This window comes from Paenibacillus sp. 3LSP, from assembly GCF_032465655.1.
Classification (GTDB): domain Bacteria; phylum Bacillota; class Bacilli; order Paenibacillales; family Paenibacillaceae; genus Fontibacillus; species Fontibacillus barengoltzii.
Window position 1 is genome coordinate 1 of record NZ_JAWDJI010000137.1, and the last position, 42,045, is coordinate 42,045.

A 42,045-nucleotide genomic window follows, 5' to 3' on the forward strand; every position below is an offset into this window, starting at 1 on the left:
TTACAAACAATTTTTCTGTAATTTCTCATGTCAGGTTTGGTGCAAGGCTAGTGGCGAAATCGGTGCTTTTCCCAAAATCGCAGAAAAATAACTGTACTTTTGCAGTTAAACTCGCGTTTTAAGTCCAAATTCCAAAAAATAACTGCACTTTTGCAGTTATCGTGCCCCCTGTATCAGCAACATCCCCCCTCCCCTATCAAAACCACAAAAAAAACCGGTTGGGACACCTCCCAACCGGTTCCATCTCAGTTACTTTGCGTTGCCGCCTCCGGCAGCAAATCGCGACAAGCGCGCTCCAGATACGGATCAGCGCTTAGGAAATCGCGGAACACCGTATACTCCCGCCAAAGCTGCGACACGTTCCCTCCGCCCGATTTCACGGCGCGGATCAGGATATTTTTCGGCGTATGCTCCATATCGATGAACTCCAGCAGTTGCGTTTTGTAGCCCATCACGTCCAGCAGCTTAGCGCGAATCGCATCCGTCGCCAGTGCAGAGAAGCGCTCCTTCAGGATACCATGACCCAACAGCGGCTGCAGCACTTCGTTTTGCACCTGATTAAACAGCTCATGCTGACAGCAAGGCACGGACAGGATGACCGATGCGCCCCAGCGCACCGCTTTCTCCAGCGCTGCATCTGTCGCCGTGTCGCAGGCGTGGAGCGTTACGACCATATCCACCGCGTTAAGCTCGTCATAGTCGGCGATGTCGCCAACAAGAAACTTCAGATCGTCATACTGCAGTTTGCGTGCTAACCCGCTGCAATGCTCGATTACGTCGGCCTTGAGGTCCAAGCCAATCACGTTCAGTTTTCTTTGCTGCTGTACGGCCAAATAATGATACAGCGCAAACGTCAAATAGGATTTGCCGCACCCAAAATCAACGATGGTCAGCGGCCGCCCCGTCGGTAAATGAGGAAGGACATCCTGAACCATTTCAAGGAAACGGTTGATTTGCTTGAACTTATCGTACTTTTTAGCGAGCACCTTGCCTTCCCCGTTCATGATCCCGAGCTCCACCAAAAACGGAACCGGTGTTCCTTCCTCCAACACATATTGCTTCTTCCGATTATGGGTCAGCGTCCCCAGCGGCTTACGCGAGGGGGCTTTTTTCAGAATCGTGACCTTAAACTTCTTGCTGATCAAGACCTGATAATCGGCCTCCGCCGTGCACAGCAATCCTTGCCGGAACTCCTCAAACAACTTCGCCAGCTCGTCCGCGAAACGGTCAGCCGGGATATTTTGATGCAGCACCTTGTTGGGGTAGTGGTAGGCAAATTGATAGTGTAAACTCTTTTTGATTTCGACCGGTTTGATTTGAACCTTCGTGTATTCCGTCTCCCCCGGTCTGCGGCGGCCGCTGATCGTTGCTGTGATCAGACTGCCCTTCTCCGCCAGTTCGTTCGCGAGTTTGCGCAGTGATTCCATGATTGATTAACAGCTGCCTTTCTGCATAGTAGTCAATAAATCATAACGGTTGTTCAAAATTTAGCCTGGACGTCGGCAAGCCCTTCTTCAACTTCTTCAACCGGCAAGCCTCCCGCCGCAAGTGTATCTCGCGGTAGCGCAAGCAACCGCTGATAAAACGCTACCGCCTCTTCTTTAGTAGCATGGCCTTCCTCCAGCAAGCGGTAGAGTGCATTTTCTGCCTGGTCGTACCGACCTTCCGCTTCTTCCCATTGTAACACCAGCCATTCGGTGTCCGGCGGAAGACGGTAAGACTTTAGCAACGATTGCAGCTCAGCAATGGCCGAGGGCAGATCCCATAGGGAGCGGTCCGCCCCATGGAGCGCAGCGGTCAAGTATAGATGAAATGATTTGATCCAGCGCTTTGCCGCTTCGTCCGACTCTCCAGAGCTCTCGTAGACGTCTCCCTCTTCTTTGAGCAGACGGGACAGACTTTGGAGCTTGTCCGCCTCGATTTCCCCGCCGCTTTGAAACAGGCGCACGATGTCTTTGGCAGGTAAGTTCTCCAGCAGATGGGAGCTCAAGCGAAACTGCCTTTTAAACAGCTCGTCGAGCGTCCATAATGCTTCAATCTTCTTTTTCTGCTGTTTGAGCATAAACACTTTTCCCAGCATTTCCGTCATTTCTTCGATCATCTTCATCAGGTAATCTCTTCGCAGCACGGACACTCCTCCTCTCGTCCCTAAGTTCAAGGCTGGCTTCCCGCCAATTCAAAAAAAGCCGTAAAACCGGAGTTTTCCATGAAATCTCCGGTTCCTTGGCCTCGGTTCGACTAGCTGATTCTTGCGAAACGTTGTTTAGACTTGCTAGGTTTTACACTTCTACGGTCTTTCCCGTGACGCTGCGCATAAAATCGGCGATGACGGCTGTGAGCTGCTCCGGCGCTTCGTACATGCTCATGTGGCCCACGCCTTTAATGACCGCCTTTGTGACGTTGGGCCCTTCGGTCGTAAATAGCCGCGCCATCGGTACGACGTTATCGTTTTCACCTGCGACCAGCAACAGTGGTAGCGCTGTCGATTCCATCACGTCTCGGCGGTCGGGCCGCTCGCGCATCGCCAGCGCGGCTCCCGTTGCCCCTTGAGGCGGCGTCTTGTAGCCAATCTCCTTCACGCGATCCACTTCAGCTCCAAGTTTGCTGACATTGTCCGGTGCAAACAACCCCGGCACGAGCCCATCTACAAAGTGGGTAATGCCTTCAGACCGGATGCGGGAAACCGCTTGAAGCCGTTTCTCCTTCGCTTCTTCACTGTCCGGAAAGCCGGTGGAGTGGATCAAACCAAAGGCATTCAACCGATCTGGATACCGCTGAGCTAAGGAGAGGGCGGTGTAGCCTCCCATCGAATGGCCCAGCAGCGTGTACTTGGTGATGCCCAGCGCCTCCATCAGAGCGGCGACATCATCCGCCATTTGATCGATCGTATACGCGCCGACTGGCGCAGTTGTGGCCCCGTGGCCCCGAAGGTCGGGGGCGATGACCTGATATTGTTCGGCAAGCAGCGGCTGAACCTTCTCCCAGTAAGCGGAGCTGCCGCAGAAACCGTGCAGCAAAACCACTGTTTCGCCCTGTCCTTGTTGTTCATAGGCGATCGTTGTTCCGTTGACTGTTACTTTGTCCATTACGCTACCCACTTTCATCTCAATTTTAAAGGTTGTTCAAAAAGTTATCTTCGGATCACGTGGTGAATCTTGAAGCGTGTTCGACATCGAATCTTGAACTCAGCCGGGCCTTCCGCTGCTCACGTACCCCAAACGTACGCTCCGCTGCTCAGTCCCTCGCTTCATCCAACCTTCTCGGTGCTCCAAACCTAACTTTTTGAATTCTGATTTGAACCGGTTGTTCAAAAAGTTATCTTCGGATCACGTGGTGAATCTTGAAGCGTGTTCGACATCGAATCTTGAACTCAGCCGGGCCTTCCGCTGCTCACGTACCCCAAACGTACGCTCCGCTGCTCAGTCCCTCGCTTCATCCAACCTTCTCACCGGAACGCCGATGCCGCAGCGTCCGCGATTTCATCGGCCATTTGCATGACCTTGTACAGCGAGGTCATCTGCAGCGTCCAATAGGGCTTGGGACCGTTGACGTTCACGACTGCAGCGATGCTGTAATGCCCGACCTCAGGCAAGCTGGCTCCGACGGACCGGGCCGGTTGCAGCGGCTGGCTGGACACGAGGTACGTCCCTACGGAATCGGCCATCCCCAGGCAGGCATCGATGGCGATGATCACGCGCCCTTCGGGAATTTCGGACATGCGCCTCTCCAGATTGGTTGCGTCACACGGCTCGCGGAGTGTTCCGATGACGTGCTCAAATCCCAGCTCGGTCAGCTTCGTTCCCACCAACGGCCCCAGTGCGTCTCCCGTCGACCGATCCGTACCGATGCACAGAAATGTAACGTCCTCACGAAGATGCCGGGCACGAATGTCTGCAAAAAAAGCCGCCAGCTCCCCGCCGCTCAGCTTCCTCCGGTTTACTCCCGCTGCCGGCCATTCCTTCTGTTCCTGCATGACCTAGACACGCTCCCTCCCGGTATTTCGTAACCTGATTGTAACGCATTCGGACGCCAGGCCGCAAAATTTCATGAACCGCTTCCCTCGTGGTACAATAGCTAATAACCCATAAATCGGAAGGATGAAAACTTATGGATCTGTCCATCAAGAGCAAGGAAAATATTGAGTTCATGATCGAAGCGATCAAAAGCAAGCTGAAAATGGCTTCCGCAGCAGCGATGTCGGCGTCCGCATTCCACGTTAACCAATATGATGATATCCGCGATGTTTATGACATCGTCATGAGCAAAGAGCGGCTCAGCATCTCCGAAGTGGAAGCGCTGGCTCAAGAACTGGGAAGACTGCGGAACAAAGCCTAACCGGTAAGCGGCTCTGAATCACAGTTAGCGTTCCAGCTGGAACACGGTTTCGGCTTTCCCTACTTCCCAGCCCTCATCGTTCTTGATCGAAGACGGGAACGCCTCGCGGAGCTTCTGCAGCGTTCCTTCGTTTTCGTATCCGAGCTGCTCCAGTACGGATAAAGCGATCATTCCCCACTCTTCCTCGGAACCGTCCTGAATTTTAAACGTGATCCCCACGCGCTCACGGCGCAAAGCAAACGCATAAACCCCTTTAAAACCGCCTTTGGCCACGATATTCGGATCGTCCAGCAGGATCGAATCCACCCGCCCGGTGCCAGCAACCAGCAAGGGTTGACGGTTCATGGCGTTAGTAATCACTCTGACTGCCTCAGCGGTAGACGCATCCTCGATCAAATCCGGACATGCCAGCTTCAAATAGGCGGAAGCCAAAGCGGATAACGGAAGGGCGAACACAGGAAAACCGCAGCCATCTGTACCCAGAGTAATCTGCGCTTCCGTAAGCCCTGCCAAGCCCGCCAGCGTCGTCAAGATTTCCTTCTGAGCCGGATGCTCCGGATGATTATAGCTTTCCAACGGGTATCCTTTCATTTTGCAATAAGCCAGAACGCCTAAATGTTTACCCGAACAATTATGGTAGATTCGGCGATACGTCCCGCCTTGTCGAAGCAGCTGTTCCTTGGCAACTCGATCCAGCGGCAGGCTGGGAGCGCAAATGAGCCGTTCTTCGGTCAGCCCCGTCTTCTCCAAAATTCGATTCAGCGTCTCGACATGAATCTCCTCAGCTCGGTGTGAAGCGGCCATAATGGCAATCTCCTCGTCAGTTAGCCCGTAAGCCTCCTTAATTCCGGCACGGATCCCTGGAATCGCCTGGATCGGCTTGGCCGCAGAGCGAGTAAATACGGTGGCTTGGGGATTACCCGCTCGCCCCACAATGTTTCCTCGTTCATCAACAATACAAATATGACCATAGTGAGCGCATTCCAGCAGCCCCCCGCGATATTCATTCACCAGCAAAGCTTCGTTATAGTTCATCTCTTGTTCTCTCCTTAACCTGATCCATTCCCTGCACACATTTTGCTCCATTCCTACACAGTATAGTACTTTGGAAGCCCGCTGGCTATAGAGCCATCTAGCAAGAAGCAAGAGAGCGCCAGGTATACGATAAAGGCGTTTGTGCAAACTATTTACGGTTTCATAAGAGAACAAAGGAGGCTACATCCATGACCCAACCCGAGGACCTGCAGGAGCAGTATGTCACGAGGCAAATCCGGGCTGCCCAAGCCGGCGAGTATCCTGAGCATAAAGACATCGACGAAGCGGAGAACGGCTCCATGGTGAATGACATGGAGGATCTCATTCAGCTGGGAGAAGATATGGAAGCTATGCAAACCAACCGGGAAGATAAGAAGGACGGCTTGCTGCCTGATCCCGGACAATAAATATATGCAAAAAAAGCGTCGCCCCCATATCCCCAAGGCAACGCTTTATGTGGTGTTCATATGATTCATGATTTGCTTCAGGCGTTCGGTCGCCCGCTTCTGAATGCGGGATACACTCATCTGAGAGATCCCCAGCTTCCGGGCAATGGACCTTTGGGATTGCCCTTCCTGATAGGCCATCAGCAGAACCTGCTGTTCCTGCGCCTTTAATTGTCCCAGCGCTTGTTGCAAATCCATGCGGTTCTCAAGCGCATCGTAGTCGTCCGCATCCGCACTGATCATTTCACCCAGCGTTACGGCGCTTTCGTCCGGTGATAAGGGCGAATCCAGGGACACGTAATGATAACAATCCCGTCCGGCCAGCACCTCAACCGTTTCTTCCACCGAGAGCTCCAGAACCTCCGCGATCTCCTGTACATTGGGAGATCGCTCCAGCTTCAGCGTCAGCTCATCAATCGCCTGCTGAACCAGCGCTCCCTTTTCTTTAATTCTCCGCGGCACTTGAATATACCAAGACTTGTCGCGCAAATAATTTTTCATATGTCCGATCATGCTCTTCATCGCATACGGTTCAAACGGAATACCCAGCTCGCTGTCATACTGCTGCAGCAAACGCACTAATGCCATTTCGCCCACCTGGTACAGGTCTTCGTACAAATCCGGTCGATTTCGAGCAATTTTCGCGGCGGCCATTTTGACCATCGAATCGTATTTCCGGATTAACTGCGTGGCGATCTCATTGTCTCTGGTTTGCTGGTACAGCTGAATGAGGCGGGTAGATTCGTGCAAAGAAGCTTGGGGAGCCGCACGATCGGTCATACCTTCTCTTCACTCCTCTGGAGTCGGCGGACCATCGTCACCCTTGTGCCTTTTCCGGATTGCGTTTCTACGCGGACGTCGTCCATGAGCGCCTGCATCAGATAGAAACCTAATCCGCCAATCGGGGCCTCGCTCAACTCTTTTTCGTGTAGAGTCACGCCTCCAGCCTGTCGCCACGGCTCAAAGCTCTCCCCTTCATCTTTGACCGTAATAGACAAAGCATCCGTTAAGATCTCAAACGTGATTTCCATTTTGCCGGCATCCTGCTTGTACGCATACAACACCGTATTGTTGCAAGCTTCGGATACCGCCACTTTCATGTCTTCAATTTCCTCGTACGAAAATCCCATCTTGGAAGCAATACCGTACAGATTCAGCCTAACAATATCCACGTATTCTGCCGTAGCCGGTAGGCTGATGACAATTCTCTCTGTTTCTTCTATCATTAAGACTCGATCCTTTCCTTATTGGGAGTTCTCCTGCTCCGCGAAAAACTTAGCAATCCCCGTCATTTCAAACAGCTTCCGGATATGGTCCGGTACTTCCTGTACGTAAAACTTCGAGCTCATCCCATGCCTCGCTTTTAAGATGGACAGAAAAATTCCGATTCCGGTGCTGTCGATGTATTTCAACTCCTTCAGATTCAGGACTAAATCCGCGTCATCGATGCCAACCAGCGGATCCATCACCTTCCGGAAATCCGGCGCTGCAGACAAATCCAACTCACCTCGCAGCGATACGGTACAAACTCCGTTTTCTCGTTGGGTTGTGGTGGAAAATTTCAAACTTTTTCTTGTATTCATGAAATACTCTCCCTGGAATAGGTTTTCTTAATACAACATAACCCAGCTTGTCCACGACTGAATCAAGGGGGTTATTTGAACGAGATCCAGACCAGACATCTATCATCTTCTCGGTTCAGCGGAGCGGCATCTTGGAAGAACAACCGACTCATCGCCTCGCGGTCGAAGTGATGACTGCAGGTCTTCAACTGCTCCTCCAGCCATGCCTGCCGCGCCTCTATGGAATTCTCCTGCCCATCTATCAACCCGTCGGTGTAGAGAACGAGATGGCCGGGCCCTTCGTAATGTAGAACCTGCGGATAGGTTTCGATTCCATCAAACAAGCCTACGGGAGGCCCCACTTGATCAAAACGAACGGGTTGCTTCTTATCCGTGTAGAGGAGGGCTGGGGGATGTCCGGCATTCACGTATTCGATCACTTTGCGCCGGGTATCCACCACAAGATAGATGGCGGTGAAATAATATTGAATCAATTTGCTTTCAATATGCAGCTGGATAAAGCGGCGGTTCAGCTCCTCAATGACCAGCTTCGGTTCCACATAGGTAAACACGGTATCTTTGAGAACAGAGGAGATGAACATACAGAAGAGGGAAGAAGAAATGCCATGCCCCATCATATCCAGCAGGATCACTGCATACTTCCCCTCACCAAGCGAATACCAGGAGTACAAATCTCCGGCCAACTCATAAGAAGGCTTGTATAGAGCATCGATTTCGAACTCCGAATCATGGATCGGGGCGCTAAGGACCGCGTTCTGAACAAGCGACGCAAGCTTCAATTCCTCCTGGATGCGCTGATCCCGGTTCCGATGCCAGTCCTTCTCCAGCTTCAGCCGCAGTGCCAGACGAATTCGCGCCATCAGCTCCACCTTGTTGATCGGTTTCGTTACATAATCTACAGCTCCGGCATCCAACGCTTCCGCCAGCTTGTGGGAATCCCCAACGGCTGTAACTACGATAACGGGAATCTCCTTCAGATGTTCGGAGCGCTGCAAGATCCGACAAGCCTGAATCCCGTCCATCTCCGGCATCATCATATCCAGCAGGATCAAATCCACATCAGATGGTCCGCTTTCGTCAATCAAATCCAAATCTTTGACACCAAGCCGCTCGAACATGTCCCGGGCCGAAGTGACGGTGACCGTGTTGCGATAATTTTCCTTCTTTAAAATCTCACGTATGATCATGATATTTGTCGGATTGTCGTCAACGATCAATATTCGCATCATAATCTCCTTATCCAATGAGACTTAGAAGTGCTATACGAATCATAGTGAAAAAAGAAGGAACGGGGCGCTTTCCCGTTCCTTCTCGATTCACAATGCGGGCAAGGCTTGAGTAACAGAGTACATTACCCAGTCCATCTTTGGTTGAAACGGCAAATGGAATGGCCGCTTCACGTCCGCTTAACTCCGATACTTCTGCCAGACATCAGCGGCGAGATCCACCCATTTGACCCAATTCGCCGATTTACGATTCGTTTCCTGCTCCGGCTGTTCTCCTTCCGCTTGCAGCGGCTGGACTGAAGGTACAGAAGTTGCCGGGGCCGGAGATGCCGGAGCTTTGCGCTTGGCCAACAGCGGACGGCTGGCGATTCGACGGGCAAGGGCTGCCGAAACCTGCTTTGTTGCCAATGTCACTTCACTTAGCACTTCCCCCGCATGCTTAACCGATTCCATCAGCGGGTCGATCTGCTTCATTTTGTGCTGAATGTCGCCGGTCAGTTCATTCGCTTGCCGGACGATCTGCCGGACGTCGTTGCCGAGCTCATCAATCGTTTTTTGTACGTCCTTCAATGTTTCGGTGGTCGTCTTCAGCGAATGTTCCGCCGCTTTCAGCGTCTTGACCAAATAAACGACAAGCACCACAAAGGCCGCTGCAGCCACCGCCACGCTGATCTCCCAAATCATACCTGTTTCCTCCCTTTCCGTCCTTGGGCGTTCACCCATTCTTTCCTTAACTATACACGAAAATGGACGGAAGTGTGCGTAGAACCGTGAAATAAGATTACTTCTTTCGACGTAAAAATGAAAAAACCGCTTGGCCACTTCCTTACTCAAGAACGGGGCCAAACGGCATGATTTGATTTATTTCAGGACGCTGCCACCAAACATAAAGCGGTAAACCCAGGAGCCGTCAAGCTTGTCGACAATCACTCCGCCAGCTTCATTAGAATAGGTGTGCAAGAGCTGACCGTCGCCAAGATAGATCGCAACGTGGGTAATCCGTTGGCTTTGCTTGTCGATTCCTTGGTAAGACTTGGCCGAAGAGCCTTTATAGCTCATGAAGAAGACCAAATCACCGCGCTTCAATTGATCGATGCTGTATACGGCTGTTCCATTGCTCTTTATGTAATCCCCTTGTTTACGGGAATCCGCAGGGAGCGTGATGCCCAAAGCATCCTTATAGGCTTGTCTAACGAAATCAGAGCAGTCAAATGTATCCGTATTGCTGCGGCTGGAGCCGTACTCGTACGGAGTGCCGAGGTATTTCATACCGGCCTGAATGACTTGCTCGATCTGCTGGCTGATCCCAGTGGAAGGAGCGGGAGTAGGCGTTGGCTGCGGTGTGCTAGATTGTCCTCCAATTTCCAAATATTTATCATTCGTACTAACGTAACCTTTCATCCCGTCTGCCGTCTGTACTTTATAGAAATACTCATTGCTTTGCTCGAGAATCGTTAGCGTCGTCCCTTTGCGAAGCATTGTAATAACGTTGCCCGAGGTGGACGGTTGATCACGCAGATTGACGCCGTAGGTCACCGTTGCAGGCAAATTGAGCGAAGGTTGGGAAGGAGCGGTGTTTACAGTTTCCAGTTGAATGTATTTTTCGTTCGAACTAACGTAACCGGTGCTCCCATCTTCGGTTTGTACGAGATAGAAATATTTATTGCTTTGATCCAATACGGTGACTTCGGAGCCTTTTTTCAGAAATCCAATCACTTTCCCCGATGTGGAAGGTTTGTCACGGAAATTGACACCGCCGACAATATGGCCTTTGGTGATCGATTGTGAAGTTGCAGTTGCGGCGGATGCCTGATGAGGGACGGCTGTATAAGTAGAGAGAAGAATGGCACTCAACAATGTGATGGCTACGCTTCGTTTCATTTTCATGGGTGTTATCCTGCCTCCTAGTGTAAGTTCTTGGTGTTCGTCTTGTTCCAAAATCTCCTTTCTTTAGTTCTTGCACCCATTATAGCGATTGTCGAAATCAGTCTAAATCGGTCGAAGATCACTTTATAGAAAAGCGCTTTCAAAGACAATGGCCCTAGATTTTACCTATCGGAATTAGAGGCAATCGACCTATAAAAACTGGACGAATGTAACCTATAGCAGCCCTTCCCGTGCAATAGCACCGGATTTCTGCAACGAAAGTACCCGATTTCGCATGTAACCGCATAAATTACATATTAATTCCAATTTATCCAATCGGCCTATTTTTTAGGGACAAATGCCCGCTTTTCGCCAAAAAAGCCCGAACGGCAGGCTTGGTAAATGTTACCTTAGGCCTGTCCATTCGGGCTTGTTTTCACCTTCATCCTAATTCTTCAATCATCCTTATGACTTCCCGTCCAAAATCGAGTCCTATCTTTCTTTAGGCTCAATATGAACGTGAACATGCATGACGTTTTGCTTCTTTCTCATCCGTTCCTCAACCCGGTCACTGATCTTATGACTTTCGATCACCGTCAATTGCGGATCTACCTCAATGACAACATCGACCAGTACGTGATTCCCGTGAACCCGGGCCTTTAAGTCTTTAATTCCTTCCACGCCTTGAGTTCGGGCAATGGTGCTGCGCAGGTCGCCCAGCTCCTTTTCATCAAATCCATCGGTCAGATTATGCGTCGATTGGCGGAAAATATCCCAAGCGGTTTTACAAATAAGCAAACCTACCGCAATCGCAGCAACTACGTCCAGCCACGGCAGCCCGAATTGAGCCCCGATAATCCCAACTGCTGCGCCCACACTCACCAGCGCATCCGACAAATTATCCTTGGCCGCCGCCATGAGCGCCTGATTGTTAATCTGCTTCGCCAGCCTGCGGTTGTAAGCATAGACTCCGCCCATCGCCAGAGCACACACGATAGCGATCAGAGCCGACAGAATGTCTGGCTCGCTATGCACACCTTCGATCAATGACCGGACCGCACCAATGATGACTTGGATACCAACCATCGCCATAATAAAAGAAGCGACTAATGCAGCGATCGTCTCCGCACGAAAATGACCGTAAGCATGGTCGGAGTCCGGCGGCTTCTGTGAGATTCTAAGTCCGATCAGCACTGCCACCGAAGCCACGATATCCGTAAGGTTGTTAAACCCGTCGGCAAGCAGCGCGCTTGAATCAAACACAAACCCGCTGATTAATTTGAAAGCGGACAGCAATAAATAAGCGGCAATGCTTACCCAAGCTCCGCGTTCCCCTTTGCGTATATCGTCGTAAATATCCAAGTCCCGCACCTCCAGACTTCTCCCCGAAGCCAATAACCTACATCTTCAAGCTCTCAGTTCAAAACAAAACATCAAAAGCGTTTTATCATCGTAGCAAATCAACCCCGTGTAAGTCTAGAGAAACAGTGTTGCCCCCGGGAAAAGCAAGCCCTCATCATTATTCCCGTTGTACGCGCATTTAAAAACGTATAAAATAGGGACACCCCCTTTCCAATGTCAAGGAGATGATCAGCGTGACGGAAAATCAAGAACCACGTAAAATCGATTTGGCCGAAGCGATGCGCCAAAAACTGCAACAGAAAAAGCAGCAGCAGCAAAACGGCAACAAACCGGGATTGAAAGACAGTTTTCAAACCAAAACACTGAAGAGCCAAAATAATAAGAAACCGAACAACCAGCGCCGCCGGACGGGCGGCTCGTAAGAACGTAAGAGGTGCAGTAAGAGGCCCATGCCGCAATCGCATGGGCCTCTTCTAATTTCTGATCGAGTCAGATACAGTTAGTTCCTCGGTGTAATTTCCCACTGAATCCAAGCCGCGTCGCTTTCCCTGCACTCACCGTTTAGCTCCAACGCCACGGTCCATCTTTGCTCATTTCGTACCGTAACGAGATGGCCCTCGCCTTCTTTCGCCGGTTGGATGCACAAGTCAAAGCTTGCGTCCGCAATGCGCAGACCTTCCAGTTTGCACTCCTTATCGTGCCATGCGCTAGGAAGCTGCGGCTTCAAATGTAGCAAACGCCGGTGTGCCTGTGGACGGACGCCAAAGAAGTGACGGATCAACGGGACCGCCAGCGCGTAAAGGGTCCAAGCCTGTACAACACAGCCGTAGTCTGGAGACATTTCCGTGAAAGACCCGGGCAAAGCCACGGAGAAGGTGCGCAGCAAGCGACGCAGCAGCTCCAGCGCTTCGTCCGGATGGCCGTTAGCCACTTCAGCCACAGCGTGGACCCCCGTTGAAATCGTCATCGTCCCTTGCTTGTAAATCCCTGATAGATACGTTCCGTATGGACCGATAAACTCCTCCGACCGCATCGTCGCAAGCGCTCTAGCTGCTTTGTCCGGATCCGCGATCCCCGCCTCCATGGGGGTAACGATGACCCAGTTCTTGTTTAATAGCCATGCCTGGTCACCTACATGACCGGTCGTTCGTTGCAGCAATCTCCTAACATATTCCTCATACTCGGCGATTCCTTGCTTGCGGGCAAGGGAGATCATCACATCTGCCTTGGCCTCAACCGCTTCACGAGGGGCAATCGCATCACCGTACAGCCCTTCATCTTCACACCAGTACGCCTGATTCACGGCAGCTACCGCCCGTTTCGCCAGCTCGCGGTATTTGACGGCATTCGCAGATTCACCAAGCTGCTCGCTCATCGCGGCCATGGCCTGAAGTGCTTTCGCCGTATAAACTGCGCTGTCGATCAGTTCCATGTTGAGCCCTGCGATCTCAATAATGCCGTAACCGGAAGGGAATAAGTCCCCGTCACCGTCCATTTCTTCAAGGAGCCAATCAATGCCCTTCACGCAGTATTCGTAATGGCGACGCAATAACTCTTCGTCGCCGGTCCACTCAAATAAATCCCATACAAATGCGATGTAATGTGCCGTCTCTTGAGTATTCCCCGGATTCGCAACCGCCCCCATCGTCGTGATCTCGTGGACGATTCTACCGTTGCCGTTGACTTCTTCCGATTTGCTTCGCAGCAGCTCCAGCGTGTCGATCGCCAGCTGGGCGTCTCCGATCGCAAGCACGCCTTGCAAAGCATACGTACTGTCACAGCCGAACCACCACGGGTAAGTGGGCCCCCCGGCTGTCAGACCTCGTCCCAGTTGATCTACGGTTTGCACTAGCCATTGATTGTTCCATTTCGCCCAGGCAAACGCTTCGTTCAACAGCGTCTCTCCGGCAATTTCTAAGCGCGCTCGCGCCTCGATCTCTCGATAAGCCGCCTGTTTTTCCGCCAGAAGTGCTTCGTGCCGCAAGGTCAATCGCTCATAGGTTTGGGTGCATTCCGCTTGCGAGGCATACGATCCTGCAGCAAACAGCCGAAATTCAAACGTCTCCTGGCCGGCTAACTCGATCTGCGCCCGAAACGCAACGCCGCAACCCGCTCCGGCAGTGAACTCAGGCCCATATAACGACGTTCCCGTTTCTATATGGGGCTCCGGCAAGTCCGTACCAATCTGTACGAACCATGGATGTGCCGAATCCTTTACCAGTACCTTGCAATCCGCTGTTTCCATTGGTTCGTCCCGTTCGCCATCGACAATCCCCATATGTTCCGAGAACCACACTGGGCGTAGGTCTGTCCGGGCGAGTAGTTCCAATCCTAGCCGCACGGTTTCTCCTTCGTAAGCCTGCACTCGGTATTTGGCGATAAAGCCTTTTTCCCGCTCCGGCGCAAATTGAATCCGCTCGATGGACACCGGAATATGACTGAGCCCATGGTCATACTCGAATCGGCTTCCCCAAGGCTCGTTCGTAAACGTATCCGCCCGAGTCCAAACGGAAATCCCCCGATCCAAATCGGTTACCTTCAGCCAGAAGCCGTCGAGCAGCTTGATTGGATGCAGCCATACACCTCCCATTTCATTGGCGACATGATGCCCGAAATCGGGAAAAGTCCCGTCCTGCGCCCCGCAAATTTTGATATATTCCCCGGCGTTGTAATATAAGTTAAACGGATGTTTGCTGCTTCGTCCGGTCATGAACATTCTCCTCATTGTTAGTAGATTCGCTTAGCCCTTAACGGCCGAAGAGATGGAGATCCCTTCGATGAAATACTTCTGGACAGCAAAGAATACGATCAGAGCCGGCAGCATCACAAGAATTGTGGCTGCCATCAGCATATTCCACTCCACGTTGTACAACCCTTTGAACATGGAAAGCCCCAGTGCCAGGGTATATTTCTCATTGGAATTCAAATAAATCAGCGGACCTTGGAAATCGTTCCAAACCCCCATAAAGGTAAAAATGGACACGGCAATCAACGGCGGCATCGATAAAGGGAGAATGATTCGAATAAAGATCTGCAGCCGGTTGGCTCCATCCACAAATGCCGACTCGTCCAGATCCCGCGGGATGCCCCGAATAAATTGACGAATCAGGAAGATGTTAAAGGCACCTCCGCCGAAAAAGGCGGGCACAATCAAAGGCAGAAACGTATCCACCCAGCCTGCTTCCTTAAACATGATGAACATCGGAATCATCGTGACTTGGGAAGGCAGCATCATCGTCGCGAGCAGCACCAGGAACAGCGTCTTTTTTCCCTTAAAACGAAATCTGGCAAAGCCGTAAGCACACAGTGCAGAGGAAAAAACCGTTCCAATCAGAACTGGCACTAAAATCGTCAGCGTATTCAGCAAAAAATTAAAAAACGGAATCGCCTGAACGGCATCGGAATAGTTGCTCCATAGCCACTTCTCCGGTAAGAAGTTATCCTTAAACACTTCCGCCGGCGTCTTCAGGGATGTAAAAAAAGTCCACAGCAGCGGCACGAGCACGACCGCAGCTCCAGCTATAAGGATCAACAGGCTAAGGATTTGAGCTGGGCTGAATCTCTTGGTCGCAAGGTTCATCGTGATGCCTCCTCGTATACGGTCACAGTGCCAATCTCTAAGGACAACGGCTTGCCGTCAATCCGGATGTCCAACTTAGTCAGATCGGCTGCATTCGGCAACTCGCTGACCTCGAACTCATCGAACTTATTAAACGTTCCGTTCACAAACAAATTTCTTTTCTCTCCGATATAAGACTCTTCCGTCGCCGATCGAAGCCCCATATACCCATTTCCAAGCGACATGATGGCTTCGCATTTCCCAAGGGCTAACGGATCAAATCGAACCTCGGAGAATACCCAGTTGTCCAGCTCCTCTGTCGTTTTGGGGTTGTAGCATAGCATAAGTCCATTCCTCTCCAAGCTGCAAAATTTGTGTTGTTTGAAAGCGTAATCGAAAACGTTTTCGAATCAAGGACAAAAAATTCGAAAACGATTTCGACCAGAGTAAAATAAAAAAGCAATTGCTAATCGAAAACGTTTTCGAACCCATTATTGCACCTTCACGGACTCTCTGTCAATAACCTCGAACGAAAGAAATTTATGAAATCCTTCGGTTCGATTCTCAAGCATTTTTACAACCTCTTCAAAAGCCGAATATCCGATCTTCTCGAAATCCTGGCGGACCGTCGATAATTTAGGGGTCGTATAGCTGGACAGTACGATGTCGTCAAACCCCATAATCGATAGTCGCTCTGGAATCGAAACGCCTAATTCCCGGCATCGGGTCATAAAGCCGATCGCCATCAGGTCGCTGGCAGCAAATACAGCCGTCACCTCAGGATGGTTCTGCAAATACGCTTCGGCCGCGTGATAGGCTTCTTCCTCCTTAAAAGCGGCGTCGATCACTCGGTCAGGATTATACGGCAAACCCGCCGCCTCCAAGGCTTGGCAGTATCCTTGCAACCGCTGCACGCTAACCGCAGCGAAGCTGTGTCCGTTAATCATTCCGATATGCCGATGGCCCTTGCGAATCAAAAATTCCACCGCTTGCTTGGCGGCGTTGACATTGTCCGTAGAAACAGAGCCGGTCTTCGGCCCAACGACATCCGCATCGACTACCATGCACGGCAATTCGCTGTTCACCAGCTCTTCGAAATAGGGATCTGTTGTCCGGAGGCCCGCGATGACGACCCCGGCGATTTTATTTTCCTGGCAAAATTGCCAGTAAGACTTGTCCTGCTGCTCAGACAGACTGCGGGTATAAATGACCACTTCATAGCGATATTGCTGTGCGGCAGCATATACCCCGCTCATGATTTGAAACAGCACACCGTCTTTGCCGTTGGCTTGCTCAAAGTTGGAAATGATTAGTGCAATGGTCTTCGTGACCTTATGCTTCAGGTTTTTCGCTAACCGATTGGGAAAATAGTTCAATTCCTGCGCGGCCTGCATCACCTTTTGTCGCGTCGTCTCGCTGACGTCGGGATAACCGTTTAACGTCTTCGACACAGCGGCAATAGATACGTTGGCCAGCTTGGCTACATCTTTTATCGATACCATCTGACTCACCACGACTTCATGTATTATTTAGCCGCACAAAAGACCAGCCTAGGTCCTCGTGCGGCTTCATGATTTACCTATGAAACTTTATACTTCTTCCGGATACATCGATTTCCGCAGGTTTTGAATCTCTTCGCTCTCAAGATATTCGTCGTAAGTCATGACGCGATCAATGATGCCGTTTGGCGTAATTTCAATGATGCGGTTGGCGATCGTTTGGATGAACTGATGGTCATGCGACGTGAAGAGAATCGTGCCATCAAAGTCGATCAAACCGTTGTTGAGCGCCGTAATCGATTCGAGATCCAGGTGGTTGGTCGGCTCATCAAACAGCAGCACGTTGGCGCCGTTCAGCATCATTTTGGCCAGCATACAACGAACCTTCTCGCCCCCGGACAGTACGCTGGCTTTCTTCAGCGCTTCTTCGCCGGAGAACAACATCCGTCCCAGGAAGCCGCGCAGGAACGTTTCGTCCTGATCCTTCGGCGAATATTGGCGCAGCCATTCCACCAGATTGAGATCCACCCCGTCGAAATAACGGGAGTTGTCCTTCGGGAAGTAGGCCTGAGAAGTTGTAATCCCCCAGCTGTATTCCCCGCTGTCGGCTTCCAGCTCGCCCATAACGATTTGGAACAACGTCGTTTTCGGCACGCTGTTAGGTCCAACGAAGGCGATTTTGTCACCTTTGTTCACGACGAAGCTGACGTTATCCAAGACCTTTTCGCCTTCGATCGTTTTGGTCAGCCCGTCTACGGTCAGCAGCTGCTTGCCTGCTTCACGCTCTGCCTTAAAGTGCAGGAACGGATATTTCCGGTTGGACGGACGAATATCCTCCAGCGTAATTTTCTCGAGCTGCTTCTTCCGCGAGGTCGCTTGTTTCGATTTCGAAGCGTTCGCCGAGAAGCGTTGAATAAAGGCTTGCAGCTCCTTAATCTTCTCTTCCTTCTTCTTGTTAGCGTCCCGCTGCATTTGCAGCGCCAACTGGCTGGATTCGTACCAGAAGTCGTAGTTGCCGACATACAGCTGGATTTTACCGAAGTCGATATCCGCGATATGCGTACACACCTTGTTCAAGAAGTGACGGTCATGGGATACGACGATAACGGTGCCTTCATAATCCATCAGGAAGTTCTCCAGCCACTGGATCGATTCAAGGTCCAAGTGGTTAGTTGGTTCGTCCAGGAGCAGGTTATTCGGGCGGCCAAACAGCGCTTGCGCCAACAGCACGCGGACCTTCTCGTTGCCGCTCAGCTCAGCCATCTTCTTATCGTGCAGCTCGCGTGGAATGCCAAGACCAATCAGCAATGCCGCTGCGTCCGACTCGGCTTCCCAGCCGTTCAGCTCAGCAAATTCGCCCTCCAGTTCGCCTGCACGCAAGCCGTCCTCTTCGGAGAAATCGGGTTTGGCGTACAGCGCGTCCTTCTCCTTCATGATCGAATACAACCGGCCGTGCCCCATAATCACCGTTTCCAGCACGGGGAACTCGTCGTATTCGTAATGGTTCTGCTTGAGGACCGCCAAGCGCTCGCCCGGCGTCATAAACACTTCGCCTTGGTTGGGCTCGATCTCGCCGGACAGAATTTTCAGGAACGTCGACTTGCCCGCCCCGTTTGCCCCGATCAAACCGTAGCAGTTGCCGGGAGTGAATTTTATATTTACATCTTCGAAAAGTGTCCGTTTTCCATACCGGAGCGTCACACCGTTAGTACTGATCATGTTAGGCATTACCATCCTTTTTTCATTTATCGAACTACTGGCTCAATATTATAGCATACATTAGCCCTTAAGTTGAGCGTTGTCAGGATATTGCAAGCTTTGGGCATAAAAATACCCCCAACCTCCACCAAGGAAGGTCAGGGGGAAGAGAGCTTATTCAACCACGGTATAACCTGTGGTGTTCTCCAGAATTTCGACGGAGAAGGTGCTGCCGTCTGCGTTCCGTGTAACGCGAACCGACAAGTGCCCCCCGCCGATAGCGATATGCGTCGCCTCCAGCTGGTTCATGCCTTGCACAAGGAACGGCGACAATGCGATTTCTCTCCGCAGCGCATCGGGGTACAACCCCAGCATCGCCTGCAGGAAGACGATCGACGTGCCGGCTGCCCAAGCTTGCGGCGAGCAAGTCGTCGGGTACGGAACCGGATGCCCCAGCCCCGCGTCATGCCCGCAGAACAGCTCCGGCAAGCGCTGGTACTCGAAGTGTACCGATGCATCCAGCAGTCCCGAGATGACTTGCTCCGCTTCCTGCTTAAGACCAAGCTTGCCAAGGCCAAGCAAGATCATGGCATTGTCATGCGGCCATACGCTGCCGTTATGATAACTCATAGGGTAATAGCCGGTAGATTGTGTACTCATCGTCCGAATGCCGTACCCGTTAAACATATCCGGCTTCATCATCCGCACGGCCTGCGCCTTGGCGCGAGAAGCCTCAGGCATGCCGCTCATCAGCAGATGCCCCGGGTTCGAGCTGACGCTGCGGACTTGGCGCAAATCTTTGTCCAAGGCAATCGCGTAGCATTGCTCGTCCTCCATCCAGTAAGCGGATTCGAACCGCGCTTGCAGTTCTTCCGCTTCCGCTGCCAGCCGCCGGGCCGTCTCCGGTTCGCCCATCAACTCGAACAACGGCGCCAACGAATGCTTCGCCTGGTAGACATACCCTTGCACCTCAGCCAACGCAATCGGTGAATCCGCGTAAGCACCGTTCTCGTGCATAATCGAGTTGGCGGAGTCCTTCCAGCCCTGGTTCGGGAAGCCTTTGTCCGCTTCCTGCTTGTAAGCCATAAACCCGGAGCCCGACCGCATGGATGCGTCGATATAGTCAAGAGCGCGCATGATGTTCGGCCGCAATTCCTGCACCAAGGAGAGGTCACCGGTCCAGCGGTAATATTCGCCGATTAACACAAGGAACAACGGCGTAGAATCAATCGTGCCGTAGTACGGAGAGAACGGCGATTGTTGAGTGGTGACCAGCTCGCCAAAGCGGATCTCATGCATGATTTTACCTGGCTGTTCGTCTCGCCACGGGTCAACCTTCTCACCCTGATATGCTGCCAACGTTCTTAGTGTCCCAACGGCATGCCGCGGGTTGATCGGGAGCATAAAGAGCGACGTGATCAGGCTGTCCCGCCCAAAAGGAACCGCAAACCAAGGCAGCCCCGCAACCGTCGTGTCACCATATCCGATATCCGTCGTTAACATCCGCAAGTCCTGCACCCCGCGCCGGTACAATTCATTAAATACCGGAGAATCGGAAGCGATGCGGGTGTTGTCCGCATACCATGCCTCGTAAGACTGCTCCAGCCGTTGCAGCCCTTCATCAAAACGAAGCGGCTTGCCCGTTGGAAGCAGCTTGTCCGCCATTGGGACAATTTGAAACGTAACTGACCATGTCTCTTGGATTTTCAAAGACAACGGGAACGTGACCGTCCCGCCGGTATACACCTGTCCGCCCTCAGCGTCCCAGGAGATCCGGGTTTGTCTGATTACCTGGTCTGCTCCCAAATACCGGAACGTCATTTCCTGATCTTGGACGACAACTCCTTCCATCTTCCCGACGTCCCCCGTGCGGTATTTACGGACCAGGAACATGTCTTGAAAGTCCGCATCGAACGAAACAGACGCATCAAAGGCGATCTCCCGCGGAAAATAATTCGTGAAGGCAATCCGTTCATAAAGTCTGCCATTATAGATGAAGCGGTCGCGCGTAACTTCAATCGCCCCTTCATCCTTAACTTCCTTAATTAACCGGAAGCTGGCCACATAACTTTTGTCGCCTGCGGAGGACAGAAGCATGGGTTTCGCGCCGTCCACCTCCAACTCAAAACGGCTTAAGAAGCGCGTATCTTGCGCGTATAGTCCATGACCCTGTTCATTGTCTCGGCCGATATCGCCGTTCAGCTCGGAGAGCATAAACAGCTCCCCTTCTTTGATTACGCGGTAATCCATCATTAGCCTCCTTGAGTTGTGTAATCAACCTTTGATGCCTGCATTTGAAATGCCCTCGATATACTGCCGCTGGAACAGGAAGAAGAAGAGAATAATCGGCAGCGTCGCTAGCACGACACCTGCCATGATCAACGACGTATTTTCGAAAAATTGATCCTTCACACTGTTCAGACCTACGACAAGTACGTACATATCCGGCTGATTCGTCAGCGTACTTGGAATCAGATAACTGTTCCAGGTTCCGGCAAATGCCAATATAGCCATCGTAATCAGCGATGAACGAGCCAGCGGATAAACAATCTTCCAGAAGGCGCCCATCTTCGTCAAACCGTCAATCCGGGCTGCTTCCAAAAATTCGTTAGGCACCGAAATAAAGAACTGTCGCAGCATAAAAATATACAGCCCTTGATACAGGAAGGGGATGGTCAAAGCCCAGAACGTGTTAAGCCAGCCCAGCTGAGCCATGTTCACGTAAACCGGGATCAAGATCATATGGTACGGCACCATCATCGTAGCAACCACAATCCAGTAAATCACCGATTTGCCCCGGAATTTCAGCTTGGCGAGGGCAAAACCGGCCATCGGGTTAATGACCATATTCCCCAGAACGACCACGCCGGTCATGATGATCGTGTTCAGAAACCAGCGCGGAACATTATAAGCTTCATTCGTAAAAAACATTTTGAAGTTATCCAGCGTCCAGTTTGCCGGTGACGTGATTGTATTTACAAAACGCATCGGCACTACGGAAGAATACAACGTATAAATAAAAGGGACGGCAAACAGAAGCCCTAAAATAATCATGCCAAGGTAAAGGAGCGTTCGACCTATACGCTTACGACTATTCATGTTCTCACTCCTTCCCGTCCAAGAATTTTTTTTGCAGATAAGTAATTAGCATAATAATGATAAAGAACAGAACAACGGCTGCACTGCCGTACCCGATGTTCATGTAACGGATCCCGTGTTGATAGAAGTAGGTAACGACCGTGCTCGTTGCGCCAGCCGGCGTCCCCAGCGACCCGTACCGAGAAATGGCGGCGATTTGGTCATAGATTTGAAATCCGGCAATCGTTGACACCGAAACGATAAAGAACGTCACCGGCTTGAGCGAAGGCACCGTGATATAGCGGAACTTATTCCATTTTGAGGCCCCGTCAATCTCACTTGCCTCGTACAAGTCTTTAGGAATTTCCTGCAGGCCGGACAGATAGACGATCATCGTAAACCCAGCTTGCTGAAAAATAAACAGAATGCACACAAACAGCAGCGCATACTTCGTATCGGCGTACCAGGTGACATTGCCGAATCCCAGCGTACCGAAGAAATTCGTCAGGAACGTCCCTTGCTTAAACAGCATCATGAAGACGGTCGTAATCGCAATTTGCGAAGTAATGTAAGGCAGGAAGAAGACCGTCCGAAAGATGCCCTTGCCCTTCAGCTTCTGGTTGACAAGCAAGGCTAGGAACAAGCCAAGAATCGTCTGCAGCGGGATCGAAACGACCACGATCTCCAGGGAATGAAGCAAGGCGCGAAAGAACTCCCGGTCATGAAGAATTTCCACATAGTTGCTTAATCCGATAAACTTGGCTTGATCCAGCGAAGCAAAGTTGGCATCCTGAAAGCTTCTGACAAAAGACTGAATGAAAGGGTATAAAAACCACCAAGCCCATAAAAGTAAAAAAGGCAGGGTAAACAACCAGCCTAATGTCAGATCCGAATCGGCCATGGAACGAAACACGGATTGCCTATTTTTACTAGTTTTCACGGGTAGCACCTCTTTTCTGCGTTTTGGTCGATGAAGTAAAAAAGGTACCGCTCCCTCTGAAACATGCCTGTTCAGGAGAGAGCGGCTGCTATTCAATAAGCGAATGAAACTTAGTTAAACTGACTTTGAATATCGTCAAGAATTTGCTGCGCCGTCTTGCCGGATCCACCAAGGATCAGGGCTTCCAGCTCTTGCACAAGCGCATCGGTAAAGCGTTTCGTATCTGTTGGATATTCGAAGTCCGTGCTGTATTCCAGCGCTGGCTTCAATGCGCTGAATTCCGGGTTTTTCTCGAAGTATTGGCCGGACAGCGAAGTTAATGCCGGATTAAAGCCCAACTCCATAAAGGCTTTTTGCGTTTCGTCGTTTGTCATGTAGTAAGCCGCTTTCAGCGCTGCCTCTTTGTTCTTGGCGTCCTTCAGCACGATATAAGCGTCAGAGCTCATCGTGCTGCCATTGGTCGTCCCTTTCGGAATCGGCAAAGCCACATATTTGAGATCCGGATTTGCGTCCTTCAGGTAACCCTTGTACCAATAACCGCCGGTGCTCATTGCACCTTTCTGGTTGCTGAAGACCTCGCCGTCCCAACCAAAGCCCAGGGACTTCGGCGTAACCGCAATCCCTTCTTTATACATATCAATGATCAGTTCCAGCGCTTTGACGTTTTCTGGGGAGTTGATCGTTTTACCATAGCCCCAACCGCCGCCGAAGCTCTTCACATAGTTGGTGATATGGAAAGCATCCAGGTTCACAATGATGCCTTTTACATCGCCTTTATTCAGCACCTTGGCTGCTTGAATCACTTCATCCCAGGTTGTTGGGTAAGCGCCAAGCCCGGCATCCTTCCACATCTTCTCATTGATCAGGAACATCGCAGGCATGTCTGTATTCGGAATGCCGTACATTTTGCCGTCCACGTTCCAAATGTTCTTCGAGGATTCCGGGAAGCGGCTCATATCGATGCCCGTGCTTTGAATCAGATCATCGATAGGGGTAAACAGATTTTTGTTGATGTACTCATACGCGCCTTCATTGGACATCTTGATAAAGTCCGGTGCAACGCCCGCGGCGATTTCACCCGGCAACGTATTCCAGAACTGTTCACTGCTTGGGTACTGCTTGATCTTCAATTCAATATCCGGGTAAACCGTGTTGATCTTATCGGCTGCGTCTTGGTAGATCGCCAAATCTTGGGCGGTGCCCCAGAAGCCGAAGTTCACGGTGACTTTTTGTCCTGACTTAGTCCCGCTTCCTTCTGTATTATCAGCGGTTTTGCTGCTTCCGCAAGCGGTCAAGCCTACGACAGCGGCAAGACACAAAATCAGCAGAGCTGATAGTGTTCTTTTTCTAGCTTTCATGTTGTTGCCTCCCTTTTGATAACTTCTATCTTTCTTGCTCCTTAAGCATAAACACCCCTAAAAACAAAAAAAATTAATCAAATATTGATTAATTTTAGATTTTCGCCTCGATTTCGAGTTGATTGTGTCAGGCGATGGTATGAGTTTTTAATATAATCACACTTTTTTATCTGATTTATGCTTCTTTTTTATCCTTCTTCATTGCGGTATTGCTTCGGGGACACTCCTGTATACTTGCTAAATACGATGGCAAAATGCGCCTGATTGCTAAACCCCACTTTCTCAGCGACCTCGTAAATTTTGTAACGGTAATCTTTTAGCAGCTCTTTGGCTTTGTTAATACGCAGTTCATTAATATAATCAAACAAGCCTTGCCCTACTTCTTCTTTAAACAGACGGCTGACATAATTCGGGCTAACTTGGAACAGGTCGGCGAACAACTTCAGGGACAAGCTGTCTTGATAATGATGCTCAATGTACTCCAAAATATGACGGGTCAACTGGCTGTACCCTTTGAAAGAAGCGTTGATCTCTCCGCCAAGCCGTTGTTCAAAGACAGTCCGGTAAGCACTCGACATTTGCACGAAATCTTCAAAACCCCCGTGATCGCCGAGATCTTCCTCCGTTTTCCCGTTGCGGCCCATCATAAACAGCAGGCCTTCATAGACTTTCTGTACTTCTGTCTCATCCAAACACTCTTCCGAACGGATCAGATTCTCCCAACGTGACAACACATCCATGAACTTCTCGTGGGCATGCTCAGCCAAGGCGGATTTCATTTGCTGCACATAAGCATCCGCTTGATTCAATGCCGCCTCACTTCGCTCCTTCTGGTGGCTGTAATAGAAAATCAAGGTTTCCGGATGATAAAAATGGTGCGATAACGCTTGCAGCGCTTGTTTGTACGCCAAGGGCACTTGCTCGAAGCGATCCATCCAATCGCTGACGCCGAGCACAATATCGATATTTACGAAACGCTTCAGCGTCGAACTGATCCGCTGCACGATGTCGTTCACGCGCGTTAGCGAAGCAAGCAGACTCTTCAGTTCGCTGTTGCTGATCAGAAGAGCGTACATCCGCTCGGTTAATGGCAGGAACTCGATCTCCTGCTCCGCAGAAACGACTTCGTTCACCATATTTTGCACGGTGTTCCCAAGGACGGTCTGCGACGATTCGCTGTATCGTTGCAGCACCTTGTCATAGTTTTTGATTTTGAACAACACGACGTAGATATTGCCTTCTTTCAACCGCGTTTCCGAAAGCTCATGCCGGGTGCCCGTCCCGTTCAGCAAGCCGATAAGCACTTGTTCCTTGTGATTGGTCACCTTTGGAGGGTGCGAAGGAGCGGACATTCCGAGTTGCTCCCGGATATTCTGCAGCATGCCAATCAACTCCCGGTCATTCATGTCCGGTTTATGAAAATAATCGAGCGCCCCGAGCTTCATCGCTTCCTTCACAAACCCGAAATCGTCAAAGCTGCTCAGGACCACCACTTTAACGGGCAGCTCCTGCTCTTTAATCCGGCGCAGCACTTCAAGCCCGTCCATTCTCGGCATCTTGATGTCCAGCAGCACAACATCCGGTTGCTCGCTGACGATGAGCCGCAACGCCTCATCTCCATCTCCGGCTTCGCCGATGATCTCCACGCCTTGGGCCTGCCAGTCGATCGCCGATTTAATGCCGATTCGCACCAGCGGCTCATCGTCTACAATCAACATTCTCATTTGCTGTCCCTTCCCCCTGCCGTATCATTTCGAATGACTGGAACGCGTATCAGCGCCACCGTTCCTCCCTGCCTTCCGGGAGCAATCCATAAGCCATAACCCGGTCCAAAATGCAGCCGAATCCGGCTTCGAATATTTTGAAGGCCAATCGAGTTAAACCCATCTCTGGAGACTTTCTTATATCCCGGCTTGGCCTGTAACTCGCCTTCTTCCGGGAACCCCCGGCCGTTGTCCGCGACTTCCACGTACAAGTCGCCTTGCCGTTCATAAATGGAAATGTTCAGCATGCCTTTATAATCAATTCCCTCAAAGCCATGAAAAATCGCATTTTCCACCAGGGGCTGAATCAGGAATTTCAAGGTTTGATACTCGATAACTGCTGGATCAATCGAATAGGTCACCTCAAACTTGTTGAAGTACCGGAAATCCAGGATTTTGGCATAGCTTTGGACAAATCCGACTTCCTCAGCGATGAGCACCAAGTTCTCATCCGTCTTCATGCTAAACTTCATCACGGATGCGAAGGCTTGCAGCGCCTCCTCAATTCCGGATGCGCCCTGGACTTTAGCCATCCACTTGATAACATTCAGCGTATTGTAAATAAAATGCGGGCGGATTTGCGATTGCAGCGCGTCCATCTCCAGCTTGCGCTTCTCTTCCTCCTTCTCGTAAATCCGCGTAATCAAACTGCGAATTTCCTGCAGCATTAGATCAACCGTACTACTGATTACCCCAACCTCATCGCTTTGCTGCGTATCGAACCGGACATCAAGTTGGCCCTGGGCGACCAGCTTCATTTTGCGGTTCAGCACGGCCAATGGCTTTAGAATTCGCGCTGCGATCCGCAGGGAGATCAGGATCGACAGGATTAGCAGCAGCAAGAGCGTACCAGCCATAATGGCAACCAACTGGTACACAATGGAGTAGATGTCGTCCTTTGCAATCAATGTCACCGCATGCCATTCGGCCACCTGAGACGGAGAAGAGATCAGATACAGCTTTTGATTAATCCACATTCGGGTCGTACCGGTCCGGCCGGACGGCTCCTCCTGAAAGCCGCTCCCAAACGCGGCGGAAGCCGCTTTGCCAATCTCCCCGCCATTGGAGCTTTGGATAATTCGCTGATCTTCATCCAGCAAATAGAAGTTGGATGCTTCCGCGAACGCCGTATTACTCCACAACGTCTTCAGCTTGTCCGCAGAAATGTTGAAGACAATAAATCCGAGTCGTTCCTTCGTATACGGGTCAATAATAGCTCGGCCCGCGGATACGACCGGAAGTCGGTGCGGCGATAGCAGCTCATCGTAATGAATGCCCGTCGTGATAAACTGCCCGTTCCCTTCTCTAATTTTGCGGATAAACGGCTCCTGCAAATAGGTAGTTTTGAAATATTGGTAATTGATATACTCACGGTTGCTGCGGCCGATAATCGACTGATCATGCTCATGATAAATAACGACCGAATCCACCAAATCTGAATATAGCATGATCCCGCTTTGAATCAATCCGTTCACCTTATCGAAATCCTTGCCGCGTTCCAGCAGCGGATAAGGGACCTGGTTATAGTCCTTCTTCATAATTTGGTACACGCTTTGCTCCTGAATGGGAAACATGGACAACCTTTGCAGCGGCTGCAGGGACGTATCGATATTGGTCACGATCTGCTTGTTGTTCTCCACCGCCGCATCCAGCATCACGTTACGGTTGTTGTTGACATATATCCATGACACAATCCCGGCGACCAAAGTGAGCGGAATCAAGATAAAGACGGAAAAAGCAGCGATCAGCTTCTTCTCCAAACTCAGCTGTGACAGTTTCTGCCGGATGAATTTTATGATCATAATGATCTCTCCAGTATGGATTTCCCCGCTCCGCTGGTCCGAAATTGCTTTGGCGTCATCCCGACAAATTCCTTAAACAATCGGGTATAGTAACTCTGATTGCAAAATTTAAAATGGAATGCAACTTCGGAAATGGAGCGGTTCGTATAGATAAGCATGTACTTCGACTCTTCTATCTTACGGCTGTTAATATATTTCATCAGCGGCACGCCGGTTTCCCGGCGAAAACGATCGGACAAATAACTGGGATGTACACCAAGGTGATTCGCAATAAGCGGCAAGGTCAAATCGTCAAAAATATGCTGCCGGATATAATGAATCGCCAGCTTCACCAGATGAGAGTATGGCAATTCTTCTCTCTCCCGCTGAATGGTCATCACGAACTGCACCAGCATTTCGTATTCGAATTGGGCCAGCGCTTCAAGATCGTTCAGCTTTTCGATCTCCAATATTAGAGTATCACTTAGGTGAAAAGCAATCTCCGGATCGACCCCGCCCTGAATGATGGCTCTTGTAAACAAAGTGCAGGAGGCGATGAGGGCGTTTTTTTTGGAGCGCAGCGGATAGGTGGCCAGCACCGCCGCTTCAAGTTCGTTGATCTTCCGCATCACCTGAAGGGCAGTGGCTTCGTCACCCATCCGGATCGCTTCCAGCAGCTCCTGTTCGTAGTCTACCGGAGGATGAACAAAACGATCCTGAAGTACCTGCATTTTTGATGATTGATAATAAGCTTGGCCTTGTTGAAAGTTCATCTCTATCCCACCTAAAAATTTTGACAAAAATCTAAAGAATTTAGTATTACATTATCGCTTTCAGTTCTAAAATTCAATCATAACAACTTGGAGGGATCGAACAACCATGACTTGGAAAATAACGAATTCGGATGTTTCACAGCCTGAGCTGTTGAATATGGAAAGTATCTTTGCGCTTGGCAACGGATATTTGGGGGTGCGGGGTAATTTTGAAGAAGGCTACGGCGAGCAAATGACCAGCATTCGCGGCACTTACCTCAACGCATTCCACGATGTGATTGAGGTTCCTTATGGCGAGAAGCTGTTTGCTTTTCCTGAAACACAACAGAAACTGGTGAACAACATCGATGCTCAAACGGTGCTGATCTATTTCGGCGAGGAGGAAGAGCCGTTCCGGTTGGATCAGGGCACATTCACGAATTTTCAACGGACGTTGCATATGGATCAGGGATTCTCAGAGCGAAGCGTGCATTGGACGTCCCCATCTGGCAAAGAAGTGCGTCTGACCTTCCGCCGTCTCGTCTCCTTTACACACCGTGAATTGTTTGCCATTCATCTCAAGCTGGAGCCGATCAACTTTAGCGGCCCAGTCAAAATCGTTTCTACGTTAAACGGTAACGTCAAAAACTACACCAATCCCAACGATCCGCGGGTTGGAGCAGGCCATGCGGAACGGATGACGGTGGTGGACAACGGAATGCGAGGCCAATCCAGCTACGTTGTAGACGAAACGATGGTTTCCAAAATGAGGGCCGCATGCGTCACCCGCCATCAGTTAACTGCCGATGCAGCGATCACGCTGGATACCAAGCCGGGGGAAATCGTTTATACGGCAAAATTTGCTTTGAACGACACGGTTGAATTTACCAAATTCAACGTATATACGGATACGCTCCGCCATGGTGAAGGATTCCTGGAGCAGGCATTTGACCTGCATGAGCGCCTGTCCAACTTATCCTTTAGCGATTTGCTTGCTGAGCAGACGGCATATCTGAACGATTACTGGAAATCAGCTGACGTTATCATTCAGAACGACGATCAGCTGCAGGAAGGCATCCGCTTCAACCTGTACCAGTTGCTGCAATCCGCCGGTCGGGACAAGTACAGCAACATCGCTGCCAAAGGCTTAAGCGGAGAAGGATACGAAGGCCATTACTTTTGGGATACAGAAATTTATATGTTCCCCGTATTTTTGATGACTCAGCCTGAGCTGGCCCGTCAGCTGCTCTTGTACCGTTACTCTATCCTGGACGATGCCAGAGCGAGAGCGCGGGAGATGGGACACCGCAAAGGCGCGTTGTTCCCTTGGCGCACCATTTCAGGGACTGAATGCTCCTCGTTCTTCCCGTCGGGTACAGCGCAATATCATATCAGTGCTGACATCGCCTACAGCTATGTGCAATACTACCTTGCTACGCAGGATCGGGATTTCCTGCTGAATTACGGTGCGGAAGTGTTGATCGAAACGGCGCGGTTATGGGCTGAGATCGGGCATGAATACAACGGAGCCTTTCACATCGATGAAGTCACCGGACCGGATGAATATACCTGCTGCGTGAACAACAACTACTATACCAACGCGATGGCCAAACATAATTTGAAATGGGCAGCGAAAAGCTGCGCAATCCTGAAGGACTACGATCCCGCTGGCTATCAGGCGCTGTGCGAGAAGCTTGGCGTCACGGACGACGAAATCGCGGCTTGGGAAGCGGCAGCAGCAGCAATGTTCCTGCCGTATGATGAAGCGCTGGGCATCAATCCGCAGGATGATACATTCCTGCGCAAGGCGGTTTGGGATTTTGCCAATACGCCAAAAGAAAACTATCCGCTGTTACTGCACTACCATCCGTTGACCATTTATCGGTACCAAGTATGTAAACAGGCGGATACCGTGCTGGCCCATTTCTTGCTGGAGGACGAGCAGTCCCTGGAGACGATCCGTCGTTCCTACGATTATTACGAACGAATCACGACCCATGACTCCTCCTTGTCCTCGTGTATCTTCAGCATCATGGCGGCCAAGATCGGCAATCTGGACAAAGCGTACGAGTATTTCATTGAAACGGCGCGGCTGGATCTGGACAACACGCATGGCAATACGAAAGATGGTTTGCATTTGGCGAACATGGGCGGCACGTGGATGTCGATTGTGTACGGCTTTGCCGGCATGCGGTTGAAAGAAAGCGGTCTGTCCCTGGCCCCGGCGATCCCGCGGGATTGGGAGCAATATGCCTTCCGCCTGACGTTCCGCGACCGCCTGATCTCCGTGCGAATTGGAAAAGAAGACGTCAACTTGGAGTTGATTGAAGGCGAGGGCATCGACATTCAACTGTACGGGAAAACTGTGACATTAGATCGAGATCGCGCGGTTTCTCGCCCATTGGCAACCCTTGAATTACAAATTTAAGAAGGAGCGGTTAAAATGAAATCTTTGCAAGCAGTCATCTTTGATTTGGACGGCGTCATTACGGACACCGCCGAGTATCACTACCAAGCGTGGAAAGCCATTGCCGAAGAGTTGAACATTCCCTTTACACGCGAGTTTAATGAAAACCTGAAGGGCGTATCCCGCCTTGATTCGTTGAAGCTGTTGCTCAGCCAAGCAACAACTCCCGTTCAATACAGCGATGTGGAGATGGAGGAACTGGCAGCACGCAAGAACAACCTTTACGTCAAGTTAATCGAAAAAATCACCCCAGCCGACCTTTTGCCGGGAATTTCGGAATTCCTCACCGAACTGCGGGAGGCCGGGATCAAGACCGGGATCGCTTCCGCCAGCAAAAACGCCCAAACCGTCTTGGACGGACTGGGCGTGACCAGCTGGTTTGATGTGATTGTGGACGTCACCCGCTTAAAGAACAATAAGCCGGATCCGGAGATTTTCCTGACTGCGGCCGCCCAGCTTCAGGTCGAGCCGTCGGCTTGCATCGGCGTGGAAGACGCTGTATCCGGCGTCGACGCGATTAAGGCGGCAGGCATGTTCGCTGTCGCCATCGGCGATGCCAAGCAGTTCCCAAAAGCCGACATCGTGCTGCCTAACACCGCCAAGCTCAGTTTACGGAATCTGATGGAGCATTTTGCTGTTCGCGTGTAAAGCAGCTAGAGCAGCCTGTTACTCCTCTGGCAATCGCAGCGTTTCCCCGTGATGCAGCAGTCGAATCGTCTCCTCGGAGAAGCCTAAGCGGACCCGCTCCTTCTCCAAACGGTCCAGCGCCTCCTGCGCGGTATCATCGGCGAGCCGGAAGGTGCCGTAATGCATCGGAATCATCAGCTTCGCCTTGACGTCAACGAACGCTTGCAGCGCCTCCTCCGGCGTCGTATGCTGGCTGGTCATGAACCATTCCGGCTCATAAGCGCCGATCGGCAGCAACGCCACATCGATCTGATAGCGTTCGCCGATTTCGGCAAATCCGCGGAAATAACCGCTGTCTCCGGCAAAATAAATGACCGGCGGTTTCTTCTCCGCCTCGCTTGGCACCGGCTCCAGGACGTAGCCGCCCCAATGAGACGTATTCGTATCAAATGGCGTGCGGCGCGTCCAGTGCTGAGTCGGGACAAAGGAGATGTCTACCTCCCCAATCCTTATCCGTTCCCACCAGTTCATTTCATGGACGTTGTAGAACCCTTTCCGCCACATTTTCCGCCCCAGACCAACTGGGACAATGATAGTCGTATCTTTGTGATAAATCCGACGAATCGAAGCAAAATGCATATGATCATAATGGGAATGAGATATCAGGATCACATCGATGGGCGGCAGTTGATGAATGGGGATCCCCGGCTCGGTGAGCCGGCGTTGAAATCCCATCCGCATCGCCCAGACGGGATCGGTAACGATATTCAACCCTTGATATTGGATCAGAAACGTCGAATGACCGATCCACGTAATCGTGCTCTCTTCCCGGTTCGCCTGCAAATAATCGAGCTCCGGCGGCTTATTGGGAATCAGGAAGGAATAGTCCTTCTTTTTTCTGCGCCGTTCTTCCCGAAGCTGCTTAAATTGCTTTAACGTTTTGTCGGTGCTGACATTATCGAGGTTGTTGTAGCGCATTCTTCTTGGCATCGCTCCAGTGACTCCTCTCCGCATTACTTTCGCTCTCTCTATCATTCATTCTAGACCACTTTCAAGCATAAACCCAAATTTCCTGGTTCAATCGACCCGATCCTTATATTTCCAGGCATAGAGAAATAAGAATAGAACCGCCCCAGCGACCACCAACTCCGGCGCGATCATCATCATAAACCATTCCATTCCCTTCACCCTTTCCCCGGCGAATTGCCTCTTACATATTTGGCATCAAACAAAAATAACCGCATCAGCAAAAACAAGGAAGGAATGAGAATACACAATCCCGCGACAAATGCGGTGATTAAAGCGACAGCCATCGTCTCGTTCGTAAAGCTCTCATAGATACTCACCTGCTTATAGAGAATATAGGGAAGGTGGCTGCGGCCATAGCCGTACCAAGCGAACCCGAACTGCAGCATGACCAGCAGGAATGACAAGCCGAGCCGCCGTTTTTTCCACATCAAGAAGACGGCCCCCAGATAACAAATCAGAGACGCGATAAACATCCACGCCATATCTAACATATGTGCGAAATGCTCCGGATTTTGCCGATTGATCTGAAAAAAGGCGAATACACAGGCGAGAATCGTCGGCCCGCTCCACAGCAAAGCATACCCGCGCAGGATTCCAAAAGCCCGCTGATCCTTCGCTTTATCTGCATAAAAAGCAAGAAACATCGCCGAAATATACAGCACCGACACCAGCGCCAGCAGAATGACCGACCAGGTATACGGATTGGCGAAGAAGGCGGCCCAATCCAACACAACCTTCCCGTCGCGCTCGTCGATAATCCCGCCCTCCGAAATCGCCAAGATCGTCGAAAGGGCCGCCGGAATCAGCAAACCCGTCGCCCCGTAGATCGCCATATACGTTTTGTTGTTCGCTTGGCTCGCGCCATAGGTGTTATACGCGTAATAAGCGCCTCGCAAGGCGAGCAGCACGGTCACCAAGCTGCCGGGAATGAGCAGCGCCGTGCCGTAATAGTAAGCGGAATCCGGAAAGAACCCGACCAACCCAACGACGAAAAAGATCAAAAACACGTTGGTCACTTCCCACACCGGTGACAGGTACCGTTGAATAATGTCGTGGATTTTGTTTTCGTGGCCGGTGATCACGCTGTAATAGCTGAAAAATCCGGCCCCAAAATCAACGGAAGCGACGATCAAATAACCAAACAGAAACGTCCATAACACCGTAATGCCGACCAGCTCATAGCTCATTTCGCGTCTCCTCCCTCAAGCCCAGCTTGCCGCAGCTCGGTAAGCACATCCTTGTTGCGGAACATCCGGGATAATACGTAAACGCAGGAAAGGCACAGAACCAGATACAGCACCGCGAACATCAGCAGCATCGGGCCAACGCTTTCCGAGGTGGTGGCGGCTTCCCCCACCTTCATGTACCCCCGGATGATCCACGGTTGACGGCCAAACTCGGCGAACATCCAGCCGAGCTCGATGGCAACCATCGCCAGCGGTCCCAGCGCCAGAATGCCGATCAGCAGCCAGACCGGAACCTTCGTTTTGCCGCCGGGCAAGTAGCGTCGCAGCAAATACAGGAACGGAATCAGCACGAGCAGCGCCCCGATCGTGACCTTAAGGTCAAACATATAATGAATCAGCAAAGGCGGACGCTCATCCTCCGGGAACTCCTCTAACCCGATGACCCGGGTATTTGGCGAGTTACCGGCAAGGATGCTAAGCGCATACGGGATTTTCAGCGCGTATTTGACATTTCCCGCTTCATCCAGGACGCCGCCATAAATCAGCGGTGCCCGTTCCATCGTTTCAAAATGCCATTCCGCGGCCGCCAGCTTCTCCGGCTGGTACTTAGCCAGAAACTTGCCGGAGAAATCCCCGATCACCGCCGTCGCCAGAGCAAATACGAAGGCAGACATGACGGTCAGCTTCAGCGCCTTTTTGAAATAAACGTGATCCCGGCCGCGCAGCAAACTAAACGCCGCGATGCCTGCCAGAATTCCCGCACTGGCCGTATACGAAGAAGCCAGGACATGGGATACCTTGGTTGGCGTGGCCGGGTTAAACATCGCGACCAGCGGACGGAAGTCGGCGATGACCCCATTTTTGAGGGTGAATCCCTGCGGGGTGTTCATGAAGGCGTTCAGCGTGGTGATGAAGAAGGCGGAGGCGGAAGAACCGATGGCGACCGGAATCAACAGGAGCAGGTGCAGCCCTTTATTTTTGAAACGATCCCATGTATATAGGTAGATTCCCAGGAAAATCGCCTCCACAAAAAAGGCGAAGGTCTCCATAAACAACGGCAGCGCAATCGCCTGCCCGGCGACGCGCATAAAGGTAGGCCAAAGCAGGCTTAGCTGCAAGCCGATAGACGTACCGGTCACAACTCCAATCGCCACGGAGATGACGAAGCCGCGAGCCCAGCGACGAGCCAGCATCGTATAATGCGGATCGTTCGCGCGAATGCCCCGCCACTCCGCCAGTGCGATCATCAGCGGTACGCCCACGCCAATCGATGCAAAAATGATATGTACAAACAAGGTCAGCCCGGTAAGCATCCGGCTTAACGTGACCGGGTCAAGATGTGTCATAACGAAGCTCCTTCAAGAGAAGTAATGGAGGAAGCGAATCACGCTTTTGATAAAGGCATACAACATGATCACAGCCACGATGAGACATACGATCGCCAGAGTTCGCTCTTGTTTTCGGAACATGCCTTCGCCTCCTTGCCCATTTAGTGTGTCGCGGATGTTCCTTTTTATTCCTGTAAGGGTTGGGCAATAGGCCGCATTGAGGTACAATAGACACGAAAAGTTTAAAATTAAACCATCAAGGATTGGATTAAGTCCTTACCTAATAGAAAGGAGTCGTGATGATCTATGAAGATCGTCTTTATCGAACCGACCCCCAGCCCAAATACGATGAAACTCCATTTGGATGAAAGCCTGGAGCCGGGGATTCGGAAAACATATACACGGGACAACGAACGCTCCGCCCCTGCTTGGATTCGCGGATTGCTGCAGATCCCTGGGGTCAAAAGCGTATTCCACACCGCTGATTTTGTCGCTTTGGATCGGAAAGGCAGCGCTGATTGGGCAGCGATCTTGTCCGAAGTGCAGAAGCAGTTCGGACAGGAAGGCGTCGAATCAGCCTGGAATCCGGAGAGCGGGGAAGCCTCGGGATTTGGGGAAGCCCAGGTATTCGTGCAGTTCTTCCGGGGCATCCCGATGCAAATTCGGGTGAAGGCGGGGAACCAAGAGGAACGGATCTCGTTGTCCGAGCGGTTCGTGAACGCCGTCACTGAGGTGGCCAGCGCCACGCTGATCAAGGAGCGCAAGCTCGTGGACTACGGCGTGCGCTACGGCGAGCTGCCGGACATCGCCCGCGAGATCGAGCAGGAGCTGGAGGCGGCCTTTCCGCCGGAGCGGCTGAAAGGCATCGTCGAGCAAGCCATCGCCCACGGCCGCAGCGAGAAGGAGTTCGTCGAGCAGCGGCGCGCGCTGAGCCTGGACGAAATCCGCGAGCGGATGAAGGACCCGGATTGGCGCGTGCGCTACGCCGCACTGGAGTCGCTGCAGCAGCCAACCGAAGAGGCGTTGCCGTTGCTGGCGGAGGCGCTGCGCGATCCGCAAATGCAGCTCCGCCGGCTCGCCGTCGTGTATCTCGGCGATCTGCGGACGCCGGAGGCGATGGAGCTGCTGTATGAGGCGCTGCGCGACTCTTCCGCCGCCGTGCGGCGCACCGCCGGCGACACGCTGTCCGACATCGGCGATCCGGCAGCCACAAGGCCGATGATCGCCGCGCTGTCGGACAGCAGCAAGCTGGTCCGCTGGCGCGCGGCCCGCTTCCTATACGAGGTCGGCACGGATGATGCCTTGGAGGCGCTGCGCGCAGCGGTGGACGACCCTGAGTTCGAGGTCGGTCTGCAAGCGCGCATGGCCGTCGAGCGGATCGAGTCCGGCGAGCAAGCCGCCGGAACCGTCTGGCAGCAGATGGCGGGCCGCGACCGCGGGGGCAGCAAGTAAAGATAACAAAACGAGCAAGGATCACCCGACAGGAGATGTCTGTGATCCTTGCTCGTTATTTTTTTATCCAAACTTATTCCCAATGAATCTCCACCCGCAAATCATCCGTTCCGTCCAAAGGCTGCATCAGGTAGCGGATATTGCGGATGCCCAAGTTGTACAGCCTGGTCAAGTCCTCCAGCAGCTGCTCATCCGAACCGGCGTAACGCACGGTCACTGTCGCTTTCCCTTCCTTCATCCCGGCCTTCACTCGCTCCGCGATTCCTTTGGCATTGGACACGGCTGCATCGGCATCATATAAGTCATACCCCAGCGCGGTCTTCAGGGCGAGATAAGTGTGCTTTTTCTCCCCGCCAGCCTCAATTAACGCCTGCAAGGTTTGAATATAAGGAACGGATGCCCGAGGATAATCGGCCGCCTTCCAGACATGATCCTGCCTCATCTGCTCATCGGTTCGCAAGTAATACGTATAATTCACACGCTTAGGCACATCAGGAACCGGGTCGTCCCAGGTCGTGTCCAAATGGTACCAGCGGTTGTCGAGACGCACGAGGTTCCATGCATGCAGCTGGCCCCCCGCTGTCCCTTCGACTAGTCGGTTCTCAATCCCGGCTTCCTTCAGCAACTCGTAAGTCAACAAGGCGTAGCCCTGACATACCGCTTCCCCGGTTTTGAGCCCTTCATAAGCGGTATATTTCTGCAGATCGGTATCGTACTTCAAGTTCAACACGACATAATCATGAATCGCTTTGATTTTCTGATGGTTGTTCATTCCCGGTTGGATCAGCTGCTTCAGGATGCTCTTCACCCTTTGGCGGACGTAAGCCGTTTGCTCAGCGGTTTCACGGTAATGCACCTGCAGGGTGATTTTGGCCGAGCTCGTCGTGCCGCGCCAGGAGTAGACGTAACGATCCACGATATATTTCGTGTACGGATCAGCTTCCAGCGCATCGTTCACCGCTTGCTTCAGCTGTTTCTCCAAATTATTGGTCGACCCCTTATATTTCAAGGTAATCGTTGGGTTCCGCGCCTCCATCCCTTGCGCCAGCTTCGCCTGCAATTGCTTGGTCGTGGTGACCGTCGCCGGCTCCGCTGCCGCTTGCACCGGGACCGTAATCCATGCGAGGGGTTCAGCACTCAGCAATAAACCGCCGATCACCCCGGTTATGAGCCAACCTCTTGAAAGTCTCCTGATTTTCTTTCCCATCTGGCTTCCCTCACCTTCCGGTCAAGCTGCCTCAACAATTGCTGCCAATCTTGCGATCAAGCCCATTGTAACACAGCCATTCCTGCAAAAGCTTACTAGTTTTGTCGAGGCAAAACCGGATTTGGACAACTTCCTTAAGTCGATTTCTTCGAGATTTCCACGAAAATCTGTTTCCTAAAATTCACAATCAGCTTCTACAAATGAAAGCTGGGCTTATGTATAATAAAAACATAAAAAATGTGATAAATGTCATTGCATAATTTTTCAGACTTTCATAGGAACGGAGAATCGATTGGATGACTATCGTCAATATTTCGGATATTTCGGTGGAATTATTTTTGGCCGTCATGTTTTTTCTGTTGATTGTGGCGCCTATGGTGAGCCTCGGTGTACTTCGACTGTTCCAGGGCCGCAAGCGGGCGGGCCTTGCCTTAATCGGCGGCGGAGTGTTGGGATACTTCGTATTCCAACTGATTGCTGGACTATTTATCTAATCTAGGAAGCGCAATCATTTTATAACTCTGCAAAAGAAAACGGCGATACAGGCCCTTCCTGTATCGCCGTTTGGCTATTGCTTATTTTACAGCAGCTGCCGCTTGCTCATGCTCCATGCTTTCGATAAATTTCTCGCAATCGATCGCTGCCATGCAGCCGCTTCCGGCCGCCGTGATCGCTTGACGGTAGCGGTTGTCCTGGACGTCGCCGCAGGCGAAGACGCCCGGAACGTTGGTCTCGGAAGTGCCTGGCTTCACCACGATGTACCCGTTCGCATCCAGCTCGATTTGGCCGCCCAAGAACGAAGTGTTCGGTTGGTGACCAATCGCCACGAATACGCCGCTGGCAGGAATGATTTCTTCCTCGCCCGTTGCATTGTTGCGCACTTTCAAGCCGGTAACCCCTTGTTCCCCAGCGATAACTTCAAGCGGTGTGCGGTTGAGCGCCAGCTCGATTTTCTCGTTGCTGCGGACGCGATCCTGCATAATCTTCGAGGCGCGAAGCTCATCGCGGCGGTGCACCACCGTCACTTTCGTAGCAAAGCGGGTCAGGAAGCTGGCTTCCTCCATGGCGGAGTCGCCGCCGCCAACGACGATAATCTCCTTGTTGCGGAAGAAGAAACCGTCACAGGTTGCGCACGTGCTTACGCCGCGTCCAACGTTCAACTCTTCGCCCGGAATGCCCAGGTATTTGGCCGTAGCCCCGGTCGACAAGATCAACGTCTCAGTCACGAGTTCACCAAGTCCTTCGACCTGCAATTTAAACGGACGTTGGCTCAAATCTACACTATTCACCCAGCCCATGCGGAATTCAGCGCCAAAACGTTCGGCTTGCTTGCGCATATTATCCATCAATTCCGGGCCCATGATCCCATCCGGGAACCCCGGGAAATTTTCGACTTCCGTTGTAGTTGTTAATTGACCGCCGGGCTGCGGGCCTTCAATCACCAGTGGATTCATGTTCGCGCGAGCAAGATATATTGCAGCGGTTAATCCGGCCGGTCCGGTTCCGATAATAATTGATTTGTACATATCCTCAAATCCTTTCAAATGGATTCATCTCAAATAATAGATATAAGATTGGCTTGATTCTAATTATGTGAAGGTTGCAGGGATCTGTCAATCTTTGTAATGGTTAGGTATGGTGAAGGTTAAATGAAGGAATGGTGAAGATCGTTACCGAAGCAGTCGCAGCCCGTTCAAGATGACCAACAGCGTACTGCCTTCATGACCCACAACACCAAACGGCAAAGGGATATCCGCTGCGAAGTTGCTAACGATCAGCATCAGAATCACCGCACCGGCAAACGCCAGATTCTGCTTCACGATCCGCCGAGCGCGCCGGGCAAGCGAGATCGTCTCCGCAATCCGCTCGATGCTGTCGTTCATCAGCACGACATCGGCCACGTCCAGTGCGGCCCCGCTGCCGCCGCCGCCCATAGCGATGCCCACGCTTGCGGCTGCGAGCGCCGGCGCATCGTTAACGCCGTCGCCAACCATCGCGACGCTGCCGTAGCGCTTCCGCAGCGCCTTGACATGCGCGACCTTCTCCTGCGGGAGCAAATCGGCGTACACGAGGTCCACGCCGATCTCCTTGGCCAGCGCATGGGCGGTTACGCTGCGGTCGCCGGTTAACATCGCGACGGCGATCCCCAGCTCGTGCAGCCGGGCGATGGCCGCCTTGGCCTGCGGGCGCACCTCGTCGCGGAGCGCGATGAGGCCGATGTACTCCCCGTCCCGTTGAATGACGGAGACGGTGTGCCCCTCGGCGATCCACTCGCGAAGCTGCTCAGCCAGCGGTCCTGGCAGCAGCGAGTCGCCAGCGTCCGCCTTGCCGATGCGCCACATCGCGCCGCTGACCTTCGCTTCGATGCCCCAGCCCGGAAGCGCCCGCAGTGCCTCGGCCCCGTCGATCGGCAGCCCTTCGGCTTGCGCTTTGCGTACGATCGCTTGAGCCAGCGGATGCTCCGACAGGCTCTCTGCCGCAGCGCTGGCAGCCAGCACCTCCCGCGGGTCAACGCCTTCGACGGTGTACAGCCCGGTGACCACCGGCGAGCCTTCCGTCAGCGTCCCGGTTTTATCCAACGCGACGGCCCGAACGCTGCCCAGGTGGTCCATATGAGCTGCGCCTTTGAACAGCACGCCTTTGCGGGCGCTCTTCGACATCGCCGAGAGCATCGCCGGCATCACCGACGACACAATCGCGCACGGGGAAGCCACGACAAGAAACACCATCGCCTTGTAAAAAGCAAACGACCAGCTCCATCCAAGCAACCACGGGGTGAGCAGGATTAGGCCCAGCGTTGCCGCAACAATGGTCTTGGCGTAAATGCCCTCCAGCCGCTGAATAAACCGCTGCGTTCCCGGCACCTCCTGCTGAGCTTGCTCCACGAGGGTGATAATTTTAGCAAACAAGGTGCCTTCCGCCGGGCTGGACACCTCTACATAAATCGCCCCTTCTCCATTGATCGTTCCGGCATACACTCCGTCTCCCGGCTGCTTATCCACTGGGATCGATTCTCCGGTGATGGCGGATTGATTCACCGCAGAGCTTCCGGTGCGAATGACCCCGTCTGCCGGGATCACCTCCCCGGGCTTCACCAGCAGCAGGTCGCCCACGGCCAGCGCCTCCACCGGCACCAGCTCCATCCCATCTTCGCCAACGCGAAGCGCCGTTTCCGGCTTCATCGCAATCAGCGCCGAGATGTCCTTCTGGCTCTGTTCACTGGCGAACGACTCCAGAGCGCCGCTTAACGCAAAGATGAAGATGAGCATCGCCCCTTCATTCCAATAGCCAATCGAGGCAGCACCCAACGCCGCCGCGATCATCAGCAAATTGACATCCAAATCCCGCTCTTGGATTAAAGTGATTAAGCCTTCCCGGGCCTTCACATAACCCCCCACCGCATACGCCGCAATATAGAGCGCGACGGAGATCCAAGGCATCATCCCCTGCATCCCCCAGAGCCATGCGGCAAGCATCAATCCGCCGCTGCCTAGCGCGAGCAGCAGCTCCCGGTGACTGAAGAGCCGCTTCCAATTCAACCGCCGCTTCCCGCCCGGGTTAGGCTGACGAGCCGTTTGATTCACTTCCGGCAAGGTTCTTCGATGAGCGACTTCCATGATAAACTCCTCCTTGTACAGGCGGTCAAGATGAGAATGAATATTATTGTTAACCCCCTAAAAATGGCGCAAGCTGCCCCGGGATCTTCCCGGAGCAGCTCACAAATGAGAACGATAATCATTGTTGAATCAGGACAATAATTTTGGTTTAGAGAAACTTTTATCTTAATTGTATGCCGATATTTCCATTTTGTAAACACCTGTTGACCTCGATTTTAGATTCACAGCGCAGCCCTTGTCCACACACGAAAAAAAGCCGCTGACCGGACGAATCAACTCCGGTTCAGCGGCTTCTATATTCATCGTATTAGGCCTGACTCGCAGCAATCGCCTGCTCCAAATCATACAGGATGTCGTCGATTGATTCCGTCCCTACGGACAAGCGGATTAGCCCCGGCGTAACGCCCGCGGCCAGTTGCTCCGCTTCCGTCAACTGCTGGTGCGTTGTGCTGGCCGGATGAATGATCAGCGACTTCGAATCGCCGACATTGGCCAGATGCGAGAACAGCTTCACGCTATTGATCAGCTTGCGACCGGCTTCCACGCCGCCGCGGATTTCAAACGTGAGAATCGCGCCTTGTCCTTTCGGCAAGTATTTTTGCGCTAGTTCATAGGATGGGTGGCTTGGCAGTCCTGCATAGCTGACCCATTCGACCAGCTCATGCGATTCCAGATATTGCGCCACCTTCAGGGCGTTCTGGCTGTGACGTTCCACGCGCAGATGCAATGTTTCCAGCCCTTGCAGCAGCAACCACGCATTAAACGGCGACAACGAAGCACCAAGATCGCGCTGCAATTGAACGCGGGCCTTAATAATGTAAGCAAGCGGACCAACAGCTTGCGTATATAC

At 52.0% G+C, this 42,045-nt stretch carries 38 protein-coding genes and 1 pseudogene; 7 read left to right on the forward strand and 32 right to left on the reverse strand.

Annotated elements, in window-relative coordinates; genetic code table 11:
• Nucleotides 1-245 precede the first annotated feature (245 nt).
• The 4 genes from RW092_RS11015 to yyaC form a co-directional block, all read right to left on the reverse strand.
• Nucleotides 246-1,427, reverse strand: coding sequence for a class I SAM-dependent methyltransferase (locus RW092_RS11015; protein ID WP_316010213.1), 1,182 nt, complete (start codon nucleotides 1,425-1,427; stop codon nucleotides 246-248).
• A gap of 53 nt (nucleotides 1,428-1,480) precedes the next feature.
• Nucleotides 1,481-2,128 (reverse strand): DUF6483 family protein, encoded by a 648-nt coding sequence (locus RW092_RS11020; RefSeq protein WP_255315408.1) that lies wholly within the window; start codon nucleotides 2,126-2,128, stop codon nucleotides 1,481-1,483.
• Nucleotides 2,129-2,279: 151 nt separating this feature from the next.
• Nucleotides 2,280-3,086 (reverse strand): alpha/beta fold hydrolase, encoded by an 807-nt coding sequence (locus RW092_RS11025; protein WP_316010214.1) that lies wholly within the window; start codon nucleotides 3,084-3,086, stop codon nucleotides 2,280-2,282.
• 359 nt (nucleotides 3,087-3,445) lie between these two features.
• Nucleotides 3,446-3,973 (reverse strand): spore protease YyaC, encoded by a 528-nt coding sequence (gene yyaC, locus RW092_RS11030; RefSeq protein ID WP_316010215.1) that lies wholly within the window; start codon nucleotides 3,971-3,973, stop codon nucleotides 3,446-3,448.
• Between the two features lie 134 nt (nucleotides 3,974-4,107).
• Here yyaC and RW092_RS11035 point away from each other — a divergent pair, with 134 nt between their 5' ends.
• Nucleotides 4,108-4,335 (forward strand): DUF1128 family protein, encoded by a 228-nt coding sequence (locus RW092_RS11035; RefSeq protein ID WP_009226836.1) that lies wholly within the window; start codon nucleotides 4,108-4,110, stop codon nucleotides 4,333-4,335.
• Between the two features lie 24 nt (nucleotides 4,336-4,359).
• On the opposite strand, the gene RW092_RS11040 is transcribed toward RW092_RS11035, so the two are convergent.
• Nucleotides 4,360-5,370, reverse strand: a complete 1,011-nt coding sequence (locus tag RW092_RS11040) for an asparaginase (protein ID WP_085170675.1) — start codon at nucleotides 5,368-5,370, stop codon at nucleotides 4,360-4,362.
• 188 nt (nucleotides 5,371-5,558) lie between these two features.
• On the opposite strand from RW092_RS11040, the gene RW092_RS11045 reads away from it, so the two are divergent.
• Complete coding sequence (locus RW092_RS11045) at nucleotides 5,559-5,777, forward strand: hypothetical protein (RefSeq protein WP_016310854.1); 219 nt, start codon at nucleotides 5,559-5,561, stop codon at nucleotides 5,775-5,777.
• 45 nt (nucleotides 5,778-5,822) lie between these two features.
• Here the strand turns inward: RW092_RS11045 and RW092_RS11050 are convergent, their stop codons facing one another.
• The 7 genes from RW092_RS11050 to RW092_RS11080 form a co-directional block, all read right to left on the reverse strand.
• A complete protein-coding gene (locus tag RW092_RS11050; RefSeq protein ID WP_127576676.1) occupies nucleotides 5,823-6,596 on the reverse strand; it encodes a sigma-70 family RNA polymerase sigma factor in 774 nt (257 codons plus the stop codon).
• Nucleotides 6,593-7,042, reverse strand: coding sequence for an anti-sigma B factor RsbW (rsbW, locus tag RW092_RS11055; RefSeq protein ID WP_016310852.1), 450 nt, complete (start codon nucleotides 7,040-7,042; stop codon nucleotides 6,593-6,595). Before rsbW ends, RW092_RS11050 begins: the two co-directional genes overlap by 4 nt.
• Nucleotides 7,043-7,060: 18 nt before the next feature.
• Nucleotides 7,061-7,399: an STAS domain-containing protein gene (locus RW092_RS11060; RefSeq protein WP_016310851.1), complete on the reverse strand. Its 339-nt coding sequence runs from the start codon at nucleotides 7,397-7,399 to the stop codon at nucleotides 7,061-7,063.
• Between the two features lie 71 nt (nucleotides 7,400-7,470).
• Nucleotides 7,471-8,625, reverse strand: coding sequence for a PP2C family protein-serine/threonine phosphatase (locus tag RW092_RS11065; protein WP_316010216.1), 1,155 nt, complete (start codon nucleotides 8,623-8,625; stop codon nucleotides 7,471-7,473).
• Nucleotides 8,626-8,805: 180 nt separating this feature from the next.
• A complete protein-coding gene (locus RW092_RS11070; RefSeq protein WP_016310849.1) occupies nucleotides 8,806-9,309 on the reverse strand; it encodes a DUF948 domain-containing protein in 504 nt (167 codons plus the stop codon).
• Nucleotides 9,310-9,486: 177 nt separating this feature from the next.
• On the reverse strand, nucleotides 9,487-10,512 hold the full coding sequence (locus RW092_RS11075) for an SH3 domain-containing protein (RefSeq protein ID WP_316010217.1): 1,026 nt from the start codon (nucleotides 10,510-10,512) through the stop codon (nucleotides 9,487-9,489).
• Nucleotides 10,513-10,983: 471 nt separating this feature from the next.
• Nucleotides 10,984-11,853: a cation diffusion facilitator family transporter gene (locus tag RW092_RS11080; RefSeq protein ID WP_085170670.1), complete on the reverse strand. Its 870-nt coding sequence runs from the start codon at nucleotides 11,851-11,853 to the stop codon at nucleotides 10,984-10,986.
• A 233-nt stretch (nucleotides 11,854-12,086) separates the two neighbouring features.
• Here RW092_RS11080 and RW092_RS11085 point away from each other — a divergent pair, with 233 nt between their 5' ends.
• A complete protein-coding gene (locus RW092_RS11085) occupies nucleotides 12,087-12,275 on the forward strand; it encodes a hypothetical protein (protein WP_085170669.1) in 189 nt (62 codons plus the stop codon).
• A 77-nt stretch (nucleotides 12,276-12,352) separates the two neighbouring features.
• Here RW092_RS11085 and RW092_RS11090 read toward each other — a convergent pair whose 3' ends face one another.
• The 12 genes and pseudogenes from RW092_RS11090 to RW092_RS11145 form a co-directional block, all read right to left on the reverse strand.
• The gene (locus tag RW092_RS11090; protein ID WP_316010218.1) at nucleotides 12,353-14,563 is read right to left on the reverse strand and encodes an alpha-L-rhamnosidase-related protein; all 2,211 of its coding nucleotides are present in this window, start codon (nucleotides 14,561-14,563) and stop codon (nucleotides 12,353-12,355) included.
• A gap of 30 nt (nucleotides 14,564-14,593) precedes the next feature.
• Nucleotides 14,594-15,433: a carbohydrate ABC transporter permease gene (locus tag RW092_RS11095; RefSeq protein WP_016310844.1), complete on the reverse strand. Its 840-nt coding sequence runs from the start codon at nucleotides 15,431-15,433 to the stop codon at nucleotides 14,594-14,596.
• Between the two features lie 14 nt (nucleotides 15,434-15,447).
• Nucleotides 15,448-15,756, reverse strand: a pseudogene (locus tag RW092_RS11100) (glycoside hydrolase family 65 protein); the annotation flags it as partial.
• A gap of 147 nt (nucleotides 15,757-15,903) precedes the next feature.
• Nucleotides 15,904-16,914: a LacI family DNA-binding transcriptional regulator gene (locus RW092_RS11105; RefSeq protein ID WP_085279374.1), complete on the reverse strand. Its 1,011-nt coding sequence runs from the start codon at nucleotides 16,912-16,914 to the stop codon at nucleotides 15,904-15,906.
• 87 nt (nucleotides 16,915-17,001) lie between these two features.
• Nucleotides 17,002-18,630, reverse strand: coding sequence for an ABC-F family ATP-binding cassette domain-containing protein (locus tag RW092_RS11110; RefSeq protein WP_028539001.1), 1,629 nt, complete (start codon nucleotides 18,628-18,630; stop codon nucleotides 17,002-17,004).
• 153 nt (nucleotides 18,631-18,783) lie between these two features.
• A complete protein-coding gene (locus tag RW092_RS11115; protein ID WP_316010219.1) occupies nucleotides 18,784-20,859 on the reverse strand; it encodes an amylo-alpha-1,6-glucosidase in 2,076 nt (691 codons plus the stop codon).
• A 24-nt stretch (nucleotides 20,860-20,883) separates the two neighbouring features.
• Nucleotides 20,884-21,708 (reverse strand): carbohydrate ABC transporter permease, encoded by an 825-nt coding sequence (locus RW092_RS11120; protein ID WP_085279376.1) that lies wholly within the window; start codon nucleotides 21,706-21,708, stop codon nucleotides 20,884-20,886.
• 4 nt (nucleotides 21,709-21,712) lie between these two features.
• A complete protein-coding gene (locus RW092_RS11125) occupies nucleotides 21,713-22,588 on the reverse strand; it encodes a carbohydrate ABC transporter permease (protein WP_309599158.1) in 876 nt (291 codons plus the stop codon).
• Nucleotides 22,589-22,737: 149 nt separating this feature from the next.
• Nucleotides 22,738-23,985, reverse strand: a complete 1,248-nt coding sequence (locus tag RW092_RS11130; protein WP_028538997.1) for an ABC transporter substrate-binding protein — start codon at nucleotides 23,983-23,985, stop codon at nucleotides 22,738-22,740.
• Nucleotides 23,986-24,173: 188 nt separating this feature from the next.
• Nucleotides 24,174-25,709: a response regulator transcription factor gene (locus tag RW092_RS11135; RefSeq protein ID WP_316010220.1), complete on the reverse strand. Its 1,536-nt coding sequence runs from the start codon at nucleotides 25,707-25,709 to the stop codon at nucleotides 24,174-24,176.
• On the reverse strand, nucleotides 25,706-27,550 hold the full coding sequence (locus tag RW092_RS11140; protein ID WP_316010221.1) for a cache domain-containing sensor histidine kinase: 1,845 nt from the start codon (nucleotides 27,548-27,550) through the stop codon (nucleotides 25,706-25,708). Before RW092_RS11140 ends, RW092_RS11135 begins: the two co-directional genes overlap by 4 nt.
• Nucleotides 27,547-28,302, reverse strand: a complete 756-nt coding sequence (locus tag RW092_RS11145; protein WP_085170659.1) for a helix-turn-helix domain-containing protein — start codon at nucleotides 28,300-28,302, stop codon at nucleotides 27,547-27,549. Before RW092_RS11145 ends, RW092_RS11140 begins: the two co-directional genes overlap by 4 nt.
• A gap of 106 nt (nucleotides 28,303-28,408) precedes the next feature.
• On the opposite strand from RW092_RS11145, the gene RW092_RS11150 reads away from it, so the two are divergent.
• Both RW092_RS11150 and pgmB read left to right on the forward strand, forming a co-directional pair.
• Nucleotides 28,409-30,709 carry a glycoside hydrolase family 65 protein gene (locus RW092_RS11150; RefSeq protein ID WP_127575871.1) on the forward strand — a complete coding sequence of 767 codons (2,301 nt, stop codon included), beginning with the start codon at nucleotides 28,409-28,411 and terminating at the stop codon, nucleotides 30,707-30,709.
• 15 nt (nucleotides 30,710-30,724) lie between these two features.
• The gene (gene pgmB / locus RW092_RS11155) at nucleotides 30,725-31,396 is read left to right on the forward strand and encodes a beta-phosphoglucomutase (RefSeq protein ID WP_085279379.1); all 672 of its coding nucleotides are present in this window, start codon (nucleotides 30,725-30,727) and stop codon (nucleotides 31,394-31,396) included.
• Between the two features lie 18 nt (nucleotides 31,397-31,414).
• Here the strand turns inward: pgmB and RW092_RS11160 are convergent, their stop codons facing one another.
• From RW092_RS11160 to RW092_RS11170, 4 genes are all read right to left on the reverse strand, one after another.
• Nucleotides 31,415-32,365: an MBL fold metallo-hydrolase gene (locus RW092_RS11160; RefSeq protein ID WP_028538991.1), complete on the reverse strand. Its 951-nt coding sequence runs from the start codon at nucleotides 32,363-32,365 to the stop codon at nucleotides 31,415-31,417.
• An 87-nt stretch (nucleotides 32,366-32,452) separates the two neighbouring features.
• Nucleotides 32,453-32,554 (reverse strand): cytochrome bd oxidase small subunit CydS family protein, encoded by a 102-nt coding sequence (gene cydS, locus RW092_RS23820; RefSeq protein ID WP_016310826.1) that lies wholly within the window; start codon nucleotides 32,552-32,554, stop codon nucleotides 32,453-32,455.
• A gap of 5 nt (nucleotides 32,555-32,559) precedes the next feature.
• Nucleotides 32,560-33,591, reverse strand: coding sequence for a cytochrome d ubiquinol oxidase subunit II (locus RW092_RS11165; RefSeq protein ID WP_316010222.1), 1,032 nt, complete (start codon nucleotides 33,589-33,591; stop codon nucleotides 32,560-32,562).
• Nucleotides 33,588-34,937: a cytochrome ubiquinol oxidase subunit I gene (locus tag RW092_RS11170; protein ID WP_028538989.1), complete on the reverse strand. Its 1,350-nt coding sequence runs from the start codon at nucleotides 34,935-34,937 to the stop codon at nucleotides 33,588-33,590. The genes RW092_RS11165 and RW092_RS11170 overlap by 4 nt, the downstream gene beginning before the upstream one ends.
• A gap of 288 nt (nucleotides 34,938-35,225) precedes the next feature.
• Here RW092_RS11170 and RW092_RS11175 point away from each other — a divergent pair, with 288 nt between their 5' ends.
• Nucleotides 35,226-36,371, forward strand: coding sequence for a virulence factor (locus RW092_RS11175; RefSeq protein ID WP_316010223.1), 1,146 nt, complete (start codon nucleotides 35,226-35,228; stop codon nucleotides 36,369-36,371).
• A 73-nt stretch (nucleotides 36,372-36,444) separates the two neighbouring features.
• Here RW092_RS11175 and RW092_RS11180 read toward each other — a convergent pair whose 3' ends face one another.
• Complete coding sequence (locus RW092_RS11180) at nucleotides 36,445-37,530, reverse strand: transglutaminase domain-containing protein (protein WP_316010224.1); 1,086 nt, start codon at nucleotides 37,528-37,530, stop codon at nucleotides 36,445-36,447.
• A 344-nt stretch (nucleotides 37,531-37,874) separates the two neighbouring features.
• On the opposite strand from RW092_RS11180, the gene RW092_RS11185 reads away from it, so the two are divergent.
• Nucleotides 37,875-38,072 carry a hypothetical protein gene (locus tag RW092_RS11185; protein WP_016310820.1) on the forward strand — a complete coding sequence of 66 codons (198 nt, stop codon included), beginning with the start codon at nucleotides 37,875-37,877 and terminating at the stop codon, nucleotides 38,070-38,072.
• Between the two features lie 81 nt (nucleotides 38,073-38,153).
• Here the strand turns inward: RW092_RS11185 and trxB are convergent, their stop codons facing one another.
• From trxB to RW092_RS11200, 3 genes are all read right to left on the reverse strand, one after another.
• On the reverse strand, nucleotides 38,154-39,104 hold the full coding sequence (trxB, locus tag RW092_RS11190; RefSeq protein ID WP_028538986.1) for a thioredoxin-disulfide reductase: 951 nt from the start codon (nucleotides 39,102-39,104) through the stop codon (nucleotides 38,154-38,156).
• A 144-nt stretch (nucleotides 39,105-39,248) separates the two neighbouring features.
• A complete protein-coding gene (locus RW092_RS11195; protein WP_316010225.1) occupies nucleotides 39,249-41,195 on the reverse strand; it encodes a heavy metal translocating P-type ATPase in 1,947 nt (648 codons plus the stop codon).
• Nucleotides 41,196-41,502: 307 nt separating this feature from the next.
• Nucleotides 41,503-42,045 (reverse strand): PLP-dependent transferase (locus RW092_RS11200; RefSeq protein ID WP_316010226.1); only part of this gene is annotated, 543 nt, incomplete at its 5' end.

Coding starts and splice junctions, on each gene's coding strand:
- RW092_RS11125 (WP_309599158.1), bottom strand. CDS start 22,588: ATGGCCGATTCGGATCTGACATTAGGCTGGTTGTTTACCCTGCCTTTT.
- RW092_RS11145 (WP_085170659.1), bottom strand. CDS start 28,302: ATGAACTTTCAACAAGGCCAAGCTTATTATCAATCATCAAAAATGCAG.
- yyaC (WP_316010215.1), bottom strand. CDS start 3,973: ATGCAGGAACAGAAGGAATGGCCGGCAGCGGGAGTAAACCGGAGGAAG.
- RW092_RS11120 (WP_085279376.1), bottom strand. CDS start 21,708: ATGAATAGTCGTAAGCGTATAGGTCGAACGCTCCTTTACCTTGGCATG.
- RW092_RS11105 (WP_085279374.1), bottom strand. CDS start 16,914: ATGGTATCGATAAAAGATGTAGCCAAGCTGGCCAACGTATCTATTGCC.
- RW092_RS11070 (WP_016310849.1), bottom strand. CDS start 9,309: ATGATTTGGGAGATCAGCGTGGCGGTGGCTGCAGCGGCCTTTGTGGTG.
- RW092_RS11035 (WP_009226836.1), top strand. CDS start 4,108: ATGGATCTGTCCATCAAGAGCAAGGAAAATATTGAGTTCATGATCGAA.
- RW092_RS11150 (WP_127575871.1), top strand. CDS start 28,409: ATGACTTGGAAAATAACGAATTCGGATGTTTCACAGCCTGAGCTGTTG.
- RW092_RS11025 (WP_316010214.1), bottom strand. CDS start 3,086: ATGGACAAAGTAACAGTCAACGGAACAACGATCGCCTATGAACAACAA.
- trxB (WP_028538986.1), bottom strand. CDS start 39,104: ATGTACAAATCAATTATTATCGGAACCGGACCGGCCGGATTAACCGCT.
- RW092_RS11040 (WP_085170675.1), bottom strand. CDS start 5,370: ATGAACTATAACGAAGCTTTGCTGGTGAATGAATATCGCGGGGGGCTG.
- RW092_RS11135 (WP_316010220.1), bottom strand. CDS start 25,709: ATGAGAATGTTGATTGTAGACGATGAGCCGCTGGTGCGAATCGGCATT.
- RW092_RS11140 (WP_316010221.1), bottom strand. CDS start 27,550: ATGATCATAAAATTCATCCGGCAGAAACTGTCACAGCTGAGTTTGGAG.
- RW092_RS11160 (WP_028538991.1), bottom strand. CDS start 32,365: ATGCCAAGAAGAATGCGCTACAACAACCTCGATAATGTCAGCACCGAC.
- cydS (WP_016310826.1), bottom strand. CDS start 32,554: ATGGAATGGTTTATGATGATGATCGCGCCGGAGTTGGTGGTCGCTGGG.
- RW092_RS11195 (WP_316010225.1), bottom strand. CDS start 41,195: ATGGAAGTCGCTCATCGAAGAACCTTGCCGGAAGTGAATCAAACGGCT.
- RW092_RS11115 (WP_316010219.1), bottom strand. CDS start 20,859: ATGGATTACCGCGTAATCAAAGAAGGGGAGCTGTTTATGCTCTCCGAG.
- RW092_RS11060 (WP_016310851.1), bottom strand. CDS start 7,399: ATGAATACAAGAAAAAGTTTGAAATTTTCCACCACAACCCAACGAGAA.
- rsbW (WP_016310852.1), bottom strand. CDS start 7,042: ATGATAGAAGAAACAGAGAGAATTGTCATCAGCCTACCGGCTACGGCA.
- RW092_RS11095 (WP_016310844.1), bottom strand. CDS start 15,433: ATGAACCTTGCGACCAAGAGATTCAGCCCAGCTCAAATCCTTAGCCTG.
- RW092_RS11185 (WP_016310820.1), top strand. CDS start 37,875: ATGACTATCGTCAATATTTCGGATATTTCGGTGGAATTATTTTTGGCC.
- pgmB (WP_085279379.1), top strand. CDS start 30,725: ATGAAATCTTTGCAAGCAGTCATCTTTGATTTGGACGGCGTCATTACG.
- RW092_RS11075 (WP_316010217.1), bottom strand. CDS start 10,512: ATGAAAATGAAACGAAGCGTAGCCATCACATTGTTGAGTGCCATTCTT.
- RW092_RS11170 (WP_028538989.1), bottom strand. CDS start 34,937: ATGACACATCTTGACCCGGTCACGTTAAGCCGGATGCTTACCGGGCTG.
- RW092_RS11090 (WP_316010218.1), bottom strand. CDS start 14,563: ATGACCGGACGAAGCAGCAAACATCCGTTTAACTTATATTACAACGCC.
- RW092_RS11165 (WP_316010222.1), bottom strand. CDS start 33,591: ATGAGCTATGAGCTGGTCGGCATTACGGTGTTATGGACGTTTCTGTTT.
- RW092_RS11050 (WP_127576676.1), bottom strand. CDS start 6,596: ATGACCGATCGTGCGGCTCCCCAAGCTTCTTTGCACGAATCTACCCGC.
- RW092_RS11065 (WP_316010216.1), bottom strand. CDS start 8,625: ATGCGAATATTGATCGTTGACGACAATCCGACAAATATCATGATCATA.
- RW092_RS11015 (WP_316010213.1), bottom strand. CDS start 1,427: ATGGAATCACTGCGCAAACTCGCGAACGAACTGGCGGAGAAGGGCAGT.
- RW092_RS11130 (WP_028538997.1), bottom strand. CDS start 23,985: ATGAAAGCTAGAAAAAGAACACTATCAGCTCTGCTGATTTTGTGTCTT.
- RW092_RS11045 (WP_016310854.1), top strand. CDS start 5,559: ATGACCCAACCCGAGGACCTGCAGGAGCAGTATGTCACGAGGCAAATC.
- RW092_RS11110 (WP_028539001.1), bottom strand. CDS start 18,630: ATGATCAGTACTAACGGTGTGACGCTCCGGTATGGAAAACGGACACTT.
- RW092_RS11175 (WP_316010223.1), top strand. CDS start 35,226: ATGAAGATCGTCTTTATCGAACCGACCCCCAGCCCAAATACGATGAAA.